At 43.8% G+C, this 57,671-nt stretch carries 44 protein-coding genes, 1 pseudogene and 1 riboswitch (2 of these 46 cut by a window edge); of the genes and pseudogenes, 18 read left to right on the top strand and 27 right to left on the bottom strand.

Annotated features, from left to right (window positions below; translation table 11 throughout):
• The 5 genes from AACT52_RS11610 to AACT52_RS11590 all read left to right on the top strand — a co-directional run.
• Positions 1-325, top strand: partial view of a zinc-dependent metalloprotease gene (locus AACT52_RS11610; protein ID WP_073630997.1) — the 3' end only. The gene continues 2,570 nt to the left of window position 1, outside the view; 325 of the gene's 2,895 nt are visible here — the last part of the coding sequence; its start codon lies off the left edge, out of view; its stop codon occupies positions 323-325.
• Between the two features lie 54 nt (positions 326-379).
• Positions 380-1,186 (top strand): aldo/keto reductase, encoded by an 807-nt coding sequence (locus AACT52_RS11605; protein WP_073630995.1) that lies wholly within the window; start codon positions 380-382, stop codon positions 1,184-1,186.
• A 650-nt stretch (positions 1,187-1,836) separates the two neighbouring features.
• Complete coding sequence (locus AACT52_RS11600) at positions 1,837-2,931, top strand: CHAT domain-containing protein (RefSeq protein ID WP_073630993.1); 1,095 nt, start codon at positions 1,837-1,839, stop codon at positions 2,929-2,931.
• Positions 2,928-6,560 (top strand): NACHT and WD repeat domain-containing protein, encoded by a 3,633-nt coding sequence (locus tag AACT52_RS11595; RefSeq protein ID WP_083630254.1) that lies wholly within the window; start codon positions 2,928-2,930, stop codon positions 6,558-6,560. The genes AACT52_RS11600 and AACT52_RS11595 overlap by 4 nt, the downstream gene beginning before the upstream one ends.
• Positions 6,561-6,591: 31 nt before the next feature.
• On the top strand, positions 6,592-9,441 hold the full coding sequence (locus tag AACT52_RS11590; RefSeq protein ID WP_073630992.1) for a C1 family peptidase: 2,850 nt from the start codon (positions 6,592-6,594) through the stop codon (positions 9,439-9,441).
• 346 nt (positions 9,442-9,787) lie between these two features.
• On the opposite strand, the gene AACT52_RS11585 is transcribed toward AACT52_RS11590, so the two are convergent.
• Positions 9,788-10,522, bottom strand: a complete 735-nt coding sequence (locus AACT52_RS11585; protein WP_073631027.1) for an HAD family hydrolase — start codon at positions 10,520-10,522, stop codon at positions 9,788-9,790.
• Between the two features lie 154 nt (positions 10,523-10,676).
• On the opposite strand from AACT52_RS11585, the gene cbiD reads away from it, so the two are divergent.
• Positions 10,677-11,762, top strand: a complete 1,086-nt coding sequence (gene cbiD / locus AACT52_RS11580) for a cobalt-precorrin-5B (C(1))-methyltransferase CbiD (protein ID WP_073630990.1) — start codon at positions 10,677-10,679, stop codon at positions 11,760-11,762.
• Here cbiD and AACT52_RS11575 read toward each other — a convergent pair.
• Entirely contained in the window at positions 11,743-12,540 is a 798-nt protein-coding gene (locus AACT52_RS11575; protein WP_073630988.1) for a sulfite exporter TauE/SafE family protein, read from the bottom strand. The two genes, cbiD and AACT52_RS11575, sit on opposite strands and share 20 nt — an antisense overlap.
• A 458-nt stretch (positions 12,541-12,998) precedes the next feature.
• On the opposite strand from AACT52_RS11575, the gene AACT52_RS11570 reads away from it, so the two are divergent.
• Positions 12,999-13,739, top strand: coding sequence for a cobalt-precorrin-6A reductase (locus AACT52_RS11570; RefSeq protein ID WP_073630986.1), 741 nt, complete (start codon positions 12,999-13,001; stop codon positions 13,737-13,739).
• 42 nt (positions 13,740-13,781) lie between these two features.
• Entirely contained in the window at positions 13,782-13,985 is a 204-nt protein-coding gene (locus AACT52_RS11565) for a type II toxin-antitoxin system HicB family antitoxin (RefSeq protein ID WP_073630984.1), read from the top strand.
• Positions 13,986-14,032: 47 nt separating this feature from the next.
• Here the strand turns inward: AACT52_RS11565 and AACT52_RS11560 are convergent, their stop codons facing one another.
• The 13 genes and pseudogenes from AACT52_RS11560 to AACT52_RS11500 form a co-directional block, all read right to left on the bottom strand.
• Positions 14,033-14,281, bottom strand: a complete 249-nt coding sequence (locus AACT52_RS11560) for a DUF4926 domain-containing protein (protein ID WP_073630982.1) — start codon at positions 14,279-14,281, stop codon at positions 14,033-14,035.
• Positions 14,271-14,612, bottom strand: coding sequence for a DUF6883 domain-containing protein (locus AACT52_RS11555; protein WP_073630980.1), 342 nt, complete (start codon positions 14,610-14,612; stop codon positions 14,271-14,273). Before AACT52_RS11555 ends, AACT52_RS11560 begins: the two co-directional genes overlap by 11 nt.
• A gap of 221 nt (positions 14,613-14,833) precedes the next feature.
• Positions 14,834-15,166 (bottom strand): hypothetical protein, encoded by a 333-nt coding sequence (locus tag AACT52_RS11550; RefSeq protein WP_073630978.1) that lies wholly within the window; start codon positions 15,164-15,166, stop codon positions 14,834-14,836.
• A gap of 303 nt (positions 15,167-15,469) precedes the next feature.
• Complete coding sequence (locus tag AACT52_RS11545) at positions 15,470-15,664, bottom strand: nucleotidyltransferase domain-containing protein (protein WP_073630977.1); 195 nt, start codon at positions 15,662-15,664, stop codon at positions 15,470-15,472.
• 216 nt (positions 15,665-15,880) lie between these two features.
• The gene (locus AACT52_RS11540; protein ID WP_073630975.1) at positions 15,881-16,429 is read right to left on the bottom strand and encodes an isochorismatase family cysteine hydrolase; all 549 of its coding nucleotides are present in this window, start codon (positions 16,427-16,429) and stop codon (positions 15,881-15,883) included.
• Between the two features lie 221 nt (positions 16,430-16,650).
• Positions 16,651-17,436, bottom strand: a complete 786-nt coding sequence (locus AACT52_RS11535) for an SAM hydrolase/SAM-dependent halogenase family protein (protein ID WP_073630973.1) — start codon at positions 17,434-17,436, stop codon at positions 16,651-16,653.
• Positions 17,437-17,455: 19 nt separating this feature from the next.
• A complete protein-coding gene (locus tag AACT52_RS11530; RefSeq protein WP_073630971.1) occupies positions 17,456-18,571 on the bottom strand; it encodes a carboxylate-amine ligase in 1,116 nt (371 codons plus the stop codon).
• An 84-nt stretch (positions 18,572-18,655) separates the two neighbouring features.
• Complete coding sequence (locus tag AACT52_RS11525; protein WP_073630969.1) at positions 18,656-20,185, bottom strand: glycosyltransferase; 1,530 nt, start codon at positions 20,183-20,185, stop codon at positions 18,656-18,658.
• 272 nt (positions 20,186-20,457) lie between these two features.
• A pseudogene (locus tag AACT52_RS11520) lies at positions 20,458-20,601 on the bottom strand (hypothetical protein); the annotation flags it as partial.
• Between the two features lie 164 nt (positions 20,602-20,765).
• On the bottom strand, positions 20,766-20,915 hold the full coding sequence (locus AACT52_RS11515) for a hypothetical protein (RefSeq protein ID WP_337251577.1): 150 nt from the start codon (positions 20,913-20,915) through the stop codon (positions 20,766-20,768).
• A gap of 244 nt (positions 20,916-21,159) precedes the next feature.
• Positions 21,160-21,948 carry a hypothetical protein gene (locus AACT52_RS11510; protein WP_073630967.1) on the bottom strand — a complete coding sequence of 263 codons (789 nt, stop codon included), beginning with the start codon at positions 21,946-21,948 and terminating at the stop codon, positions 21,160-21,162.
• 2 nt (positions 21,949-21,950) lie between these two features.
• Positions 21,951-22,331 carry a mCpol domain-containing protein gene (locus AACT52_RS11505; protein WP_143172772.1) on the bottom strand — a complete coding sequence of 127 codons (381 nt, stop codon included), beginning with the start codon at positions 22,329-22,331 and terminating at the stop codon, positions 21,951-21,953.
• 93 nt (positions 22,332-22,424) lie between these two features.
• Positions 22,425-22,607 (bottom strand): hypothetical protein, encoded by a 183-nt coding sequence (locus AACT52_RS11500; protein ID WP_073630963.1) that lies wholly within the window; start codon positions 22,605-22,607, stop codon positions 22,425-22,427.
• A gap of 31 nt (positions 22,608-22,638) precedes the next feature.
• Here AACT52_RS11500 and AACT52_RS11495 point away from each other — a divergent pair, with 31 nt between their 5' ends.
• Entirely contained in the window at positions 22,639-22,905 is a 267-nt protein-coding gene (locus tag AACT52_RS11495) for an AbrB/MazE/SpoVT family DNA-binding domain-containing protein (protein ID WP_073630961.1), read from the top strand.
• 64 nt (positions 22,906-22,969) lie between these two features.
• Here the strand turns inward: AACT52_RS11495 and cbiE are convergent, their stop codons facing one another.
• The gene (cbiE, locus tag AACT52_RS11490) at positions 22,970-24,199 is read right to left on the bottom strand and encodes a precorrin-6y C5,15-methyltransferase (decarboxylating) subunit CbiE (protein WP_073630960.1); all 1,230 of its coding nucleotides are present in this window, start codon (positions 24,197-24,199) and stop codon (positions 22,970-22,972) included.
• A 59-nt stretch (positions 24,200-24,258) separates the two neighbouring features.
• Positions 24,259-24,387, top strand: a riboswitch (cobalamin riboswitch).
• Positions 24,388-24,436: 49 nt separating this feature from the next.
• On the opposite strand from cbiE, the gene cobG reads away from it, so the two are divergent.
• The 5 genes from cobG to hetI all read left to right on the top strand — a co-directional run bounded on the left by cobG (position 24,437) and on the right by hetI (position 30,927).
• A complete protein-coding gene (gene cobG / locus AACT52_RS11485; RefSeq protein ID WP_073630958.1) occupies positions 24,437-25,975 on the top strand; it encodes a precorrin-3B synthase in 1,539 nt (512 codons plus the stop codon).
• Positions 25,976-25,988: 13 nt separating this feature from the next.
• Positions 25,989-26,618, top strand: a complete 630-nt coding sequence (locus AACT52_RS11480; protein ID WP_073630956.1) for a precorrin-8X methylmutase — start codon at positions 25,989-25,991, stop codon at positions 26,616-26,618.
• Positions 26,615-27,319, top strand: a complete 705-nt coding sequence (locus tag AACT52_RS11475; protein WP_073630954.1) for a precorrin-2 C(20)-methyltransferase — start codon at positions 26,615-26,617, stop codon at positions 27,317-27,319. The genes AACT52_RS11480 and AACT52_RS11475 overlap by 4 nt, the downstream gene beginning before the upstream one ends.
• A gap of 194 nt (positions 27,320-27,513) precedes the next feature.
• Positions 27,514-29,343, top strand: coding sequence for a precorrin-3B C(17)-methyltransferase (gene cobJ / locus AACT52_RS11470; RefSeq protein ID WP_073630952.1), 1,830 nt, complete (start codon positions 27,514-27,516; stop codon positions 29,341-29,343).
• 864 nt (positions 29,344-30,207) lie between these two features.
• Entirely contained in the window at positions 30,208-30,927 is a 720-nt protein-coding gene (hetI, locus tag AACT52_RS11465; protein WP_073630950.1) for a 4'-phosphopantetheinyl transferase HetI, read from the top strand.
• A gap of 122 nt (positions 30,928-31,049) precedes the next feature.
• Here the strand turns inward: hetI and AACT52_RS11460 are convergent, their stop codons facing one another.
• The 9 genes from AACT52_RS11460 to AACT52_RS11420 all read right to left on the bottom strand — a co-directional run bounded on the left by AACT52_RS11460 (position 31,050) and on the right by AACT52_RS11420 (position 49,940).
• A complete protein-coding gene (locus AACT52_RS11460) occupies positions 31,050-31,820 on the bottom strand; it encodes a glucose 1-dehydrogenase (protein ID WP_073630948.1) in 771 nt (256 codons plus the stop codon).
• Positions 31,821-31,954: 134 nt separating this feature from the next.
• A complete protein-coding gene (locus tag AACT52_RS11455) occupies positions 31,955-32,233 on the bottom strand; it encodes a hypothetical protein (protein WP_073630946.1) in 279 nt (92 codons plus the stop codon).
• Between the two features lie 584 nt (positions 32,234-32,817).
• Positions 32,818-34,338: a thioester reductase domain-containing protein gene (locus AACT52_RS11450; RefSeq protein WP_073630945.1), complete on the bottom strand. Its 1,521-nt coding sequence runs from the start codon at positions 34,336-34,338 to the stop codon at positions 32,818-32,820.
• A gap of 94 nt (positions 34,339-34,432) precedes the next feature.
• Positions 34,433-36,094 carry a PfaD family polyunsaturated fatty acid/polyketide biosynthesis protein gene (locus tag AACT52_RS11445; protein WP_073630943.1) on the bottom strand — a complete coding sequence of 554 codons (1,662 nt, stop codon included), beginning with the start codon at positions 36,092-36,094 and terminating at the stop codon, positions 34,433-34,435.
• Between the two features lie 181 nt (positions 36,095-36,275).
• Positions 36,276-41,084, bottom strand: coding sequence for a PfaB family protein (locus AACT52_RS11440; protein WP_073630941.1), 4,809 nt, complete (start codon positions 41,082-41,084; stop codon positions 36,276-36,278).
• 185 nt (positions 41,085-41,269) lie between these two features.
• Complete coding sequence (locus AACT52_RS11435) at positions 41,270-43,015, bottom strand: SDR family NAD(P)-dependent oxidoreductase (protein ID WP_073630939.1); 1,746 nt, start codon at positions 43,013-43,015, stop codon at positions 41,270-41,272.
• 94 nt (positions 43,016-43,109) lie between these two features.
• Positions 43,110-43,652, bottom strand: a complete 543-nt coding sequence (locus AACT52_RS11430) for a carboxypeptidase-like regulatory domain-containing protein (RefSeq protein ID WP_073630937.1) — start codon at positions 43,650-43,652, stop codon at positions 43,110-43,112.
• Between the two features lie 139 nt (positions 43,653-43,791).
• Complete coding sequence (locus tag AACT52_RS11425; protein WP_073630935.1) at positions 43,792-49,428, bottom strand: type I polyketide synthase; 5,637 nt, start codon at positions 49,426-49,428, stop codon at positions 43,792-43,794.
• Positions 49,429-49,652: 224 nt separating this feature from the next.
• Positions 49,653-49,940, bottom strand: coding sequence for a hypothetical protein (locus AACT52_RS11420; protein ID WP_073630933.1), 288 nt, complete (start codon positions 49,938-49,940; stop codon positions 49,653-49,655).
• 32 nt (positions 49,941-49,972) lie between these two features.
• Here AACT52_RS11420 and AACT52_RS11415 point away from each other — a divergent pair, with 32 nt between their 5' ends.
• A complete protein-coding gene (locus AACT52_RS11415; protein WP_272937091.1) occupies positions 49,973-50,101 on the top strand; it encodes a hypothetical protein in 129 nt (42 codons plus the stop codon).
• A gap of 955 nt (positions 50,102-51,056) precedes the next feature.
• Here AACT52_RS11415 and AACT52_RS11410 read toward each other — a convergent pair.
• A complete protein-coding gene (locus AACT52_RS11410) occupies positions 51,057-52,418 on the bottom strand; it encodes a ParB/RepB/Spo0J family partition protein (protein WP_073630929.1) in 1,362 nt (453 codons plus the stop codon).
• Between the two features lie 362 nt (positions 52,419-52,780).
• Positions 52,781-53,005 carry a hypothetical protein gene (locus tag AACT52_RS11405; RefSeq protein WP_158054607.1) on the bottom strand — a complete coding sequence of 75 codons (225 nt, stop codon included), beginning with the start codon at positions 53,003-53,005 and terminating at the stop codon, positions 52,781-52,783.
• A gap of 530 nt (positions 53,006-53,535) precedes the next feature.
• Here AACT52_RS11405 and AACT52_RS11400 point away from each other — a divergent pair.
• The 3 genes from AACT52_RS11400 to AACT52_RS11390 form a co-directional block, all read left to right on the top strand.
• On the top strand, positions 53,536-54,729 hold the full coding sequence (locus AACT52_RS11400) for an ABC exporter membrane fusion protein (RefSeq protein WP_073630925.1): 1,194 nt from the start codon (positions 53,536-53,538) through the stop codon (positions 54,727-54,729).
• 978 nt (positions 54,730-55,707) lie between these two features.
• Positions 55,708-56,883: an ABC transporter permease DevC gene (devC, locus tag AACT52_RS11395; protein ID WP_073630923.1), complete on the top strand. Its 1,176-nt coding sequence runs from the start codon at positions 55,708-55,710 to the stop codon at positions 56,881-56,883.
• Between the two features lie 101 nt (positions 56,884-56,984).
• Positions 56,985-57,671 carry the 5' portion of an NAD-dependent epimerase/dehydratase family protein gene (locus AACT52_RS11390; protein ID WP_073630921.1) on the top strand. It continues 318 nt past the right edge of the window, so 687 of the gene's 1,005 nt are visible here — the first part of the coding sequence; the start codon lies at positions 56,985-56,987; its stop codon lies off the right edge, out of view.

Raw genomic sequence — 57,671 nt, 5'->3', positions numbered from 1 at the left:
AACAATACCAGAACTGTTTGACACATTGCAAAAAGGCATTTGGACAGAAGTTTTAGGCTCTAGCTCACATATGTCAATTTCTAGCATCCGCCGTTCACTGCAACGGGAACATCTGAATATTTTGCTAGACATGGTGTTGCGTACGACTTATGTCCCTGAAGATGGTCGTACAATAGCTTGGTATGAATTGCGCCAACTGCTCAAAGCGATTGATGCGACTCTCATACAACAAGGTCCAAAGCTGGATATTTACACACTAGCGCACTTGGAAGAAACTTGCGATCGCATCACCAAAGCATTAAACGCCCAATTGCTTTCTAATTAACCAGAGCAAGTAGGACAGGACTCTATAATTGATAGATGAAGTAGGTGATTGACCGTGGAGTTAACAACACGACAAGGACTTTCAGCAAGTATTCTCGGTTTAGCAGGGCGAGACTCAATGGATGCTGCCTATGTTGCAGAGGCGTTTGAGGCAGGGCTGAATTACTTCTTCTTCTATAATCTAGAATCTGAAAACTTTCTGGATGGATTAAAACTGCTACTAACGACAAAGCGTGAGCAAGTCTTAGTAGCAACGGGAACTCAAGAACGAGATGTTAGCAGCGTGCGTCATTACTTCGACTCTGTGCGCGATCGCCTAAATATCGATGAAGTCGATGTGTTTTTTGCTGAATATATCTCTCCTGATGATGACATGACTCAGGTTGAGGCAATGCTTGATGCATTGCAAGAATGGAAGAGCAAAGGACTGATACGTTACGTGGGAGTGACGACTCATAATAGAGCGATCGCCTTAGAAATGATAGAGCGCAAAGCGTGTGATGTCTTGATGCACCGCTACAACATGGCACACCGTAAAGCTGAAGAAAATGTCTTCCCTAACGCTCAAAAAGCAGGCATTCCCCTGGTTGCGTTCACCTGCACACGCTGGGGAACACTACTGAAAGGGCATCCCAACTGGCAGCATAAACCACCACTGGCAGCAGACTGTTACCGCTACGTGCTACATCATCCTGCGGTACATGTGGCACTTACCGCCCCACAAAACAGGCAGCAATTAGAGGAAAACTTATCTGTTTTGCAAGCACCCCAACTCTCCCCTGAAGAAGTAGCTTATTGGCAGGAATATGGGGACTTGATTTATGGGGATGGGCAAGATGCGTTTGAGACTCGGTGGATTTGAGAAAACTGATGGGCTTGTCATATCAAGTTTGCTTAATTGCTTATAAATCCTGAAGAACCCCACCCGCCTAACGGCACCCTCCCCGATGCCTTGGGGAGGGTTGGGGAACTCACCAAACCCCTCTGGGGATTAGGGGCAGGGTATTTTTATTACAAGTGTTTAACCGGACATGATATAATATCAAGTTTGCTTAATTGCTTATAAATCCTGAAGAACCCCACCCCAGTTTTGTCTTGCGCCAAAACTTCCCCTCCCCGCTTGCGGGGAGGGGATTAAGGGGTGGGGTTCCGACTGTATTGCAACGAAGTAAGAAGCGCGATATGTGATCGCGCTTGTGAGTGAAGTTGCTAAAAATTAAGTTTCTTAATCTTTGCTAAACAATGGATAAATATCTTATCAAAAGCTGTATTGTACTCGATGGCTTCTCTAACTGCATAAGTTGATTTGACTGACAACTATTGAAAATTTAGAGAACCAAATTTATCAATTGACTAACTATTTTTGTACAAAAATTCTGCTGGATGAGTTCTCTAAGTGCATAAGTTGATTTGACTGACAACTATTGAAAATTTAGATAAGCAGACAATTAACCAAATTCATCTATTGACTAACTGTTTTTGTAAAAACTGTATTCGAGAACAGATAGCATCATGAAAAAAATCTTAATATTATCCGCAAATCCTAAAAATACAGATAAGCTGCGCCTAGACCAAGAGGTGCGGGAAATTAAGGGGGCGATCAAACTTGCTAACAATCGAGAGCAGTTTGAAATCGTTACCTCCGAGGCGATACGAGTTGAAGATTTGCGCCGCGCACTGTTGGAACACCAACCGGCGATCGTTCACTTTTCTGGACATGGTTCAGGTAGTACTGGCTTAGCCTTGGAGAATAATTTGGGACAAGTGCAACTCGTGAGTATAGAATCACTCGCAAGGTTATTTGGGTTGTTCCAGGGCAAGATTGAGTGTGTTTTGCTCAACGCCTGTTATTCGCAAGCCCAAGCAGCGGCAATTCACCAACATATTGATTATGTCATCGGCATGAATCAGGCGATTGGGGATATGGCTGCTATTGAATTTGCCATTGGATTCTATGATGCACTAGGTGTTGGCAGACGTTATGAGGATTGTTTTGAAGTCGGTTGTGCTTCTATCGACTTACAAGGAATTCCAGAGTCAGAAACACCAGTACTCAAAGCAAGGCGGCGCTCATCGTCTTCTTTTGATGCAGAAACGAGTGGTGAACAAACACAAGGCAAAACCAACTCCAGAGGTGTAGTGTTGGCATCAGAAGAAAACAACTCACAGCCAAGATACTCTGGTGGAATTTCCCAAAGTCTTAGTGGTGGGCAAATGTACGGTGGAATGCAGGGGGTACAAGGCAACCGCAACCAACAAACTATGAAAATTAAAAATACTGCCTCCGCTAATGAAAAACAACTCACCCAGGAAGATGTGATTCAGTTACTAGCAAAGATTGAGCAGTTGATTCAATCAACCTCTCAATTGCCAGAAGCAACAAAAGAAAAATCACTCAGGTATTTAGCAGCAGCCAAGGAAGAAGCGCAATCAGATGAACCGGATAAACAGTTAGCAGCTGGAAATCTCAAACGGATGACAGAAACATTAAAAACTACAACGGAAACTGTCGCTACTTTTACTGTGTGGGAGAATATTAAATTAATACTGATACAACTACCTGTTTGGCTGGGTGTTCCTAAGAATTTCTTTGGTTTTAGTTTATGAACCAACCTATAGACAATCAGGAAAATTCGCTGCCCACCCAACAGCCAATTCTTCAGCAGCACGTGGAAAACGCCACATTGGGTGGTGGAATGACAGCGGCGATCGGCGATGATAATGTTCAGATTCAGGGTGACAGCAACGTTGTTACTTTTAACAAGACAGAGATTCTACAAATCGCTGTTGAAGAGATTAAAACCCGTGAATTTATAGAAACCTCACCCTACAAAGGGTTAAAGAAATTTGAGCCAGAAGACAAAGACCTATTTTTTGGTCGTGACCAATTTCTTACAAGTTTGGTTAACGAACTAGAACAAACTAACTTAATTTTACTTTTAGGAGCTAGTGGTAGTGGCAAGTCATCAGTGGTGCGAGCGGGTTTAATTCCCTGGCTGTCACAGAAATGGCGATCGCGATTTGTACACCTGACGTTTACCCCAGATAGTGACCCTTTTGAATCTTTTTATGCCAGTTTACTCAGTAAATACAAGCAAGCAGAAGCCCAAGTCGCCCGTGAGGCTAAAGCTGGTACGCTCACTCAGGTGGTAAATCGCCTGAAGCAGCCTGATGATTATTGGCTCATCTTTATTGACCAGTTTGAGGAGTTGTTCACCACGAGTCAACCTGGTAAACGTGACCAGTTTATCAACAGCTTGGTGGAATTGAGTAAAACTAAGCAGCGTTCCGTCAAAATTGTGGCAACAATGCGGGCTGATTTTCTTGATCACTTAAGTCCTTATCCTCAGCTTGTCAAGGCTACAGATAAACATCGTCCGTTCATTGCTGAGATGCAAGAGGATGAATTACGGTTAGCAATCGAACAGCCTGCTGCTCAGCATGGGGTCGTGTTTGAAAAGGGATTGGTAAAAGAAATCATCAACAATGTCCAAGGACAGGCAGGATATTTGCCGTTGTTGCAATACACCCTGAATTTAGTGTGGGAAACAGAAGTTAAAAATCACGATATTGGCGATCGCACACTCAATATCAATACCTATCGGCAGTTAGGTGGCGTGTGGGGCGCACTCCACCAACGAGTTGAGAACATTTACAACAACTTGACAAAAGAAGAGCAAACGTGCATACAACGCATCTTTTTGAGGCTCGTTGAGATTGGTGGGGATGAAGAATCGGGAACTGAGTGGAAACCCGTTCGTAGACGGGCGATGCGATTTGAGTTTAGCGAAGAACTCGAACAAAAAGTGTTGACTCAGTTGATTGATCAAAACTTGTTAGTGAGCGATCGTCAACCTCATTCTGAAGTCTCCACCGTAGAGATTGCCCATGAAGCTTTACTGACTTCTTGGACACGGTTGAATGAATGGATTGGAGAAAACCGTAACAGCATCGCCTTGCGCAACCGTTTGAATGAAGATGTGGCACAGTGGCAAAAGACGAAAGGAGATGATGAATTGTGGGGTGGCTCAAGACTAGAGCAAGCTTTGGAACTCAAACAGAATGAGACATTTAATCAGGTGTTGGGTGGGTTTGGTGATATTGCCAATCAGTTTATTGATGCTAGTGTAGGACGACGCGATCGTCAACGCCGCCGAACGGTTACTAGATTATCTGTTTTTTCTGCTGTGGCATTAGCACTAGCTGCTTTCTCGACCATTCAGTATCAGAGAGCCGAAACAGGTCAGATCGCTGCTTTAGGGCAAACCTCAGAAGCCCGTTTTGCCGTTAATAGAAATACGTTGGATGCTTTATTGGTTGGCTTAGATGCTGTCAAACGCTCAAAATCACGGGTTTGGGGCAACGCCAATTCACAAAAGCAGGCTGAAATGCAGGCAACGTTGGGTCAAGCAGTTTACTGGACGCGAGAGCGTAACCGTCTGGAAGGACATGAAGATGTTGTTCAAAGTGTCAGTTTTAGCCCGAATGGTCAGATGCTTGCTACAGCGAGCTATGACAATACAGTAAAGCTGTGGCGTTCTGATGGCAGCCTAATTGCGACTTTACAAGAACACACGCAGCCAGTGATGAGCGTCAGTTTTAGTCCTGATGGACAGACGATTGCTTCTGGTAGCCAAGATGGAACGGTCAGGCTTTGGGATCGCAATGGTAAGCTAATACGGTTTATCAAAGCTCATCATAGCTCGGTTTTTAGTGTCCGTTTCAGTCCTGATGGTAAGACGATTGCCACTGGCAGTGAAGATAAAACAGCGAAACTGTGGCGACTTAACGGTCAGTTTCTCAAGACCCTAGGGGAACATCGGGGAGGGGTGACGCAAGTAAGTTTTAGTCCTGATGGTAATACGATTGTGACAATCAGTGACAGCACGACGATAAAGCTCTGGACACGAGACGGAAAGCTGCTCAAAACCCTCACTGGACATACTGGCGCTATCACGAGTGCAGACTTTAGCCCAGATAGCCAGGTGTTTGCGACCGCTAGCCTAGATCGAACAGTAAAGCTCTGGAATCAGAAGGGTCAAGTCCTACGCACTTTCCCACACCCGGAACAGGTATGGAGCCTCAGTTTCAGTAGCGATGGACAAATAATCGCCTCTGGTAGTTTCGACGGAAAGATAACACTGTGGGCGCGAGATGGGAGACTGCTAGACACATGGGAAGGTCACAAGGGACAAATTCCCAGTGTAAATTTCAGTCAAGACGGACAGATTCTAGCGACCGCTGGTAATGATAACATCACGAAGCTCTGGCAGGTGCATCGAAGCTGGCTAACTGTTTTAATTGGACATAAGAGTTCTGCGACTAGTGCTAAATTCAGCCCGGATGGCAAACGGGTAGCGAGTGCAAGTCGCGATCAAACGGTGAGGTTGTGGAGTTCAGAAGGTGAGTTGCTTTCCACCTTGAAAGGACATCAAGGCAGGGTTCATGGCATTAGCTTTAGTCCAGATCGACAAACAATTGCCAGTGGTGGTGACGATGCAACTGTAAGACTCTGGAGTATGGACGGACAAACAGTGAAAATACTACGAGGTCATCATGAGCCCGTCCGTAAAGTCAACTTCAGTCCAGATGGAAAGATAATCGCTTCTGCCAGTGATGATGGAACTGCTAAACTTTGGAGTTTAGACGGTAGAGAACTTAAAACCCTCAGAGGACACAGTGGCAGAGTGTTGAGTGTTAGCTTCAGTCCGAATGGGAAAATAGTTGCCACTACCAGTGATGATCAGACAGTGAAGTTATGGAATCTAAATGATACAGAAATCAGAACATTGCAGGGACACACAGGTCGAATTTGGAATGTCAGTTTTAGCCCAGATGGACAAACGATTGCTACAGCCAGTGCTGACAAGACTATTAAACTCTGGAAATTAGACGGAAAACTAATAACAACGCTCAATGATCACACTGCTGCCGTGCTTGGCGTAAGTTTCAGCCCAGATGGACAAACAATCGCCACTGCCAGTAGTGACCGGACTATCAAACTTTGGCGACGAGATGGAACTTTAATCACAACTTTGAGCGGACATCAGTCTGATGTGAATTCTGTAAGTTTTAGTCCTGATGGCAAATTGTTAGTTTCTGCTGGTGCAGATGGAGTTGTTTTGTTATGGAATGTGTCAGATCTCAGTTTGAAGGGGATGGTGGCAAAGGGATGCAGCCAGATCCATGATTACTTGAAGACACACCCAAATGTTTCACCTCATTTGTGCAATTAATGTAACTTTTACTTAATTAAGGAGAAAGAAAATGGAAAAGAGAGGAACAGGCTGGATTCCAGATTATCCCGATGTTAACGACTACACCTTAGCAAACGAGGCGATTCAAAATCTATCAAACAAAATTCAAAGTCACGGTGATACTGCCTCTATTGAGAATTTGGCACAAAAGGTTTATGAGGCTTTAGGTCTTTTAGGTCTTCTGGTAGAACAACAAAATAAGAACGAGTCAAACAGCCAAAAACTCCAAAATGAGAACAAGCCAAACAGCCAAACACTCAATAAGATCCGGGATGACTTATACCAAAACATTTTCGGTGACTTTCGGTTTGAAACTGTGGAACTTCATAGTGTTCTTAAGGTGGGAATGGCTGATTCGGGAGTTTTACTGATTAAGAATTACTTGGAACGCATCATTTTGACATGGTCGAGATGGAGCTATTTTCACGAGGATCTTAGAAATTATGAACCTGTCCTAACTAACACCACGTTTGATACCCAAACAGATAAAGCAGTCAAACGGGTCTTAGAGACTCAAAAATGGTTAAAAGATAATGATGGTTCAGTCGATGGTTTAGTCGGCAAGGATGAGATGGATGTCCTAGCTCTCTTAGCCAACGGTCCACATTTTATTCGAGATATAGAGGAATTTCGTTACTTTATTGAACGCAATGCTGAAAAATATAAAGATTGGCTTACAAAGTATATGCCAGATGAAAATAATCTACTTAGTAATCAAGTCTGTCAAGGTATCTTAACAGTCTATTTATTTCCTATTATAAAAAATCTGCATAAATTTAAAGATATTTTAATACAATATCTTCCTAAAGAAAAAAATCCAGAGGTACAAGAACCACCCGAAGAAAAAAAACAGACGGAACCAAACATTACAAATTTAGCAAATATAATCTCTTTAGTAAAGCTAGTACTAGTAGGAAATGACATTTCCCACATCCAAAAGATACTGGTAGAAATAGACCCTGCTATAACAGAAATAAAAGATGCAAAAAACGCTATTAAGAAAGATCAGGAAGATATCATAAAGATAGTAAAACAGTTTAAAAGCAACTTAGAAACCGAATTTTCTAAATTTTCTCGATTTTCTGCGTTTGATTTGAGGGATTTGACGGAAATCATTAATGAGGATGGGTTTAAGAAAAAAATTCTTGATCCTCTTGAAATATTCTTACAATTTTATGAAATTTTTAAAGATAACTATTTAAGATTTTCTCCCGATATAAAGTCAAAGTCTAATATTTTAGAAGATTTAGATGAAGGATTAAATGAAGAATTCTGGTCAATGATCGATAATTTTGAAAGGTACATGATGCTACTTTATCTGGCTTATCCGCTAGAGATTGTACCTGAGTTATTCCAAAAAACAGAAATAGCTGTATCGTCACGAATTCCCAAGCCAATAGTTGAATTATCCGATAACAAATTCCGATCCCTTCTTTCACTAGAATCCTCAAAATCAAATTCCACAATCTGCCAGGAATTTCTACAATTCATAAAACCTATTGTGTCAAATCTTGACCAATTACATGACCCATTACAAAAGCCTTACCTAAGGCTTATTGAAATTCTAGCGGAGATATTGATGCCATTGGGTCAATACAGGAACCTCAGTGAAGCAGTGGAGCGAGGAATAAAAAAAATCGAGCATTTATTTAATGATCCCAAAGACGACGAAAAAGAGACAAAAAATCTTATTCGGGATACGATTGACGAATATAATCTTGGTATAGCCAGAGACCATAGCCTTATAAAGGAGTTACATTCACATTTTGAAAACCAGATAATAACTCTTAAAGAGGAGCAGCATCAGACTAATGGCTCAGTAAGTGGCCAGACGAAAAAGCAGGGTAAAAAGCTCCTATTTGAAATGCGTTTTAAGCCAGAAAAAAACAGTTCAAATCAAACTTCACCTAAACCGACTCAAAACTCGTCTCAACAGATGAAGAATAGCTTGTTGTTTCCTATTAATCGGACTCTTGATGAACGTATTGCTGAAGCTTTAAAAAATCAAAAAGATGATAATAAAGACAATCAGAGTGTATTTTTGTGTTTACCAGAATTTGTTGATTTAAGCTACTGGTGTTCTCCAGTGGAAGATCAGGGAGCATTGAACTCCTGTACAGCCCATGCTGCAATTGCCTTAATCGAATATGCCCAGAAAAAAAGTTCTGACACCTATATTGATGGCTCTCCTCGCTTTCTCTACAAAGTCACACGAAGCTTAATGCAACGAGAGGGAGATTCAGGTGCTTCCGTACGGGATACGATGAAGGCAATGGTTGCGTTTGGAGTTTGCCCAGAACAGTATTGGACCTATGAGGAAGATAAGTTTGATGAGGAACCAACACCTTTTTGCTATTCTTTTGCCGAAAACTACAAAACGCTTAAATATTTTCGCCTAGACTATGCTTCAATCTCTAGATACACGCTGCTCGCGCAAGTGAAGGTGCTGCTTGCATCTGAAATTCCCTGTATATTTGGGTTCACACTCTACAACTCTGTCTACGATGAATTCAATGTACAAAAAGGGCATATTCCTCTACCCCATAAACGAGACAAAGTCATTGGTGGTCATACAGTAGTTGCAGTTGGCTATCATGACCGCAAGAAAATCGAAAATGGAGATGGTACGGAAGCGGAGGGAGCTTTGCTGATTCGCAACTCTTGGGGAACTCGTTGGGGTCAAGGCGGCTACGGCTGGCTTCCATACGATTATATTACTCAGGGACTGACAGCCGATTGGTGGTCGCTCCTGAAGGCAGAATGGTTGGCTACTGGGGGCTTCGGTGCAGGGGCGAGTGCCTGGGACCGAAATAAAGGAGATGGTAATGAACCACCCAAGCAACCACAAACAAAACCCTAGTAATCATAAACACAAACAAATAATAAAGGAAACAACTAAACACAAACAAAAGGCAAATGATTTCTGTTAGAACTTACTTTTTCGCGTTGCACCCTTTTTGACCAATACAGTTCAAATAATCACCAGCCCAGAAACCAGGTTTTTTCCAAGAAACCAGGTTTCTTTAACTATCGCAATACAAGTTTGAGTTCTAGCTAGTTTTTTGTACAACTCATATCAAGTCCAGTAATATAACCTTGATAAGTTCGTAGTGAGGACTTTAGTCCTCTTCGACTGATATAGCAAGGACTGAAGTCCTTACTACAAACCATAACGAGTTGGATAAAGTGTAGTTAATAAATGCAATTCATTCACTGAGAACTTGAATTTCATCGAGTTGATTAATCACCACATCCGCACCTTTAACATTCTCCGCCTTTCCTACCCAAGTGATACCAATGCAACCAGCAGCTTTAGCATTACGCGCCATTTGCATATCACCCACAGAATCTCCTACCATCAGCGTGGCACTTGGTTCCACTCCTAAAGCTTGACAAGCTTGCAAAAATAAAATTGGATCTGGTTTACTTGGACCTTCATCAACTCCCATTTCTAGTTGAATGTAATCACTCAATTGATGATTTTGGACAAACGCACGCACTTCTTCGGTTGTCGCTGCTGAAAGAATTCCTAATTTCAGCCCTGCATCCGATAGAGACTTGAGTACTTCTAAGCTACCGACAAACAAAGGTGAAGCAGCCTTACCAACATATTTTTCCGCGTCTTCCAAAGCTTGACGAGATATCGTTAAAGATTCAAACCATCCCCGCCCAGTTTCCGCAATATAAGCAGCAGCGGCGACTTCTGTTTCGCGACGACTCGCCACCGAAATTAAACCCGCTGGATCGAGGCGATCGCCATTAACCCCAAACGCCATTAACAATGGTTCCCCAATTCCAGGAATTTGCGCGTCTATCATTCGTGCGCCTCTTTGTGCGAGGGTACGCAAATAAGCTTCAGAATCTTCCAGAGTCCCGTTTTTATCAAACAGAATCGCCTGGATATTGGAAAACGTCACATTTCTACACTTAATTGTTGCCAAAATAGACCTCTCGCGATCGCTCAACCAAGAATCATTAAAACCTGTTTTCCGTACTATTTCACTAGCACTCACCCAAGTTGGCTGCGCTCTTTGGAGGCGCTTTCTCCCCTATAGTAGAAGCAAATATGTTTATAAAAACTCATTTGACAGCCCTATGGCTCGTACAGGTTATACCCTACCAGTGTTTGCAGTAGCGGCGGCTAAAGCTGCTTTGATGCATCTGCGTGAAAAAATCGATTCTCAACTGTCGGTTGAGATTGACCTCCTCCCTGAAAAAGCAGAGATTCCCATTTCTCAGGTTGCAGCTTTAGATGCTCAAAGTGCCTTAGCAGTGACACTCAGCGATCCAGGTGATAACTTAGATTTAACAAGGAACACGCCCATTTGGGCTTGGGTGAGGTTGTCCGAAAGGCAATCTCAAGCCCTGGTTTTAGAAGCGGGTGAGGGTTTGGGAAAAACAGCTTCTGGAGAAGCAGCAATTTATAACTATGCCCGTCGCTTGTTTGATGCTAATTTACTACCTCTGATTCCCCCAGAGCAAACGGCAACGGTGACAATTATTCTTCCCGAAGGTCGTCAACTAGCGAAACGTACCTCGAATGAAGCCTTTGGCATTTTAGAGGGATTGTCTTTATTGGGAACCAGCGGAATTTCTCAACCCCTGTCTGCGGCTGATCACCTAGAAGAATTTCGGCTGTCGTTGCAGGATAAAGTCAAAGTTTGTCCTAATCTCGTATTTTGTATTGGTAGCAATGGTATGCAAGTCGCACAACGTTTAGGCATACCAGAATCAGCAATTGTGCAAACAGGCAACTGGATTGGTGCGTTGTTGGTAGAAGCTGGACTATACCAAGCAAGTTCTGTTTTGTTGCTGGGATATCAGGGTAAACTGATTAAGCTGGCGGGTGGAATTTTCAATACGTCTAGTCATTTAGCAGATGCCAAATTAGAAATTATTAGTGCAGCGGTGGTTACAGTTGGCGGTGATATACAAGCAGTGCAAGCAGTTTTAGATGCCAAGACTGCTGATGCAGCACACAAAAAATTAATAGAACTGGGCTTGTCGGAATCAGTATTTGGGATACTGGCGGAAAAGATTAGTCAGAAGGCTCAAGCTTACGTGCAAAAATATGCCAATGTTCCCCTTAAAGTTGGGACTGTTTTGTTTGACCGTAAAGGTGAAATTATCAGCCAAGACTCACAAGCAAAAGAACTGTTAGTTATTCAATCGTCAGATTAGTCGTGCTAGTTGAGTGATTTTGTTGCTGAGATTTACGCAGTGTTATAAATGCAAGAATAGCCACAACTGTCAGGTAAATACGTTGTAACCAGGCATTACTCAAGCTAAGGGTCATACGCCCTCCAATAATTCCACCTATAAACATAGCAAGACCAAGAATCATACCTAGTTGGTAATCTACTATTCCATGCTTTATAAATATTAGGGTGGCAACAAGTGAGGAAAATACATTAATGACTTTGGTCGTAGCTATTGCTTGAATAAATGTCATACGAAATAGCATAATGTAGGCTGCTGTTAGCAAAGTCACGTAACCGCCACTGAAAAAGCCACCGTAAATACCAAGCACGAAAGTGACTATATACCCTGCTATTTCTGCGATCCGTGAAGGTATTCCCACAGATGGAACGACTCCAGCATTTCGGTTGGCAATTGACAGCACAGCAACTGCAATCATTGAAATAGAAATAATAAGTGGCATTGATTTTGACGGCACAATAAGAACAAGTAATGCTCCCAAAATTGAGCCAGCCAGTGTTAGGACTATCAGTAGTGGTAAGCGAAGTGTATCAATCACTTTTTTACCAATAAAAGGCAATGTACCTCCAATACTCATTAAGGTTAACGCCAGCATATTAGTCGCAAGGGCAGTGCGCGGTTCAACTCTAAACTCAAGCATGACTGGCACGGTAATGAGGGAAGTGCTACCAGCAATCACACTGATAATGCTTGCTATTAAGAAAACAGCAGCAAGCATGATTATTTGGATAACAGTCATGAGATGTTACTTTTATAATGAATTTATTTTTGAGGAATATCCCGGTTAGGAACAGTAATTAAAAGCTTTTCATTACTGAAGATACAGTAAGTTTTTGATTATAGCAATGCAGAGAAAATTTAGTGCCAATCCAAGATTCTTTTGCCAACTTAGTTAGTACCAAATTCATGATAATTGGTAACAACTAAGTAGGTATAAGTTAGAGAAAAAGATGCTGAAATTTGGTTTCAGCATCTCTAATTAAGGAAAATAAAAATAATAAAGTAAGCGCTTCTGAAATTATTTGGTAAATTAGATTTTGTAGGGTGGGCAATGATGTTTGCTGCCCAGTAGTACCAGATTTAGTGAGGATTGCCCACTCTACTAAAAATTTCTTATTAAATTATCAAAGGAAATCAGTAGAAATTCAAGTTGCACGGCATTGCATTAATATCCTTCTTCGTTTTATTCTGCTATGTATGAAACGTCTTCTTATTCTTGGCGGAACAAGTGATGCAGCAGAATTGGCAGCTAAAGCCTCGGCTATCCCAGAGGTAGAAGTTATCACATCTCTAGCAGGTCGCACCAGTCAACCACAAGCCCCAGCAGGAATGCTGCGTATCGGCGGTTTCGGCGGTGAAGCAGGGCTGGTTGAATACCTGCGTGACGCCAAAATAGATGTGCTCATTGATGCGACTCATCCCTTTGCCGCGCAAATGTCTTTTCATGCAGCAGCAGCCGCTACAAGCTGTAAAATACCGCACCTAATGCTCATCCGTCCTGCATGGGAGCGTCTTCCTAGTGACCAGTGGGTTGAAGTTGATAGTGTCGAAGCAGCCGCCGCCGTATTACCTGAATTTGCCAATCGGGTATTCCTAACTATCGGTAGGCAGCAACTTGCCCCCTTTGCCAGTCTGAAAGATATTTGGTTTTTGATGCGGCTGATTGACCCCCCCGCCCCTGATGCATTAGTGCCACCAGGGATGATATTGTGCGATCGCGGTCCCTTTGCCCTAGATAATGAGCGCAAACTCTTGATAGAACATCAGATTGATACTATAGTCAGTAAGAATAGCGGCGGTGATGCTACCTATGCCAAGATGATTGCAGCGCGAGAACTTGGGATAAGGGTCGTGATGGTGAAGCGTCCAGTGACTCCACTAGGAGAAAAGGTGAGTGATGTAGAGAGTGCTGTAGCGTGGTTAGTAAATCAGCTATAGAGTGTTAGCATTTGGATGAAGTAACCGAGTAGGTGTTGACCAATGACAGAGGCAAGACCTCAAGCCGAATCAAAGCGTAAGGTACTGCTGTATCCTGGCGAAGATGGTTATTTTGTCGTCGAGGTACCGAGTTTGCCGGGTTGCATCAGCCAGGGGAAAACTCGTGAGGAAGCTCTAGCAAATATTGAAGAGGCGATCGCTCTTTACATTGAAGTTCTGCAAGACCGAGGCGAGCCTGTTTCATAATACACAGCGGTGTTAGGCTTCATACCGAATTGAATATGTGAAGTATATCAACTGGCTTGTGCTAGAGAACGTACAGTGAGAATTTCATCGGCACGCAACGCTTCAACAGCAGATACTGGAACAGCAATCACTGCAATTGACTCACCCACTGCGTTGAATACCTCCAGTACACAGCCATCTTCTCCACCAGTAGGATGAGGAACCAAATCAACTAACGTTGCAATATCACCCGCTCTCAGCTGATGCTGTGGTAAGTCGAGAGTTAAAGCAACCTCCTTATACAACTCAAGCGTCATGACGAGACTCCTTACGAGGTTTGAGGGTAACAAACTGAAATTTGCCGTCACTTTGTCGTTGTAGCCAAATTGTAACAACTGGCAAGTTCACTCCATTGATGCCGAGCAAATCTCCTTCAACACGATAGAAGATGCCATATTCATTAGTTCCATCTTCCACAGCTTCGACCGACTCAGCAAGTGACTCAATAGCTGCCCGTAATGCTTCCGGATTTTCTTGAGTGAATCCAGCCTGCCCTAGAAACTTGGATTTATCATTTCTTGCTTTGTACACCAGCAGATAGCGGGTTAGTTTATCGTCTGGAATAATTGCATCTGCTGGAATTTTCACACTGAAACCTCAATGCCCCTCAATGCATAAATCATGTAAACTTATATGATAGGACTTCCTCTGTGGAAGAAGCGATCGCCCCACCGATAACCTTCATGCAACCGCGTTCGCGGAGCGTGCGCTTAGCGCGATCGCTTCAGGATGAAATAAATACTTTATCTGCTTGAACCTGTCGTTCGGTGTAAAGTGTTGCTATTTACTAGCGCAATTACTAGTCCAATCTAAAGGGAAACCTCACACAACTTTATCAGAATATCAATCCAGTACATATCTGTTTCCCGATCTCGTTGTAACGATAGCATTTCGTGAGCTTTGATAACTTGATCTTGGTAAACGTTCAGCAATACACCTAAAGCATGAAGAATAGATTGCTTATCCAGTAACGTATAAGAGTGTTTCAGAGCGTCAATCAATGCTTGACTACCGCGCTGCTCGAAGTGAGAAGCTGGAGCCATAGAAGATGAGGGATTTTTGAGAAAAAAATCGTCGAGCTGCATCATGCTTCCTCGAAAGTTGTCAAGAAGAGATTGAGCATAGAAAAGTTCTCCACGCATGACTCGACGATATACTTCCTCTGCTTGTGCTAGCCCTTTACTGATTAGGCGATTGACTTCATCAACATCTAAAGTGAACTCTAAGCCTTGAGACGCTTCAATAACCTGATTTATCAGAGTTTTGGGGTCGTAAATAACTTGAATGGGTTTTAAGTACCAAGGCGATGGCTGAAGATGTTCTGGCTTGAAGTAAAGGACATCAATTTTGTTGAACGGTTTGAAGTGAGAGACGCAAACCCACTGAATTCCTGTCCATTCATTGTATAGCCATTCTCCCCAGTGCTTGGGAGCAGAAAAACGTTCTCAAAGGAAGTGTTCATAAAACTCTGGCTGAACTACAACCCGAAAGTCAATATCTGAAAACTCATCTGTTGAACCTGATGCCACGGAACCTTGAACAAATAAAACTTCAATACCTTGCTTCGCCAAAAAATACTCGACAACTCTATCAAGTAAAAGCTGACGTGCTGCATTTAGCTCTTGTGCACTGAATTCCATTGTTCTTCAGGATAAATAAGGGCTTTCACTCATTCACAACCAGATAGCGGGTTATACCAATTCATAAGGTACGGCATTCAAAATTCACGCATTAAGAAAGCCTAAGATAACGAGGGATTGGGACTGTGTATCTGTCGCATTCTTTTTTCAAATTGGTATTAGGTATTATCTGCATCTTTTTGAAATCCTTCTACTACAACTTGGTTCGTTGAACGTCTATTCCCTGCTTTTTTGTACTGGCGCGGCTAGCGAACCCTCAGAAAGACCAGCTTCACGCAGGCGAAAAGCACCGATATTCCGACTGAGTACTGCCAGCCCTGCCAAGTGCGCCTGTAAGCCAGCGGTACTCGCGCAGCAATCAGTTAGTACGATGGGTTCAATGCCAATGTCGAAAAAATCCATCGCGATTTTCAACACACACATATCAGTGTCAATGCCGACTATGAAAACCCGTTCAAAACACTGCTTTATAAGGTAGTCTCTCAGTTCATCCGGTATGCCGCACAGCCCCAGCTTAGAAAAAACTCTTTCCGGTTGAACCCAGGGTTGTAGTTCTGGGACAATATCAATTTCTGGCTCATTAGCACAGCTGTGCCAATCAAGGAATTTTTGGTACGGTCCATCAGGTGCGTTGACGAAGCGAGTGAATAAAACTGGTGCATACTCATTTCGCTCGATTAAACGAGCAACTCGTTGCCCGATGTGATGAGTGAATTCGTTGATAAAACCGCATTGCACATCAACGATGATTAATGGCTCAGACATTGTTTAAGCGATAAAAAACAGTGGTAAATATAGTGCTTCTCGTTTGGATGAACTAATTATTTATCTGTGTCCATCTGTGTCCATCTGTGGTTCTTATTTCTTGATGTATTAGACATCTCCAGAAATTAATTTTGCGTTGTCTACAATCCTTGTACAGACGCGCCATGGCGCGTCTCTACATTGTTTTTCGGAGATGTCTATTGCACTCAACTCGCGAACCCTTAAGTGATCTGTATATGCGTGCCGATCGCTGGATAATTAAATGATTCCCAGGCATTACCACCGCGCAGGAAAACTTCCATCCAGCGCGTATGTTCGCCTTGTCCATTTGTCCAGCCACTGCTACCAGGTGCAAAAGCTAACTGTCCGGATTCGACGGCAAAGCTGCCATCACTCTTGGTCGCTTCCAGTTCCCTCTCGCCAATCTGCAAACGCACAGGCTGACCTTCGTGCGGCTTACTAGCCTCATGTTTAATTGTGGTTTTCAAGTTGCCGTAGCCGTCAATATAGGCAATACAATTGGGCGGTACGTCGGGTATATCAGAAGGGGGGATCTCCTCATCTAGAGCATCAGGTTGACCCAGCGCGATCGCCCCTGCCGCCTCCGGAAACAAGTCGCGAGAACGAAACTGTGAACCTTCAGCCGCTACAGCAGCCCAGCGCAACTCAACTGCCAAATCCCGCACGAATGAGAAGGCATAACCAGCATTAACGCCGATAACGCGCACACCCGTTGGCAGGCGTGCAAAAGCAAGACGCTCACCCGCATTACCAGCACGCGCCTGTTCATCATCTTCTCGCGGCGCAACGTTGTGGTAAATAATTGTCCCGGCGGGGGCTTTATTCAAGCCCAACTGCGCGATACAGAATCCTGCCGCTAGGGTGGCAAAAGGAGGCACGGGTGTAAGTATCGGCTCAGCATCCGGTAGATAAAGTTTGAGGCGCTGCACGACTTCTGCGAAGGCGAGGTCGCCAAAGCCGTAATCGGCGATGATGTGAACTAGCATAAAATTTTGTCCTGTATACTCACGCTACCCCTTTTGCCGTTTCTCGAACGATTAAATCAACGACATCTTCCAAACGCCCCGTTCGCTTGAAAACTTCGCGCTGCCGTGTTGCGCCGTTCCCTTGCTGCATGGTTTCATGGACAAGAGATGAGACTTCATCCCATTCTCCATACTCTTCAAGCGATGGACGCACGAAGGCGAGAAAGCTCTCAACCAGCTCACGCGCCCTTACAGCTTTCATAGTGCCAACGTCGATTAAATCCTCATCTAATCCATAGCGTGCGGCACGCCAAATAGCAGCGCGTATGAGTTCGTGGCGCACGGCAGGAAACGGTTCATCCCGGATCGCTTGTTCGTAACAAGTCCGCGCCAAAGCGCGCACAAGTCCCGCCACCATCACCGCTTCATCCACCGTTTGGCAGATATCCGTGACTCGAAACTCTATTGTCGGGAAGCGTTCTGACAAACGCACATCCCAGTAAATCTTCGTCGCCTCCTCTATAGTTTTCGTCTCCACCAGAGCCTGTACAAGCGCTTCGTACTCGGCTAATGACTCGAATATCAGCGGCGGACCGGATAGGGGCCATCGGCTCCAAATCTCGGTACGATAACTTGCATAGCCTGTATCCGTACCTAACCAGAAGGGGGAGGACGCCGACAGTGCCAAGAGCGGGGAAAGCCACACACGGGCACGGTTCATCACCTGGATGGCAACAGAGCGATCGCTTATCCCCACATGCACGTGACAGCCAAAGATAACTAGCTCACGGGTGAGTTGTTGATAATCTCGCATCAGCCCTAGATAACGTTCTTTGGGCGTGAGCTGCTGTTCATCCCAGTGCGAGAACGGGTGCGTCCCGGCGGCGGCAATTTGGTTACCGTCTTTGGCAGCAGCGGCAATCACTTCACGTCGCAAACGAACAAGCTCAGAACGCACATCCGCAAGTGTTCGACAGATGGGCGTACCAATTTCTATCTGCGATCGCTGGGCTTCTGGCTGCACCTCAGAGCCAAGTGCTTTCTCAGCTTTCGGGAGAACGTGTTCCACACGCGAACTCAATTCCCGTGTCACGGGGTTGATAATTTGATATTCCTCTTCAACACCAATAGTGAATTCTTCAGTTTGGGATGGCATAGCTTGTGTCCTTCGCTTGTTCACGAACTTTGTTAGCGGGAGCGAGAACTTTAAAATTAATGGGTTCAGGATTGGGAAACCCTTTTAAACGCTTGGTGTACTTAGGGCTCTTGGGTTAGACCCAAAGTAGATATTCCTCAATTCTTCCAAGGAGACATCTGTCTGCGGTTGTGGATTAAGAAAGTAGGGATGGATTGGGAGGAGTTGATCCCGACTGCGTCCCTGTGGTGAGGAAACCATCTGCTCGATCAGGGTCAGGTAGTTCTCGGCGGTACTTTCCCAGGTGTACGTCTTCAGCACCCGCTGCTGACCAGCCTGAGCAAAATACTCCCACTGTTTTTCATCGCATAGCAACCGCTCCAAGCCTCGCGCAATATCAGCTGGGTCTTCTGGGTCAACGAGTACGCCATATTCGGTATCTCCTTTTCGCAGGCTCTCGCTGGGACCACCGTTCTGGGTTGCTACCACTGGTAAACCCGCTGCTGCCGCTTCTAAGGGAGCCAAGCCAAAGGGTTCATAGAGTGCAGTCAGCGCAAATACCGAGCGCCGTTTAGCCATAAACCGATAAGTTGCAGCCAGTGCCTCTTGTCCTTCTGACAAACCAAAAGCACTGATCTTGCCCCACAAATTGTTTTCTTCGACCACCTCCCGGATGGGGGCTAATACCTCTTCGGTCACGTCGTCGCTCGCCTTCTCTCGCAGCGGATCGTCCAGCCCCCCTGTAAGCAGCAACAAGTTCGCTCGTTCCTGAAGCGTTTGACTCATTGCGAAGGCTTGCACTAGCCCTAATACGTTTTTTTTAGGCTCTAATCGACTCGATGCCACGATGGCGGGCAAATCCCGACGTGACTCTGTAATGTCGCGTGCCAATCGCTGCTGAATGATCTCTTCGGTAGCTTCCTCGTTTTCGGAACGCGCCTCAGCACCGAAGATGGAGAAATCTGCTCCTGGTGGAATCACCGCAAAGCGGTTGTCGTTGTCTACGTCCACTGCATCACGATAGACAGGGTGAGAGTACTGTTCAAAGCGTTCTTGTCGTGTACTGGTGATATTAATAGCCGAGCGATTCATACTTAGGCGTTCGGCTAGGATGCGGTATCTGAAATGGAATTGCTCGTCTATTTGGGCGAGATTTTCTGGAGTGACCTCCAGTTTGTCTATCTTTTGCGCACCGAGAGAATGAGCAGTAAAGGTAAAAGGTATGCCTGTCTCCTCCTCAATCAAAACGCCGCACAGTCCCCCATCGGCGTAGTGAGCAGTCATAGCATCGGGTAAACCACCCTCCTCTTGATAAAATTTCAGGATGTTGGGTACCCAATCACTCACCAGATGAGGCCACAAAAACTCTTTAGCCAGAAATTCTTTTGGTCCTGCTGGTAGCCGGATAATGCGTACATTATCGACGCCTGGATAAGTGTCCAACCCTTCAGCAAACTCTGGCCACTGGGGGTCAATGATTTGGCGGGTGAGAATATCAACTTTGTGACCTTTTTGAGCTATTGCTATGGCGACTTGCTTGACGTAAATCAGCTGACCCCCAAAATCCGGATGTTCGGTCATATGACTATTGCCTGAATCAAAGTTGCCCTGAGGGTTGAGAAATCCAATGTGCATCGCCCACTTCCTAATACAGGTTAATTTCCGAGTTTAGACTTCTGCGTGAAGACGGCAGCACAACAGCATGGCGAGCCTATTCAGACTTCCGAAGACTGAACGCAGGCAATCAGGCTGTACATGAGTGCCATCAAAAAGTAAGTCAAAGGTCTTTCATGGGTTCCCTTTGGCGTACACCAGGACATTCGCGCATTTTCCTAATTTAAGTTAATCGTTACTGGAGTTCGCTCACATATATCGGATGACATAAAGTGCTTGTCCTCTTCTATCCCTTAGTCTCGCTTGACTTCACCACCATCGACTGATGGTTGAACTACAACCCGAAAGTCAACATCTGAAAACTCATCTGTTGAATCTGATGCCACGGAACCTTGAACAAATAAAACTTCAATACCTTGCTTCGCCAAAAAATACTCGACAGCTCTATCAAGTCAAAGCTGACGTGCTGCATTTAGCTCTTATGCAGTGAATTCCATAAATGACTGGCTGCACATCAGACCGAATTTGACAATACTTTTTGGAGAGGGTGCGTAGTTTGCGCTTAAATTCATCAGTAAATTTTATTTCAACTGAGGGAAGTTCACTCGACATCTATTCCATCCCACAATTCAGAAATTGGTCTGGTTTTACCAGCTTTTGCTTCCCGAAGCGACTTGCGAAGACTTTCTAATACAGCTTCTTTAGATTCATCATCTTCATCTATCTCTTCTTCAACGAACAACACAATCACCCGGACACGACTTTGCTTTTCTACTGCTAGGGGTTCGTCTAAAGACAGTTAACCATTTTCATCAACGGTTCCCATCAGTTCCTGTGCTTTCATTTTTTGCTCCTAGTAGTGCAAAACGGCACGACGACATTCTCCACACAATTAATATACTTCTGCCTTACAACTTCACCATCACCCACTACGTTACCGTATGATAGTGCTTCCTCTGTGGAAGAAGCGATCGCCCTACCGATAACGATATTCTCTATTTACCGCGTACAGGAAAATATATGAGGAAAAAAGAAATAATTCCTAATGCTGTTCCAACAGTACTCATAGCTTGGGCAAATGCACCACTGGAACCAAAAATCAAAGTTGTGGCAAGAGTTAAAGCAACAAATAAAACAGTACCAATCACTGAAACTAACAAGGGCGTTGTCCTAATCAAAATGGCTTTAGTACTCTCTTTAAAAATAGGTGTTTCAACCAAATTAGTGTATTTGTAGTGTTTCCCTTCCTCTAACTCATGAATAAGAGTGTTCCAGGGTTTATCAAAATCTGGCTTGATTAATAATTCAAAAGTACATAATTTGCTAATATTCTCAAGTAGGGAACAAGCAAAGATATCTCCTATATAAACTTTGGATACAGATGTAACATCAATTATCGCATTTTTGTTATTTCTAGAAAGAGAGGATATGTACTGTCTTAATTCAAGGTATTGAATTCTTTCAACTTCCCATTTAATATTGTCTGTTAGGCAAAAACTATATTTAGCTTTGAGTCTAGAAAGCTCATCAGGACTATATTCGGCATCTAGTGCAACTACTGTCTCTTTACGAAGACCAGTGTAGTATTTGTAAAAGCCTTTAGAAAGGTTTTGAAGCAAGTTATAAACATTTGTACGAAGTAGGTTAAGTTGAACTTGCTCAGTCTTGCTATCTTCGACCTGGAGCAATACTATACTGTTAGTCCCTCGTTCAATACAATGAACAATTGAATTAAGGTACTGATCAGGTCTATCAGTAGTTACAAAAATATATAAATTATTCAATTTTAATTATCTCCAAAAGTAACCACGCGACCTTTGCCTGAAACTTTTGCTTTTCTTAGAGAAATTAGTGCTTCAACAGATGTTTTTCCTACACCAAATGACATAGTTTTTCCAGTAGTTACAAGAAAAAATTCTGAATAGGAAACTAGACTATTCATAATATTCAAATTCGCTGGAACCATGAAACATATATCATCACCAGCTACGTAAACTACAGAAGCATTAATTTCATTCTCGGCTAGCTCTGCTATATGTTCAATAGCTGCTTTTACCTGAAATGAAAACTTGCTAGCTTCTTCAAGATTTTGTGAAAGTAAATAAAAATCAATTACATCACCTATATTGTCACCATCGCCTATACACATTAGTAAGTTGTCAGACACGTTATCTCCGAATTCTTCTTGTCACCATAAATTCTATTATGGAATACCCTACGGATACTCACTGCTAAGAGGGGTATAGATGTTTGCTTCCAACTACTTCACCACCACCCACTGCGTCACCGGTACCATCGGCTTCCACCCCAAAAACCCGCTAATAGGAGCAGCCCTTTGCATAGCAACACGAATTAACTCCCCGCCTACTTCATTGTGCCATTTGCCGTGACTGGAGACTGAGTATAACTGATTATTGCCACAAACTTCATTTTTATGGCACATATAAATTCAAGGTGGCATAAAAAGTGGATCTATGGTCGAACCATCTAAATATGTTGAAGTCCATCTCGATCGCCAAGGGCGTTTGGTGATTCCTGCAGCTCTACGGCGGCTGTTAGGTTTTGAGGAGGGAGATACACTAGTTGCTCGTCCTGAAGAAGGACGGCTGATTTTGGAAAAGCAGGAGGCGATTAAACAGCGCCTGAAGGCTCGGTTTTCGCAACTGCCGAAAGGAATAAGTTTAACGGATGAGTTGATGGCGGAACGACGCGAGGAAGCCAAGTGGGAAATGGGCGCATGACGGTGGTTTTGGATGCCTCTGCTTTGCTTGCTTATTTGCAACTCGAAAGAATTTTCCCTTCCAACTACTTCACTACCACCCACTGCGTCACCGGCACCATCGGCTTCCACCCCAAAAACCCACCAATAGGAGCAGCCCGTTGCACAGCAACACGAATCAACTCCCCGCCCACTTGATTGTGCCATTGCAACAGCTTCTGTTCACTTTCAACTGTGACTGCATTGGCAACAAAACGCCCACCCGGAGGCAATGCTTCCCAACACACCTCAAACAAACCTTCTGCTGTTGCACCACCGCCGATAAATATGGCGTCTGGTTGAGGCAATTCTTTCAGTGCAGCGGGAGCTTTGCCTGCAACAATTTGTAAATAAGGTGTACCAAGGGCGGCGGCGTTGTCAGCAATATATTGGAGTCGGGTGGAGTTTTGTTCAATGGCGATCGCCCGACACCTAGGATGACTCCGCATCCACTCAATACCAATGGAACCACATCCAGCACCCACATCCCACAATAACTGTCCCGGTGTGGGAGCTAAAGCCGAGAGTGTTATTGCCCGCACTTCACGTTTGGTGAGCTGTCCATCATGATGATAAGCATCATCGGGCAGTCCTGCTAGCCGAGGTAAAGGAATAACTCCAGCATCAGCAATACACTCTACAGCTATGGTGTTTAAATCTGCCAGTTCAGTTCTCGTCCATAACGCGGCTGTGCCTTCGATAATTCGTTCCTGAGAACCGCCCATGTGTTCAAGAACTGTTATTTTACTACCACTAAAACCGCGATTTGTCAAAATATCAGCGACAATTGCTGGGGTTTCCTTCCCTTCACTTAAGATTAATAGACGCGCTTTCGGGTAGATGGCAGCTTGGATGAGCGCAGGGGGACGACCGTTTAAGCTTAATGTCTCGACTTCGGTGAGTGACCATCCCAGTCTGGCACAGGCGAGACTGAACGATGACGGTGCGGGGATGATAGTCATCTCAGAAATCGGAATCTTGCGGGTGAGGGTGACACCGATACCAAAGCACATGGGGTCACCACTTGCCAATACGCAGACAGACTGACCCCGACGACGGACAATTTCTTCTATCGAATCACTTATGGGGGAAGTCCAGATGAGTTTCTCGCGTGGGTCGTCTGGTGGTAGCATGGCGAGATGGCGTTTTCCCCCGACGATCACTTCTGCACGCTCAACAAGAGAACGGGCGATGGGCAAAGCCCCGCCAGAGGCGATCGCACTCAATCCCGATAGCCCATCCTCACCAATACCGACCACTGATAACCATTTGTGCATTTAGCGACCGATGGAATTAAGAAGATTTGCCAAAAAGAGGTAAGGCTATTATCTCATGCTAAACTACACACACTTGGAGTGGGGAAAGTCCGGTGAAATTCCGGGACTGTGCCGCAGCTGTAATCAAGTAAAAAGTTATAACTTTAGACTTTGTAAGTCAGAATGCCAACTCTAAGGGTGTCTTCCGGACACAGTTCTTATCTGCTCCCTGCGTCGCACAGGGAAGGAGTTGCAGGCGTGTCATTACCGTATCATTCTGTTAGTTGTCCTGGTCTTTTTTATGGAACGTCCGCGCGGGACGGCATATTATCTCGCATCCGCATACCTGGAGGAATACTCGCTAGCCAGCAGTGTCGTGTGATAGCTGACTTAGCTGACGAGTTTGGAACTGGCTATGTTCATATTACCAATCGCGCCAACCTCCAAGTCCGTGAAATCCGCAAGGAAATGACCGCTGATGTTTTGAGAGTCTTGCAGGAAATTGGCATAGCGTCAAGTCTTCCAGAGGTTGACCATCTGCGAAACATTATGGGTAGTCCGACAGCAGGCATTGACCCATACGAATTAATTGATACCCGACCGTTTATCCGCGAATGGGATAATTATATTGCGGCTCACGCGGAGCTAGGACCACTTTCACCAAAATTCAGCGTCGCTTTTGATGGCGGTGGTTCTGTATCGATAGGCGATCGCCTCAATGATATCGCCTTGACCGCTGTCATGGTTGGTACAAACGTTTACTTTCGCCTCAAGTTGAATTTAGGTGTATCGCAGGTTGAACCATTCATTGATACAGGCATTCTCCTGAAACCAGAGGAATGTCTAGAAGTCGTGGCTGGATTCGCGAAAGTTTATTTACAGCATTTAGCAGTAGGCAGTGAGAAGATAATTCCCCATCGCAAATCCCGCCAGCCACGTCTCTGGCAGGTTTTGAACGACTTAGGCATTGAAAGATTTTTCCAAGAAGTTGAGCATCATCTTCCCTATCGATTGCGGCGAGTGTATCCGATATGGGGTGATGACCAGATAAGGCAACACCGATGTAAAGACGTTGCATACAACATCTCTACCATAAACAGATACCAGCACATAGGTGTCCATTCCCAACGACAGAAAGGACTATCTTACATCGGTGTTGTGCTACCCGTTGGTAAGTTGGAAACTTGGCAAACGCGTGGTCTAGCGGATATTGCGGAAACATATGGCACTGGTACTCTTCGGCTGACGCCTTGGCAAAACCTTCTCATATCAGATATTCCCCATCAGTCGGTTCCTCAAGCACAAAGTCAAATCGAAAACTTAGGATTGCATTGGTCTGCAACCAACATTCGCAGCGCCTTAGTCGCCTGTGCTGGCAATACGGGATGTGCGTCTTCAGCAACAGATACCAAAGGTCACGCCTTGGCATTAGCTAACTATCTGGATAGTTGCCTCACTCTCGACCAACCAGTTAACATTCACTTCACAGGTTGCGAAAAATCCTGTGCCCAACACAGCAGAAGCGATATCGCCCTCCTTGGTGTCACTATTGAGCAGGAGGGGAAAACGGTGGAAGGTTATAAAGTCTACGTGGGTGATGGTAACAGCAACGAGAAATTTGGACGAGAAGTTTACAGTTTAGTATCGTTTCCAGAATTATCCCTATTGTTAGAACGGATGCTGCAAATCTATATGGCAAAACGTGCTACTCCCAATGAATCATTTGGGGAATTTGCGAACCGATATGCTATTGAAGATTTACAACGGTTGTTTGAGCAAGGGGATGTGAGGCACTAGGGACAAATGACAAATGACTATTGAATACATTCGAGATGGTAACGAAATATATCGCAAATCCTTTGCCACTATTCGCGCAGAGGCAAATCTGTCTGTACTTGCCCCGGATGTCGCGAAGGTTGCCGTGCGTCTGATTCATGCTTGCGGCATGACAGATATTGTTGATGATATAGCAGCTGCACCAACAGCTGTGGTATCGGGGCGTACAGCTTTAGCAGCAGCGGCACCAATTCTGTGTGATTGCCGGATGGTGGCAGAAGGAATTACGCGGCGGCGACTGCCAGCAGACAATGGGGTGATTTGCACCCTCAATGATCCACAAGTGCCAGAACTTGCCCAAAAACTAGGAACCACCCGTTCTGCAGCTGCTTTGGAATTGTGGCTACCAAAGTTAGAAGGGGCTGTGGTGGCAATTGGCAATGCACCTACTGCCTTGTTCCGGTTACTGGAAATGCTGGATGCTGGGGCACCAAAACCAGCGCTGATTCTAGGTTTTCCTGTGGGATTTGTGGGGGCAGCAGAATCGAAAGCGGCACTGGCAGCAGATAGTCGTGGTGTCCCATTTATAACATTGCATGGTCGGCGGGGTGGAAGTGCCATTACCGCCGCAGCAGTTAACGCCTTAGCAACGGAGGAAGAATGATGGCGAAAGGTCGTCTTTATGGAGTTGGAGTCGGTCCAGGAGATCCGGAACTTTTAACACTGAAAGCACTGCGGTTACTACGTTCTTGCCCAGTGGTTGCTTATCAATCCGCAGAAGATAAAGAGAGTATTGCTCGAGGTATCGTAGCCCAATATCTCCCTGGCAATCAAATCGAGGTAAAATATCATCTCCCGCGTGCGCTTGACCCGTATGCAGCACAACCGGTTTATGACCAGGTTGTCACGCCTATTGCCGAACATCTTGCCGCCGGACGGGATGTGGTAGTCCTGTGCGAAGGCGATCCATTATTTTACGGCTCGTTCATGTACGTATTCACGCGGCTGTCTGACCAGTTTGAAACAGAAGTCGTGCCAGGGGTTTCTTCACCGATGGGATGTGCTTCAGCATTAGGAGTCCCCCTGAGTTACCGAAACGATATTTTCAGCGTACTGCCAGCCACGTTGCCAGCCGAAGTTTTGGAAGCACAATTGTTAAATGCTGATGCTGCCGCCATTATCAAGCTGCAGCGGCATTTCACGAAAGTTTCTGATGCGTTGTATAAACTAGGGCTTGCCTCACGGGCGCGTTACATTGAGCGAGGAACGATGGCAAACCAGCGAACCATACCCTTGGATGAAGTCAATCCTGCCCAAGTGCCTTACTTTTCGATGGTTCTGGTTCCAAGTAAGAGTCATTTATGATACCAAAAATGACCTTTTCTGAATTCCGCTGAAAGGGATATAGGGTGTTATGGCGGTTCTTAATTGAGTGCAATACATCAAGAAATAAGAACCACAGATGGACACAGATGAACACAGATAAATTTGTACTTCATCCAAACGAGAAGCGCTATAGTTTTGAATTTTGAATTTTGAATTTTGAATTTTGAATTGTTATGACACCTGCTGTTATCGTGCTGTTGGGTGCTAACAGCATCCCTGTAGCTAAAAAAATTATCAGTGTTCTTCCAGGAGCGCAGTTATACGGACTGGCGGGTCGCACTTCTGATGTGGATGTCGCTTTTACTGAGTTTGGAGCGACACTGCGGGAGTTGTTCGCCAATGGAACACCCATCATTGGCATTTGTGCAACAGGTATTCTGATCAGAACCCTCGCGCCACTACTTGCCAACAAACGACAGGAACCTCCAGTGATTGCGGTTGCCGAAGATGGTAGTGCAGTGGTGCCACTCTTGGGCGGACTCAATGGGGTAAATAATCTGGCACGCCAAATCGCCAGCGTACTGGATGTCAAACCTGCCATCACAACTACAGGTGACATCCGTTTTGGCATCGCACTGGAAGACCCTCCAGTAGGGTATCGTTTAGCTAACCCCGATGACGCCAAATCTTTCATGTCCGACTTGCTGGCGGGACATTCCGTGAAATTAGAGGGTAATGCACCTTGGTTGAGGAATAGTTCGTTACCTATCGACCAAAATGCAGAAAGAGTCATACAAATTACAGAAAAGCCAGTCGTTTCCACCTCAACCCGCCTCGTCTATCACCCAGCAACCGTGGCAATTGGAGTCAGTTGCACCTCACCCCGCCCTATCGGGCACCCCTCCTCGCTTGCGGGGAGGGGCAGGGGGTGGGGTTCCGAGGAAATCGCCCTCGTGCAGCAAATGTTGGCTGATGCTGAGTTAGCCCCGGCATCAGTTGCAGGAGTCTTCGCCAGCACCCTTGATGCTGCCAATCCAGCTTTACAAGCAATTGCCGACGCCCTCAACGTGCCTATTCGCTTCTTTACGACTGATGAGATTGCTGCTGTGATGTCGCAAAACAATACCGCAGATGGGGCAGTAGCGATCGCATTAGCAGCTTCCTCTGGGCGGTTGGTGATGCAACGGCAATCATCTGACTTTAGCTGTGCTATGGCGATTGCCCAAGGGGCAGTGGCAAAGCCAATCGCACTTGCACCCCTACCCATCGATATCAACAGCACAGGTAAACCACGCGGTCGGTTGGCAATAATTGGCACTGGACCAGGAGGAGGCGATTGGATGTCGCCGGAAGTCAAGGAAATTTTACGTAATGCCACTGATTTAGTTGGTTATTCTACTTACTTGGGGTTAGTGGGTTCTCTTGGCAACGGCAAGCGGTGGCATGAGTCCGACAACCGGGAAGAACTTGCACGGGGACAGATGGCGCTGGATTTAGCCGCAGAGGGGCGTTTTGTGGCGGTGGTATCATCTGGTGATCCCGGTATTTATGCAATGGCAGCAGCAGTCTTTGAAGTGCTTGATCAAGAAGCAAAACCAGAATGGCAAGGTATCGAAATTCAAGTCGCACCTGGTATTTCCGCGATGCAAGCAGCGGCGGCAAAAATTGGTGCGCCGCTTGGTCATGACTTCTGCGCCATCTCCCTGTCTGACATCTTGAAGCCGTGGTCAATTATTGAACAGCGAATTACTGCTGCTGCCCAAGCTGATTTCGTGATTGCTTTTTATAACCCAGTGTCAAAGCAGCGCCTTTGGCAACTAGCAGAGACACGAAATATATTACTGCGTTACAGACATCCTGATACGACCGTGGTACTTGCCCGCAACCTTGGCAGGGATGGAGAATCTGTTGAGGTTTACACTTTGGAAGATTTAGCACCAGAACTTGCTGATATGCGGACAGTCATTCTTGTCGGGTCAAGCAAAACCCGGATGATTCAGCGGTGCGATGGTAGCGTTTGGGTCTACACTCCCCGTCGATATGATGAAGATAAGACTTCATAAAATCGCTTCTGATACCAAGTTGCGCTCATACATTCTACCCTGCTATACAAAACTTGACTAAACTTTTTCAAACCTAGTCATTCAACTAAAGAAAACTTTAGAGGGTCTGCTTCCTGCTTCTACCAAGGGAGTCGGCTCCTTCTTGTCTACAGGCGTAAATTCGGGTGTAGCCCACCCTATTTTTTTGACTCCGAGGAATTTTTCTTGAAGCTTTTAGCTATTGTTCATCCATTATTTTCAGCAAATTTAACGAATCGTGGTCTCCCGTTCGACCTTTTTACAGGCTTGCTAGTTTTGAATCAGCTGTGGTTTACAAACCAGATGATTTTGGGCTTTGGTTTTCAGCACTGTCACTAAAGTATCAGAAAGCTACAACTGTGTCAAACTTTTCTTTATGACTAATTATGAAAAAGTTTAGTAAAGTATTTGGCTATTTAGTCAAGCTCTCTCGCTTGTCCCCCTTGTCCCCCTTGTCCCTTCAACAAGAAAAGTCTGAAAATAGTTAAGAATCGCTTACAAGAAGACTATCGGAATCAGGTCATAAAGTTATATAATAACGGGAAAGTCAAAAAGCAAAACCGATTTTGACAACGCACTTTTTCTTCTATCTCTTGGAAAAAGCGACAACACCGTTAGACCATTGATTTGTTGAGTGTGAGATTGGGGCTTTCCGATGAAAGCCCAAACGAGAGGAATGACGGATAAATCCACACATCTCCTACATCTTGTCGTGAGAGTGGTAAATTACCGCACAATGAGTAGGGGGCGATCGTTCACAGTGGAAGAACACCGCTGTTAACACCAATCCTCTCAAAATTTAGGTATCTAAATTCAGGCATTAGCTAACTATTACTGCGTGACTCAATGACTGTTGAAAATCATTTGTGGCTGCCTGCATCGGCAGATTTAACTTTGTTGCAGGATGAAGTTCATGTCTGGCGAATTGACCTTGACAGACCAGAAGGACAGCTGCAACATTTGGCAGCAACCCTCTCCAGCGACGAAGTTTGTCGAGCAAAGCGTTTCTATAAAGAACAGCATCGGCAGCGTTTTATTGCTGGTCGGGGTATACTGCGAACTATATTGGGTCGCTACTTGGGTGTCGAGGCGCAACAATTGGAGTTCTGTTATGAATCCTCTGGCAAACCAGTGTTAGCTGATACGTTTGCTGATAGTAAACTATCGTTTAACTTGACTCACTCAGTTGGGTTAGCTTTGTGTGCAGTGACTTGCGATCGCCTCGTGGGAGTAGACTTAGAATACATCCGCCCGATTTCTGACGTTCTTGCCCTTGCTAAACGATACTTTTCACCTGCGGAATATGCAGTGATGTGTGGGCTTACTCCCAACAAAATGCAAGAGGTATTTTTCCGCTACTGGACTTGCAAAGAAGCATATTTAAAAGCAACTGGAGTAGGAATTGCTCAGCTCGAGCAAATAGAGGTTTCGCTCACTCCAGGACAACCAGCAAAGCTAAAGACAGAGCAAAAATGGAGCTTGCTTGAGTTGGTACCAGCTAACAATTCTGTTGCGGCTGTTGCTGTAGAGGGTAGTGGCTTGCAGTTAAGATGCTGGCAGTATTAATCTTGAGAACCTCACCCAATCATTGAAGCACTCTCAAGACCCTAAAAGACCATATCTGGAAAAACAGGATCTGTACATCTGCCAAGCTTTCTGTTGTCCTGCATGAATGATTAAATTTCTGGCTATGCGACTAAACCACCATCCACAACCATCGCATGTCCGTTGACATACGATGCAGTATCTGAACACAGAAAAAGTGCAATCTCAGCGATTTCTTCCGGGGTTCCCCAACGTCCCATAGGGACTTTATTAGCCATCAAATCCTTCAAATCAGAGTTTTGATGGTTTTGATGAATCTCGCTTTCAACCATTGGTGTGTAGATGTAGCCTGGGCACAATGCGTTGATGCGGATACCCGCTTTTGCATATTCAAGGGCGGCGGTTTTCGTCAGTCCTATGACAGCATTCTTGCTGGCAGTGTAGGCAGGAAAACGTTCCAGGCAGTTACTCAAACCAGCAGCTGCGGACATATTGACGATCGCTCCGCCGCCTTGTTCCCGCATATAAGGAATTTGGTATTTCATGCACAACCACACACCCTTAAGATTAATGTTGAGCACTCGATCCCAGTTCTCCTCGGTGCAGGCAGCCGTTGAACTACTCACTCCCTTGATACCAGCATTGTTAAATGCACAATCGATCGCTCCATAGGTATCGACAGTTTTTTTGATAAGTTTCTTGACCTCAGCTGCCTTGGAAACGTCTGTCTTAACGAAGATAGCCTCACCGTAGGTTGCCTCGATTTTGCTGACTGTATCAACACCCGCTTCAACAGCTACATCAGCAACAACGACCTTTGCTCCTTCCCTGGCAAAAGCTAGTGCAGAAGCCCTACCAATCCCCGAACCGCCTCCAGTCACCAGAACGACTTTTCCTGTGAACGTTGCTACCACTTCAATACCTCCATAAATTTGCTTTTAGTGGTTAATTATGAGTTGTGAGTTGTTAATTATTAGTTATTTTCAAAGACTAACTACTAACTGATAACAAATAACAACATAAACGAAGTGATTAACCGACTTTAATATCAGCTCTTTTGGGTGATTTCTCGCTGTGAACCATAACCAACCTTAAATTCCGCAGGGGTTGGGCTAAAACGTGTAAAAATCCGGCAACCTCCGGAAAAACCGCCCAATCCATTAGCTTGTTTTGAGGTGAAAAATCCCAGCTTGGGGCGGTTTTTCCGCCAAGTTCGTGGACTTCTTATCCCGTAAACTTGTGATGAGGTTGCCGGATTTTTCCGGTTCTGATGAAACGGAGCGCACCCGTTGCGGTAGGGTAGAATTTCCGAAATGCTTTGCTTCACGGAGCTTATTTTCAAGCAAAGCACGGGCTTAACCATATTATAACATTTTTATTTTTTCTTAGCTTAAGTTATAAATTAAACTGATATGTATGATGAAAAGCTTAGCAAGTAAGTATTTGCTCATTCCCCATTGGCTGATTCATATCATCCATAAAGAAACGGCAGTCTAGAGCGACGGCTTCTAACGCTCAGACTGCCTCAAAAAGTTTAATGCACAACGCTGAGAGCGCTTATTTATCGAAACAATTGCAGTAAAAGTCTAAACTTCAGACCAATTACCAATAATACAAACTATAGGAATCCGGTTTGATTTTTGAAAAGATACGTAGGGTGCGTTAGCAAAGAGAGTACGGCACTATTTCCAGGGATTCGGTGCGTTACGGATTTCATCCTAACGCACCCTACAATACTTAACTTTGTTCAAAAATCAAATAGTAATCCTATAGTAGTTTATGTCATTAATTTTGACATATCGTAGGGATCAGATCCCCGACTTCTTAAAGAAGTCGGGGATCTTGTAACCCATTAGAATTAATGAAACACGCTCACTACATTACCTTTCAAACAAAGCTAGTGGCGCACCTCTAGGCAACATTCAAAAAACCGGTCTCAATCAAGTAAGAGGAGTATGTGATAAACAATTTAGAGTCTATCGGTGGACAAACAATCGAGCTTCCTGCAAGTGCATCGAGTGTTTCCTGACAGCTGATAAAGGGTCTTCTAGCTTGCAAATACAAATCTGGAATCGTCAGTCCTTCTTGAGACCACCGTTCAAACAAGAAAGGTCGCAGTGTGTACAAAGGATTTTCCACAGAAGTCGCATTTTTCATTAACTGTGCTTGCCACTCGTCGTAAGGAAGCATTTGAATTGGAAAACCGAAAGAGCGCATCCATTCAACTAACATCTTTAACGATACAGGTTCAGGATGTTGTAAGTGGAAAGCTTTGCCTATAGATTCTTTTTGCCTTGATAGATAGACGATCGCTTTGCTGACATAGTCTACAGGAGACATATCCAGCATATAATCCACATCTGGAAAACATCCGATATCAAGACAGCCCTTGATCATCAGGTTGGTAAAATCATGGGTGTTAGACACACCTGTTCGACTGTCCCCTGCTATCAATGGTGGTCTGTGGATGGTAACGGGAAGTCCTCGCTCACCGGCAATCTTAACTAACTTTTCAGCAACCCACTTAGTTTGAGAGTAACCGAGATAAATACCCTCCCAATGTTCAAAGTTATCCTGTTCTTTGACGACCTTGCCAGCATAAGCAGGTGATTCAAAAACAGCAACACTGGAAATGTAATGCAGAGGTTTGGTTTTGATTTCACTTGCCAAGCGTATCACTTCCTGGGTTCCCAGAACATTGGCAGTCTTCAGTGCTGAGTAGGGATATACATAATTCAGCGTGGCAGCACTGTGATACACAGCGTCAAGATTAGCAGCCAGCATTTCAAACCCTTCAGTACTGAGACCTAAAAGTGGCTGAGATAAATCTCCAGGAATAGCAATAATTCTGGGGCTAAACTCTTCTTCCCAAACCGCATATTGTTGCAAGTTTTTCTTCAGCTTGCGCTTGCCTTCCTCAGAATTAGCAGCACGGACTAAGCAATAGATATCTGCATTAGTCGTCTGTAGCAGTTCATGGATGAGAAAAGCTCCTAAAAAGCCTGTTCCTCCAGTTAAAAAGACATTATCCAGTTCACTTGTAAATTTAAAAGTCGATGCCGGACGGATGTTCGGGTCTAAAACAGCTTCAGCACTCAAATCGAGCGTTACCGTCTTGACAACGGAAAGATTTGTTCGAGGGGCAACTCCCGTGTCTTCAACCTGTGACTCCAAATCTTGCGATTCTTCAGCTAAACGCTGTGAAAGTGCTTCTACATTTGGGTAATGCCACAGCAGCATAGGAGAGACTTCAAATCCCAGCATCTTCTCTGCTTGAGTGACTAGAAGCATGGCTTGGGCTGAGTCTAAACCGTAGCTTTCTAAAGACTCTTGGATATTAATTTCATCGGGTTCGATTTTTAGTGCCTCAGCAAGAATAGACACCAGCCATCCTTGAATTTCTTCTGCCGTATGAAACTGTTTTGAAGTCATTATTTATCCACCTCTAACATAATAGTCTGCGATTTTTTAGAAACCCGGTAACTTTCTCGAAACCGGGTTTCTTAAACCCTTCAATTTGTAGCTTTTACAAGCTAGTAGAACAAACTGGATGATACTGACAGTAGTCATCCGAGATTTGTAATCCTTGAATTTTTAAACTTTGAATGCGGTATAAAAATGCTGAACCAGTCATGATGTGATCAGCAACATCAACGACTCGGCGATTTTTTGGTTCAGCCAAATAAGAACCACGAACCCAGTCATTAAAACTACCCATCACCGGACCACACCAAATTTGATAATCGACTTCTCGACCCTTTTCTCCAGAACTAGACCAGCGAGAGGATAATCCTAAATACCAGCGAAAAATTGCCGCCATTTTCATTTTGGGATTGTTGATTGCTTTCCCTAGTTTTTCAGGATTTCTTTTGGACAAATAAGTTGCAGCTTCTTCCCATATCTGAGCAAGGCTCTTACGAAAAATTTGTTTTTCTAATTTTTCTCGTTCTGCGATTGGGATATCTTCAATCGAGTCATAATTCCTGTATATCTCATACAGTTTCTGAGCTCGTAGAGGGAACATAGTTCCTCTTTTCAAAACTTGAAGTTTGACTCCCATTTCAAACATATCTGCCGCTGGAGCCATCATCATGTCAGCCATTTCTGCTTGTGCTAACAATTGCTTGGTATATTCACAAGTTCCAGCTTCAACACAGGACTGATTAATCGAACCAGTCACCACATAAGCAGCACCCATCATAAAGCCGGCTAAAGCTGATTGTGGTGTCCCAATTCCCCCGGCTACTCCAACTCTGATAGGTGTTGAGTAACGATATTTTTCCTGAATTTCATTTTTTAATGCCAACATAGAAGGCAGGAGACAAACTAGGGGGCGATTGTCTGTATGTCCGCCAGAATCAGCTTCTACAGTAATATCATCGGCGATGGGAAGCTGGGCTGCAAGATTTGCCTGTAACTCACTAATGAGTCCTTGTGCAACCAGTTCTTTTAAAATTTTTAGTGGTGCTGGTTGGAGAAATTTGCTAGCGACTTCTCGACGGGAGATTTTGGCAATGACTTTGTTTTTGATTTCAATTTGATTGGCTGCATTCACGCCCAGTCCAGCCGCACGGTAATAGACAATATTAGGAGTCAAGTCCAAAAATGCCGAAGCTTCTACAGTTTTCACCCCATATTTAAGGTATATATCCACAGCACGGCGTTCAATGGCAGGTTCATTTGGACTGTGAATGAGATTAGATGCGTAGGGACCTTGAGGTAAGGCTGCTTGAATACGGTTAATAGCTGCTTCAAGACGGTCTGGACTTAAACCACCAGCACCAAAGGAACCCAAAATTTTCTCTTTTCCAAGTGCAATCACCATCTCTTCAGATGCAATACCACCAGCCATTGCACCAGTAGCATAGGCGTATTTCACACCATGAGAGGAAAGAAAACTGGGGTCTCCTAAATTATGTGTTGAGATGGGTGGAACTGTTATCAACAATTCTACTTGTCCTGTCCCATTATCAGTAGGACAAGAATAACCTTCGTTGGTGACACCAATTTTTCCTGCTACTCTTACGATGTAACAAGGTTTATGTAAATTCTGCAATTTATCTTTGATATCTGATGGTTCAAACGCCACACAATCTAAGTCACCTTTCCAAACTTGATTGTGATTGAAGTGACCAAAAAAGCTAAGACCGTTATTGTATTTACCTAGTACCGCATTTTCAGTTTTCACGGTAGTGATTCCCTTGAATTGTGAGTGAGAGAGAGTCGTTAGTGGTTAGTTGTAGAGACGCGCCATGGCGAGCCAGCGCTGCAGGAGGGTCTCCCTCGTGCCGGCTCTGGCGTCGCGTCTGTACATTTGTTAGTCCTCAATAGTAAAGGAATAATAAGTAACCACACCTACTAACAAATGACTAAGCCAGTAAGTTTTCAGCGCAAGCCAGTTGTAATTGAATAATTTCGCTCATTTGTTTGCTAAATTCTTGTCTAGATTTTAAGAAGTTAGCGTGAGCTTTATGAACGCTCTTATTGTTAGCACTTAACTTTTCGTACTGAGACTGAGTTAAGTCAAGGATAGGCGCTGAGTGGGCAAAATTTTGAGTGGTGGTGATTGGATGCAGAATGGATTGAGAAATAATTTCTTGAGTTACAGTTGACTCACAAGATTGTAACTCTTCCCTAGGACTAAAACTGTTATTAGTGGTATTTTTCACGTTTTCTTCGTCTTGCTTAGTCGTTGATGGTTTTATGTTGCCGAGATGACTTCTGCCATTGTGGATACTGCTTGAGTCCTTGAAAGAATTTGTGAGTTCATACTCTATCGAAACAGGAATATTTTGATGCTGGTTGCTAACAAGATGAAGTGGTTTTTTGCTAGCTACATTCTCAAAAAGCGTACGGTTTTCGTCACTCAAGATTTTGGCAACAATTCTGTTTCCACCCAAGTTGACAGTTTTCACAGTCGGTTTAAGTTGACTGGATGTTTCTGTTGTCTGACTATACAGAGGTGATAAGTCCAGAGAAACTTGATGACTGAGGAGTTTTGCTAATGCTCTGATAATAGAAGTATGGTCGTCTATACCTCTTCTATTAAGAGATACAGTCATATGTTCTTTGTTTTCCAGGATTTTCTCAATCCATCGAGAGCAGACATTACCAGATCCTGCTTCGATGAATATTTTTGCCCCATCCTCATAAACTCGGTTCACTAATCGAGGAAAATCAACCTGTTGACACAAGGTTTTCGTAAGGCTACGAGCAATGACATTACTATCAAGTGTGATGGGTCTATACTCAGCTGCAGAGTAAAATACAATGCCAGGTATGTTGTGAGACGGTAAGGTGTTGACTCGAACTATTTCTTCATACTCTGATTGCATTGGTTCGCAATGGATTGCATGGTTGAAGGGAGCGCGGAAAGCGTTGCAACCCAAAGTTTTAATGACTCTCTGACAACCAGCTGTATCACCAGCAATTAAAACTTCTTCTGGTGTATTTATCTGAGTCAAGTAGACGCGATTTTCATTCTTGAGGCATTCTTTAACCTGCGATGGAGTCGCCATCACAAGATAGGTACTCCAGAAATCATCATCTGGTGATTGTTGTGCTGATGGTAATCCCCAATATTCGCGTACGGCGTTTTTCGGTCCAGATATCCTGTCTCCAAACAAAGGAGATGCGTGAAAGGCGTTAATCCCTTGGCTAAAGTTGCTCCATACCCCCATCGCCGACATCATACTAGTCTCGCCCAAGCTATACCCAAAAACATATTTTGGCTTGACTTGGAAATCATCTCGGATAATAGTCGTCAGGAGTCTGGCAATGCCCATGTCAGTTTCAAAGATTGCCAAGGAATCATTGAAGAATCGCTGTTCAAGAGCTTCTATTTGCCTGGTTGATAATTTATTCAAGCTTCTGGGAAAGACGAGCTTGGCAATGTCGGCGACAACGCTGAAAAGACTTTTGATTGCCAAGTCATCGTGAACTCTGGGGAATAAGCGGAAGAGATTGCGACTAATGCCAAGATAGGAATTGACCGCAGCAGGATAAACGTATGCTACACCTCCCTTTTTACCGAGTGGTTTAGCTGTGAAATAACTGCCAGTCGGTGTTTGCCAATCTTCCCCATTTTCAAAGGCATTATTCACACCTTTGAGGGCTGCTTCAATTTCTTTGGCTAATTCCTTTTTGTTACGTCCAAGAATGGCGATCGCGTAAAGCGCATAATTTGCCTCAACACGCTGCTTATAAGCAGCAAAACTTCGGCTTGCTGCAACGTTTAAAGAAGTACAATTTTCGATGGTCTTCTGGAGAGCGTTAATTTGGTCTAGTAAATCGGAGCGATTGTTAGCAGCAATGGGAAATAGATAATAAGGTGTTTGCTCCAAATACTTGCTGTGACGCTGTATCTGGTCTGCTTCTTCTGATAAGATGACATGGGCATAAGTCCCATCCATCCCTATGCCATTAATCGCAGCGACTCGCTTTTTAAGTTCTTTGCCCAAAAACCAAGGTCTTGATTCTGGGGCGACATAAAAGGGACTACCCTGCCAAACCTCTTGGTTTTTGACACCAGACCATTTGGGGGTTGCGGGAATGTATCTGTGATAGAGACAAAGAGCAGTTTTAATCAGGCTGGCAATTCCCGATGCTACATATGTGTGACCGATGTTTGCTTTGACACTGCCAATTGCACAATTAAGACCATTTTTATCCGCTGGATAAGCCTGGACTAAACCTTTGATTTCTGCTTCATCTTCTTGGGAAATACCACTCCCACAAACTTCTAGATATTCAATGTCTGTAGGTTTGACCCCTGCTATCTCAAACGCTTGTTGACAGACAGAGCTGACGGCTGCTGCATCAGGTGTTGTGAGACGATTTTGCAAGTCATCAGATGTAGAATGCTGTTGTGCAAAACTAATGGCATCGACAACTGCATAAATGCGATTGGCTTTGCCACTGCCCTTTGGGCAATCGCCCTCTTTTTTCGCTGTATCTAGGCGCTTCAAGACAACTGCGCCAGCACCTTCGCCAACCGTCCAACCATTCGCCTTTTGGTCGTAACTTAGGGTATTGACTCCTGTATTGATTTGTCCTAATTGATTTCGCAGCAAGATATTTTCTACCCCACCAGCTAAATCAACAGCACCCACAAGCACAGCATCCACTTCCCCAGCACTCAGTAGCATTTGTGCGACTTCCAACACCTTGAATGTGGAATTTTCGCCCGCTGTCATGGTGAATGTTGGACCTGTAAAATCCCATAGAGAGGAAATACGACTCGCCATAATGTTGGCGATATAACTCAGATATTCGCTGATTTCTACTGGCTGGTGAATACCGTCTTTAGCAATGGTTTCCAGTTGAGCAATCTTTTCTTCTGGTAAAGAAATTTCTCCAGCAATCAAGCCTTCTTTTATTTGCCAAGAGAGATTCCATCTCTGCTGTAACTGGTGGACAGACAATTCCGTCTCTGAAGCGATGATGACTGCAACGTTTGCACCTTCTTTGATTCCCGCATCTTTCAAGGCGCGATCGGCAACTTTTAGAAGTAAGAGTTGTTGCGGGTTCAGCTTGGATAGTTCATTCGGGGGGATTTTGTAAGATAGGGTATCTATTTCCAAATCTTGGATGTATGCCCCTACTGGTGCTTGACCGTTTGGCAAGCCGTACTTCTTGAGTAAGTCTTGTTGCTCTTCTAATCCGTGCCATCTGTCAGACGGAAGAGGTATAAAATGCTGCGTTCCGTCATAAATGCTGCGGTCAAAAGCATCTAATCCATTGCAGGAACCGAAAAAGGCATCCATGCCCACAATAGCCATCTTGGCAAGTTGCACAGGTGCAGTTGCGTCAACAGTTTCTGTTGTGCCTTGTTCCAAAATCATATGGGCGTTGGTTCCGCCAAAACCAAATGCACTGATAGCTGCTCGTTTGACTGGTGCTTTTTGGGACCACTTGGCGGTACTTGTGACAATTCTTTGAGGTGAAATGACGTTGTTTTCTTCTCCTATGGGGTCAACTACTTTCAGTGTCGGTGGGATGACACCTTTGGACATACTTAAAAGTACTTTAATCAAGCTCACTGAGCCAGCAGCGACAAGTAAGTGACCAACGTTAGCCTTAACGGAACCTACTAAAGGCGTTGCTTGATGCTGACCAAAAAACGTTTCTACAGAGTTGAATTCGGTGGTATCTCCCAACAATGTGCCAGTCGCGTGGCACTCCATGTAATCAATATCTTTTGGACTGATTTGTGCCTCTTTGTAAGCGCGTTCAAAGGCGAGAATTTGCCCTTTAGAATTGGGGCTAAGCAAGTGTTTCCCTCGACCATCGTTGGAGAGTCCATTACCGGCGATGGTGGCATAAATGCGATCGCCATCTCTGAGGGCATCACTATATCGTTTCAGCACCACCATCCCGACTCCATCGGCAGTCATGAGTCCTCTAGAGGATTTGTCCAAGGGACGGCTCAGGTCGTTGTCTTCTGGATATCCTTGGATACCGGAAAACAACATCCGCAAAAACAGAGGGTCAGAACAGCTAATTCCTCCAGCCAACATCAAATCTGCTTTGTGCGTCCACAGATAATGAGATGCAAGCTTCGCTGCATACAATGGTGACGAACAGGCTGCATCAATACACAAATGAATATTGGATAAAGCCAGGGCTTGGGCGATGACCGCAGCTGGTAAACCAGAAATCATTGCGTTGTAGATTGAGGCTTGGGCAGATGCTTTAGCGGAAGCCAAATTGAATTCCTCACACTGCAAAAGCTCTCTCAATACAGGTGTTAACACCTGCTGATATATGGGAGCAAATAATTGATTGGATAATTTTGTAGGCAACGAGAGAGAGCCTAATATCACTCCACATTTTGAGAGAATAGACTGATTGCCTAAATAACCACTATGTTGCAAAGCTTGTTTAGCAGCATCAAGTGACCATTTAAAGGTATTATCTAAGCTTTGCAAAAAGTCCGCTGGTAGCTTGTAACCAGTTGGATCAAACTGAAAGTCGCGGATGAATGCTCCCTTCAAAGAATAGATTTTGTCTGGTTTGCCTTTGACTGGGTCATAAAAAACTTGCGGATCGACTCCAATTTCATGAGCAGTAATTGATGATGTTGAGTCTTTCTGCTCGATAAGATTCTGCCAAAATTCTTCAGGATTTTTGGCATCAGGAAACAGGCATGAAAATCCGACGATTGCTATTTTATCCACGGCTTATGTCCTTATTTTGAATGAATGCAAAAGATATATTGTATTGTGAGATTGCTTGTTCCCAGCTAGATACTGGGAATGTATTCTGTGAGGTGTCTCTAGTAGTCTGTCAAGATTGATTTGATGGGTTTGTAGTGAGCGCTTTCGCTAAAGCGCTTACTACGAACTTACACTTCTTATCCTCATTAATTGCTTCTCAACGATTGAGTAGGTATAATAACTCCCTTAGCGCCCAACAAACGCGAGTAGACTTGCCCTTGGGCATCATGTATGGTGTAATCGGCAACAATACTAGTTGCTGTTTTCGCTTTCACTTCGCAAGAAACGTAAAAAGGAGTATTGATAGGAGTCTCCGCGTATTGTTCATATTTTGGAGTACCTGCGGGCAAGCAAATTTCCTGATGAAAATGCTGCATCCAAATCCATAGAGGCTGGGTACTGAGGTCAATTGAGTAAGGATTAAGCCACCTAATTGGAAACTGTCCCTGTTGTTTATCCGTGATTCCATGCCAGATGCATTCCGAAGTGATTTTTTCTGGGCTAATGTTTAAAACCCTTGTGATTTTTTGAAAAGAAGCTCCGTGAAATAATGGAAAGAATGATGCTGTTGTTTTTTGATAAAAATCTGTGCCAGTAATAGTAATGATGTTATCTTCTGCCAGATTCAAGAATTCGTAGTTTGGACGGGTAGGAATTTCTCGCACCAGATGAATCTGGTCTATGCTGAAATGATAAGCAATTTTACCTGTTGGAGTTTTGCTCCAGATTTTTGCTTGAAAGATGATTTCTTGAGAATCTGTTTTAGAAGTTTCTTGCAAGTCTAAAATGTATTCATGTGCTAAGGTTTCGTGAAAATTAATTCCCTTTAAAACCTTGAAATCTGTGTAATTGGATAATTTATATCCAGGATAAAGTTCTTCGCAAGCATTGGCAATCCATGAAACTGCACAAGTCGCAGGCAAAACGGGTTTACCAGCAATCACATGATCCAGCAAAAAGGGATTGGCTTCAAGTGATAGTTTACGACGGATGCGGTAGGTTCGCAATTCGGAATCTAGGGGTGCAGCAGGCGGAACCATAGGGCTACCGATAACAACTTGTGCTGTTCCCTGATTGGTAGGATGCAGTTCGTTGACGAGCATTTGTGTCCCGACTTCGACAGGAAGAATATCGATACCCCGTCGGGCAAACTCTTTTTTCAATTGCGGTGTTACCATACCACTCTCCCAGCCACCCCAATTGATAGCCACGACATGACATTCGGGGTAGCGTTGCTTGACGAGATGAGCTGATTTGTTGAGAATTTCGTTGGCGATCGCGTAGTCAGTCTGACCGATATTACCGTAAAAACCTGTTACAGAAGAAAACAAAACCAAATATTCAAGTTGACTGGGTTTGATACAAGATAGAAGATTTTCCAGCCCCTTGACTTTAGCAGTATAAACCTTCTCAAAATCCTGTTCTGTTTTCTTTTCAATCAATTTATCAGCTAAATTGCCAGCGCCATGTATGATGCCAGTAATCGAGCCAGTACGTTCAACCACAGCAGCAAGTTTCTCCTTTAAGTCATCTGCGTTGGTGACATCAACGCTCAAATATTCAGCATGACCTCCTGCTTGTTGAATCGCTTGTAAAGTCTGTTTGATTTCTCGGTTAGAGATAATTTTGTTATAGAGCTTTTGTACGTTTACAGGTAGGGGCTTCTCTCCCAGTGATATCAGGTATTCCATGATGCTTTTTTTTAACACTGGTTCATCCAAACAATCTTTAGCCCAATCTGGTTCTTTATCTAGGAGTTCTGAACGACCTATGAGGATAAATTTGCAAGGAGAATGCTGTGCTAATTTGATAGTGCATTTCGCTGTAATACCTTTTGCACCACCACTCACGAGAAAAACTGATGTGGGGCGAATCTTGGTTGTTAGTGTCATAAATTCTCTGTTTACCTTGTTTTATTGTTAGGACAAATTGATGTTTCAACCTCTTTCATTTTTTCAATCAAGAGGCTCTTTCATATTCATTGTTTTAAGAAAAGATTGATAACGTTAAACCTTCATAAACTGAATTCACAGAAAGAGGCAATGGTTGTTGAAGGTTGATAAGATTGTCTGGTGTTTCTGGAGGCGGCGTTTCTTGAGGAGGAGGTAAAGTTAGTGCCGCTACAATTAAAGCTAATACTACCATAATAGCTGCTATAATTGGTAGTAAATTATCCTGATTTTCTACCTCTTGAGCATGAGGATGGACATTATGAGGAGAGACATTATGAGGAGAGACATTATGAGGAGAGACATTATGAGGAGAGACGAGTGGAATATCACCAATATCTCTATCATCAGGTAATAGTCTAATGAAAGAAGAATACGTTTTGTAGCCCTTAGCTTCTATTGTTATTTCTCCTTCAAGTACATTGCTGTCATCAAATGGAACTTGAAATTTATAAATTCCTTCCAAGTCACTGTAGACAACAACTGAAGAACCCGGCAAATTAATTGAGACTTTAGCTCCACTTATAGGAGCTTGTTTCTCTTTATCAAGAACGCGACCAATATAATTGATTGCTGCCATACTTTTAGGTGAGGAGGATGATGGGGATGAGGGAGTGAGGGAGTGAGGGAGTGAGGGAGAAACTCCTAATGCCTGAATTTCTCCTGAATGTGAATTTTGAATTGTTTTCTCCCCCTACTCCCTTATCTTCCCTATGTGGTTAAATATTGGGAGTACTAATCAGGGTGACTCGTCCGTGGGAACCGTAAGCGACTTCCGTAATGTAACGATTGGGGTCGTGTAGCTCAGCAAAAATGTGACCTGCTGACTCTTGGGCATTAATATCAGGACTCAAGTCAATTGCTCGGCAAAATACCTGTTGCCATTCCCAGTTGAGAGTCTTAGTTAATCCAAATAGACCAGCGCTGATCGGACCAAAGTGGACATTTTGTCCTAACCCAAAGGCTCCATCGAGACGAGCAACGGTGCAGAAACAACTGCGTCCATAATGTGTGGCTTCATTGAGAGATTTTTTCAGGTGTTTAGCCATGAGAAAGACGTGCTTGACAATCGCCTTTTCCTGTTCAAGATAAGGAATTTTGCCGTTGCGGATGACCTCAAATACTGGATTTAGATGGATGAAAGCACCTATCGAACCATATTTAGTGGAGATAGTGGCTAATTGTTGTTGCAGATGTTCCTCACTTAAATCTGTGAGATTTACGCGATTCACCCCTGCGGGTAAAGGTGAATGTTGTGGAACAAGCGATAGGGGGAAACTTAAAACAACGATTTTCCAGCCTTGCTCTGTGAGAATTTGAGCTAATTGGGAAGTGGTGAGGGAGCCATCATCGGTGAGTAAACCGATGTGCCCCTCTGGTAAGGTGAAATCTAAAAAATCCGGTTGAGGCAGGACTTTTAGTTTGACTTGACGACGCAAAGGATTGTTATTTAAGTTAGCCGATGGGTTGGAGGAGCTGTTCAGAGACTTTTTTTTTTCCGTACCAGCTAACTTTTGCAAATACTCGACAATTTGACCGATGGTACGTAGTTCTCCGAGTTCTTCCACATTCGGTTTGGGCAAATTGGGGTACATTTCCTGCATTGTCCCCAAAATTTCCACTCGCTTAATCGAGTCAATCCCCAAGTCCGCTTCCATATCCATGTTCAAATCCAGCATCTCTACTGGGTAGCCTGTCTTTTCACTCGTGATTGCCAACAAAGTTTGACCCAAGTCTGTCAAATCTGTGTCTGCTGGTTCTGTTTCAGTGTTGACTGTGGCACTTTCGGTGAATGAAGTTAACTCTGAAATGGGGAGGTGAGGTGTTGGTTCAGCTTCTACAAAGGAGTTTGGAACGAAAGAATTCTCTGTCTCTACTTGCTGGTGTATTCTTGCGTCTTCTTGTATGGAAATAGTAGTTTCTACAGTAGATTGAACAGTAGATTGAACAGCAATGGATGGAGAAGCATTGGATTGCAGACATTGAACAATTTGACCGATGGTGCGTAGTTCTCCCAGTTCTTCTACATTTGGTTTGGGCAAGTCTGGGTACATTTCCTGCATTGCCCCCAAAATTTCTACACGCTTAATGGAGTCAATCCCTAAGTCTGCCTCCATATCCATGCTCATATCCAACATTTCTACTGGGTAGCCTGTTTTGTCACTGATGATTGCCAACAGCTTTGTACCCAAATCAGCCACATTTACACTGACATCAGAGGTGGTTGTAGAAGAATCTGTAGGAGCAGTTTCTGTCCTGACTGCTACAGTTTCGGTAACTAGGGGTGAGGAGATAGGGAGGGGGGCAACGGATGGAGTAACAGATGTAACGGATAAGTTATTTGTGGGACTGACAGAGAAACCATCCGTATCCGCTACAAAATCTATTGCTTTGTGTATTTGCGTTTGAGTGCCAACTTCTACAAATGAATGCAACTGAGCATCCATTTTGAGTACGGGCTGTGCCTCAGTTGCTGGTATCTGGTGAGTGGCAGGAACTGGGCTATCTTGTTTGGTAGCCGTTGTTTCTAAAGCAATGAGATGCTCGGGTTCTTTATCTGGGGCTGTTGTGACTTCAGAGGATACTACAGGTTGAGTTATCGCCAGCTTACCATCGATGATCTGTGAGTACTCTTGCTGTATGAGTTGGAAAAAGTTTTTGGTGTATTCTACCTGAGAGTTGAGATATTGCTCGTGGATGTGTAAAGTTTCACTTTGTTGAGCGTGAAACTGCATCATACTACGCTCTAAGCTTTCCATGAGAACTGGCTTGAGCTTTGCAGCTTCTTCTGAAGATGTGCTGTTGGCAAACAAAGAATTTTGCTGCTGCATCAGTTGGAAAAAGGTTTTAGCATATTCCTTCTGATGGTTGAGATAGTGCCCGTGAACTTGTAAATTCTCGCTTTGATTCTGCTGAAATTGTGCTAGGACGTATTCTAAGCTTGCTAAAACCTGTTGGTAATTCACGGGTTTATCTGGACTTGTTTGCATTTTCGACTGTGGAATGGGTTGAGGGGAAGTGAGGGGGAGGGGGGATGAGGGAGATGAGGGAGATGAGGGGGATGAGGGAGATGAGGGAGATGAGGGGGATGAGGAGGTGGGGAGTTGCACAGCTGGAGTGATGGGGAGAACTTCGCCGCGTCCCCGCGTCCCCGCGTCTCCGTGTCCTTTTCCATTTGTTCCCTTGTCCTCAATCTTCTGGTTAGTAGAGAGTAGGGATTTATTTGTATGCCCGTTGCTCTCTGTAACCATCGCTGTGGGAGTGGCGGTGATGGTGGTGAGTGGCGCTGAGGGTAGCTTTGAGTCGGTGGGAGTGTTATTCTCAGATGTGCTTGCAGGCAATTTCACTTTGTGCCCATCCTGCAAAGCTTGCTCAAATGCCATTTTTGTTTTTTCTGACACGTAGTTAATGCCATTTAAAGGCACCCTCAACCCTTTGGTTTTCTCGGTTGCTGGAATAGTTTGTGGCAGTTGGTAGGGGTCGAGGTTTTTCAAGGACAAACCAGCTACGCGTAACTGCACGACGGCTTCCCTTAAGGAGCGATCGCTGTCTTTTGAGGTGCTGGGGTTCAAAGCGACAGTTAAGTGGGGGCGATCGCCCAAAATATCTTTCACCAAACCTGTGAGAATTTTCTTCGGACCAAATTCAACAAAGCAAGAACCGCCTGCGGCATAAATATTTTCAATTTCCTGCTTAAACAGCACCGCATTAGACAGGTGAGTTTCCAGAATTCTTTGAATATCTGCTGGTTCCTTGGAATACTGCTTTCCTGTCACATTTGTGTAAACAGGTATTTTCGGATTTTGGAAACTGACACTCTTGATCGCTTGGGCAAAGGCTTTCTGAGCAAAAGCAATCAGCGGTGTATGGAAAGCTGCTGACACAGGTAACAAAACGGCTGCATATCCTTGTTCTTGTAAACTCTGCCGCACTTTCGCTATTTCCGCCGCAGGTCCAGCCAACACTACCTGGCGGGGAGAATTGAGATTAGCAATTGTCACCCGAGGGAAATGCTTGAGCACGACTTCCACCTTGCCGACTTCTTCTTTCACGGCAAGCATAGCCCCTGCATCGTAATCAGGATCTTGGGGAGCCGCCATTGCTTGACCCCTGGCTTTCACCAAGAAGCAGTAATCTTCATCACTCACAACACCCGCAGCCCATAAAGCTGTGAGTTCTCCAAAGCTGTGCCCTGCGGTGAAATCTGCCTGAAACCCAGCTTGTTGTAGTATTTTATATTGCCCGGCGCTCAACATCCCAATTGCTGGTTGAGCATATTCTGTGCGCTGCAATGCAGCAATTTGAGTATTTTTTTCCATCTCCTCAAACACGGGATGAGGAAACACAATCTCTGAAAGCGGCTGCAAATTATCCTTAAGCAAAAGGCTATCCATGTAGCCAAAAAGACGGCGCAAGGTGGGGAAATTCATCACCAGTTCCCGACCCATATTCAAGTATTGAGAACCTTGCCCAGAGAACAAAGCAACAACTTTTCCACCTAACTCAAGACCAGAAGAACGGTAGTAAATTCCTTGGGGATGCTCCCAGGATGAGTCTGAGGCTCTAGTTTTCAGTAACTCAATACTCATTTGCAGCAATTTGCAAGCCTCAGCACAAGAAGCTGCAACAAAGCCGACTCTTGCAACGTTAAGAGGAATGTCTTGTGATTTGCACGCCTCTACAAGTTCTACATAATTTCTATTTCCGTCCTCAGATTGCAATTTACCTAAAATTTCTTGACAGTTTGCTAATAACTGTGCAGGAGTTTGAGCAAACAGCAACACCTCACTGGCAGTATTGTGTATACGGTAAGCACGCTCTTGTTCGGCTTCGTATTCTTCCAAAACGACGTGATAGTTTGTACCGCCAAACCCAAAAGAACTGACACCCGCACGTCTTGGCGCTTCCCCTTCGGCACGAATCCAAGGTCTGGTTTCGGTATTTAAGTAAAACGGCGAGTTTTGAATGTTGAGTTTGGGGTTAGGTTGAGTAACGTTAATTGTGGGTGGTAGTATCTTGTGATGTAGGGCTAAAGCAGTTTTGATTAAGCTTGCGGCACCCGCAGCAGCTTTCGTATGTCCAATTTGGGATTTCACACTGCCAAGGGCAATGTACTGCCTTTTTGAGTTTTGTTCCCCAAAAAATTCTTTTATAGAGGCAAATTCGGTGGGGTCGCCAGCCATCGTACCTGTGCCATGAGCTTCAATCAAACCGACACTCTTAGGTGCAAAGCCTGCATCTTCATAAGCACGCTCCAAGGCTTTGACTTGTCCTTCTTGTCGGGGTGCATAGATGCTTTTATACCGCCCATCGCTGGAGGTGCCAATTCCTTTAATAACAGCGTAAATTTTGTCGTTGTCTCGTACAGCGTCTTCTAGGCGCTTGAGTACAACCATACCGATACCTTCACCTAGCATCATTCCATCAGACTTGGCGTCGAAGGGTTTGACGTTGTCACTAGGAGAGACAGCAGGCGTTTTGCTGAAACACATAAAAGCCATGATGGTGTTGTCAGTATCAACTCCACCAGTCAGCATCATGTCGCAGCGGTGTTCTACGAGTTCGCTAATTGCCATTTTTAGAGCAGCTAATGAACTGGCACAAGCAGCATCAACAACGCAGTTTATCCCGCCTAAATTTAAACGGTTAGCAATTCTGCCAGCAACGACGTTACCTAACATCCCAGGGAAAGCGTTCTCATCCCAGTTCACGTAAGCGCTTTTGATTTTCTTGATGATTTTTTGCGTATCCTCATCAGATAAACCACTACTTTTCAGCACCTTTTCCCAAACGGGAGACTCCAACCTGGCAGCAAGTGGTAATCCGAGTTGGCTTCCTGCCACGCCTAAAATAACCCCAATTGTCTCACGGTTAAACTCGCGCGATGTATCATAGCCTGCATCTTCCATTGCCTCTTTTGCAACTACCAAACTTAATAGTTGCGCAACATCTGTCACTTCCAAGATGCTGGGGGGAATGCCAAATTCCATCGGGTTAAAATCAACATATGGGATAAACCCGCCTCGTTTGCAGTAGGTTTTTTCTTCTGGTGTTCTCGGGTTAGGGTCATAGTAATCTTCTATGTTCCAGTGTGTCGAGGGAACATCAGTAATCCCGTCAATTTTGTTAATGATGTTTTGCCAGTATTCTCGCAAGTTTCGAGATTTTGCAAAAAGAGAAGCCATACCAACGATGGCTATAGGGTTATCTTGTAATTTTCTGTTAATTTTGTTAACCGACAAGGATTTATCAGACGTCATTTTTTTCTCCTCAATAAACTTATACACAGCCTTCTCAAAGTTATTTATCTGGGCTGACAATTCCGCCAAGGCAGTATCAATTGAATGAGCAGACATAGGACATAGACTAATCGTGAGTAGCGGGGTTTGTTTAGCTGCGGTGACTTTTGTGGCGAGTTCAAGACAGGACTATTTCCTATTTAAAGCAGCTATCCTATCTGCAAAGAGTAAAAGATTCTGTTCAAATCCACACCACATAAGAGATACCACCCTGGTGAGTTCATGCTCAACCGCGTTTCTAAAAGGTTTTGGCAATATCACAGCAATTTTTGCCAAAAATGCTATACAATGCTCGACTCCTGATGTTGTGGTAGTAGGTCGATGACATTGTTGAAACTCGTAAAATAATCTTGCAGGGCGATCGCTGCTTGACCACTAAATTCAATCCATTCGGAATGACATAAATTCTGAGGATTTTGAGCAATTGTTTCCCCCTGGAACGCTGGAAACTTGGGAGTAGCTATGAGGACAGAAACGCTTTTTTCTCCAGAGCTTGTTTGATGATTTAGCTTAACTGCGGCAACATAGCTGGTGTTAATAACAACGTTCTGTATCTTGATAAATGCCATGGGAAGTTTCAACGTCCAAGATAATATATTCTATGGAATTTGACAAACAAAGTTTGACAAATCAGTTACAAAAAAAACACCCCTCTCTACCCGAATACATGGAAAAAAACGAACAAATAATTGAAGAATTACTTGGGGAAACGCAAGCAGGTTTTTTTTAGTTTTTCGCTCTCAATTAACTAAAGAATATGCCTGACTGCCTTGAAACATGATAATTAATAAAAAGACTAGCATAAATGATGGAAACTGAATAGTTCGTTTTTAGCAATTTTGAAAAAAAATATATTTTTTGCAGATATGAACTTTTCCCAAAAATAAAAAAGTATATGTCTTTACTATTATTTAGCATCCTCTCAAATTCTTTATTAGGGTTGTAAGATACAGCAATTTTCAATTAGGTAGAATACAGGAAATTGCTGTGCCTCTACCATATGGTTTATAGTTTATACTTTTGAAAGCCCTGTAAAATTGGTTCTCATCAAGAAATCAGTGTATTTTTTGTAAATTCGCCGACTATTTAAGAAATACATACACTAACAGAATAGGTATCAGTGTGTTTTTTATAAAAACATGATTTTGTGATTTTTAGCCTTAATTATAGATACAATATTACAGCTATTTTCAAAGGATTAGACCACAAATTGTAGGGGAGCCAGTGCGTTGGACGGGTTTCCCGGCTTGAAGCATCTGGCGTTGGACATCTCCCATGAAAAGCCCGTAATATCGACACTTAAGGTATTGTGCGGTATAGTCCTACTTACAGAAAAGCGCTGTAAAATATAGCGCAATTCAATTGAATGAAGTAATTATTTATCTGTGTCCATCTGTGTCCATCTGTGGTTTATTATTTCTTTGTGTACCTTACAAGTTGCAAACCGCTATAATTTTCACCAATCAAATAGGATTGCTATATATAGGTTGGTTGGCGTTGCTGATTCAAAGTATGAATTTAGGTTCGCGCAAAGACGAGCCAGCGCTGCAGTCCTTGTTTCCCGACAGCAGGCGACTGGCGTCGCAAAGGCGCAAAGATAAGGGTTTTGAAAATAAAAGAATGAAAATTTCATACCTCAATTCAGCAACGCCGGTTGGTTTGAGGTAATCCAAACCAACTCAACTTTATACGTCAAATGACCCTGTTTTCTGTGCTTGCTTACCAGTCCACTCTTGCCACCGCATAATTCCGCGACTCACCAACTCCGGATTTTCACCCCCAATAAAACAGGTACGTCCCATCCTTTCGCAAGCAATTAGAATTTCACCGTGTCCCATAAACGGGGCAATGACAAAATTATTTTGATTCGTATACATATTTAATAAGTAAGCGACTATTCCCTCGACTCCTTCTATATGAATAGGTATCTGTGGCTTGGATATTGATTGGCGCGAAAAAATACCTACATACAAATTACCAAGGACTAATTCATATTGAAATGGCATCCGAGTGCGGCTGCAAAAGTCATAAATGTTGCCCTCAGAGCGTAGCACAGCGACAAGGCGAGCTTCATTTACTAAGTAATCATGATTCCAGGTTGGGGAAAGGGTAGCGATCGCTAGAGATGCATCACCAGGAAGCAGGTTCGTGAATTGTTTACCCGCCGTATCCCCACAATAAACTAGGTGCTGTTGGTTGAGCATCCATTCGTCACCAACATTGACCGAAGGTTTGTGAGCAGCAACTGTTGGTTTACCAGCTTGAGGTTGCTCAAGCAGAGGTTGGGCTTTCTTAACAGCTGACTTAGCTTCTCGTTTTGCCATAGCAATTTTGAAAGCTTGCAACTGTAACTCTTGTTGCCTCAGCCGCCATTGCGCTGCTATTTTAGCTTGCTGTTGAGCTTCTTGTTCGTCTCTTTTCGCCTGAGCTAACTCTAGAGCTTGTTCCGCCTGTTCTGCTAAGGCGCGTTCTTTACTCCCTGTCCTAGCTATCCTGATCAGCTCCGTTTTGATGCCAGCGATGGGCGTACCCTTGATTTTCTGTTTGACTTCCTGATGAATATCTTTAGCAATTTGCTTATCGTGCTGCAAGCTACGCTCGCTGTATCCGATTTCTTTCGCAAATTCTAAATTGGTCTTGGGAGGTGGTGAAATGATTTCACCACCTTTCTTGGTATGCTGGTTATCCCCAGCTTTAGCCATCAGTCCCATTCTGTCCAGAATTTTCTGGCGCTCCAATAGCAGTTCTGCTCGCTCTAGGGGTTTTAACTCATTGCGGATAAAATTCTCGTCAATCTCCGCCAAACGAGCTTGATCAGCATCTTCGTAATCAACAATATTACACTGGATTTTTTCTAAACCAAGTAGCTGGCAAGCTGTCAGGCGGTGTAGCCCAGCAATCAAGTTCAGCTTTCGGTCTATTGTGATTGGGTTCAACAGACCATTAGCTTGAATTGATTCCTTCAACTCTTCAACCTTGTCGCCGCTTATGGGACGGCGGTTACTACCAATTTTAATTTGGTCTATGGGCACTGATTTTATAGGCATAATTGCTGCTTTTTAGTGTTGTCAGCGAAAATACCAACAATAAGATATAGCTAGTTTATTTCATCAGTACTATCAAAAACAGAAATTTCATGATAATTCTGATAAAAATGGTTTATGAGTCACGATTGTGCTAAAAGCCATTGAAAATATGAAGTATAAAGTATCAAGTACGAAGTCAGCAGTTCTTTGTTGCGGATTCCTCCAAAGCATGAAATAAAGCTGTTGAACCAGTATTTTAGCTCCACGTTTTATTTTTGGGGCTTGAATCTGTATATTTCTTCTCACTTCACCCTTAAACCTTCTTCATTCTTTTACAGCTATGCTTGCACGTATTGACTTAGAACCTTGGAAGTCAATCGCCATCAGAAAGTTCCCCGTTTCGACATTTGGGTTTTAAAACAGTGACCAGTGAACAGTGACCAGTGAACAGTGAACAGTGACCAGTGAACAGTAAACAGTGACCAAAAACTGATAACTGATAACTGATTCCTGATAACTGATAACTGGTAACTGGTAACTGGTAACTGGTAACTGGTAACTGTAAAAGATGAGTTGTTGTCATGCTCAATCACAATAGTTCTGCTCACAGAAAACCCTTTTTTAAACAAACCAAGTTTATTTAAGGTTTCTCTGTAATTGTTTGTAGTTTCTGCAACATTTTTTCTACATTTCGTTCTTTCAAAATTGGAACTAGGCAACAATAAATTAGGAGAAAACTTCTGTAGAGTCACTGCTTGACAAAATCAAAGTTTTTTGGCAGTATGGAAGACAAGTTTTCGCAAATTATCTACAACGCTTCGTTTTGCTTGAGACTGAGGTTTTTTTGACAGCATTTCTATGCTTTTAAAGTAACTTATCCAATGTTTACATTAGGATAAAAATTAGTAGATTTTTGTGTCACATCACAATCCGTTTTACCACCAACATAGTTATCCGTGGTGGCTTTGTTCTAAGCAATTGCGTACAAAAGTTTCTAAAACTTATAAGACTTTTCCGGTCATGAATATCAGAGCCACACAGGAAAAGTTCTTGCAATGAATTTCTAAATGCGTTCACAGTAATCAACTGGTAGAGCCATCTAGGCTACCCTTCGGCATAACACAATAGAGATGAAAATATGGCAGCAGAAAAGGAAAGCCACTTATACACGAAACCTCCGTCTCGGTGGCAAATTATCTTAGCAGCTCTTATTGCTTCAGCTACCGGGCTACTATTTTTTCAAAATGTTTCACGAAGGTCTAACGTTCAAACTCAGCCAGCAAAAGCCCCAAAGGCTGCCCCAACTAAAGTTGCTGTTACTGGCTTGGGACGTTTGCAGCCTCAAGGTGAAGTGACCAAGTTGTTCGCTCCCAGTTCACAGACAGGTGTCCGAGTTGAAAAACAGCTGGTCAAAGAAGGAGATGAAGTTCGGGCTGGGCAAGTCGTGGCTTTGCTGGAAGGTTATGCTCGCAGTCGGGCGGCTTTACAACAAGCTTTAGACAAAGTTCAAATTGCTCAAGCTCAACTCGCGCAGGTCAAAGCTGGAGCTAAACCAGGAGACATAAACGCTCAAAAAGCGGCGATCGCTCGCTTAGAATCGCAGTTAACAGGAGAAGTAGCGACTAAGCAAGCGACAATTGCCCGTTTGGAGGCTGAGTTAGAAAATGCTCAAACTGAAAACAATCGATATCAGCAACTTTATAGAGAAGGTGCCATTTCTGCTTCCACAGCAGATAGTAAGCGTTTGCAACAGCAGACAGTGCAACAGCAACTGACAGAAGCCAAAGCTAACCTCAACAGTACTGTTAACACCATAAGCGACCAGCTTAATGAGGCAAAAGCCAAACTGGGGAGTATTAAAGAGGTGCGTGTTGTAGATGTGAAGTTGGCAGAAGCCGAAGTTCAAAGTGCTATCACTGCTGTCCAACAAGCAAAAGCAGACTATAATTTAACCTACCTCAAATCTCCCATAGATGGCAGAATTTTGAAAGTTCACGCCAAAACTGGAGAAGTGAGCAGTAATCAAGGGATTGTTGAGATAGGCAAAACATCTCAGATGTATGTGCTGGCAGAAGTTTATCAAACTGACATTGGCAAAATCCGTATCGGTCAAAAAGCCACCATTACCAGCACTGCGTTTCCTAAAAAAATAAAAGGAACCGTAAAAGAGATTGGTTTGCAAGTTGACAGACAAAATATCCTCAGTGTCAATCCAGCAGCAGACACAGACCGCAGAATCATTGAAGTGAAAATCCGCATTGATGATCCAGCAGATAGTCAAAGGGTCGCAGGTTTAACCAACTTACAAGTGGATGTCGCCATTCACATTTAACCCACGATTGCCCAAAGGGCACTGGTACCTTTGCAATCACTCAAACATACAGCAGTTTTTTGTAGGGTGGGCATTGCTCACCCGGAGGGTGAGCAGTTCCTTCAACGGGGGGAACCCCCAAGGGCGGACTGCTCACTAAGATCTCAAATGTCCATCACATAGGATTTTATAGGCAATGCCCCGTTCGCGGAGCGTGCGCTTTGCGCTCAGTTCCCGCTTGTTGGGAAACCCCGGAGAGCCAGTCGCCTGCTGCAGGAGACCCTCCTGCAGCGCTGGTCTCACCGCCTGCAGGACTTCTCTCCACCTTACGATTTGTCGTCAAATCATAGAATCAGCGCTCTTTTGCCCTACAAGCACCCGTAGCATACGCGTGTCTTCTGTCGAAGAGCAATGCTTGCGGCTAAGCCGTGCTGTAGGCTCATAGCTGAGTGTGCGCGTATTTCCTGCACAGACGCGGGAGCAACGCGCAGCGGCTCAGCAGGTAGCGCTTACAAAATTCAGAGTCAGCAAACTAGGGGTGTAAGGGGTAAGGGTATAAGGGTGTAGGGGAACCCCATCAATAAATTGAGGGGCCTTACACTATGGACGCCGTATTTCTCGTACGAAGTATCAAGGGAAAACATTTTTAACTCTATTCCATGTTTAAAAAACAGGGGCTTGTACCCTTGTCTTCGGGGCGCTCTTTCCCTTACACCCCTACACCCTTATACCCCTATACCCGCCCCGAAGGGGCTTGGTCAAAAAAATAATTTTGAATTTTAAATTTTGATAGCGTAGCGTGGCACGAAGTGCCATATTTTGAATTCCCCAAAGGGGGTGACCCCTACTCATACCAATTTGAAAAAAGAATGCGACAGATACACACTCCCAAACCCTCGTTATCTTAGGCTTTCTTAATGCCGTACCTTATGAATTTTGAATTTTGAATTGGTATCACCTCTTACATTCGCATTGCACATCATTCAACAAGCTGGAATTATGGTTGTTAAAACTCCTTTGGCATGGCTGCAACTTGTCCGAAACAAAGTTCGTTCTCTTGTAGCTGTGGCTGGTATTGCTTTTATTGTCATTCTGATGTTTATGCAACTTGGTTTCCAAGATGCTCTTTATTCCAGCGCGACCCAAGTGCATCGACATCTCCAAGGTGATTTATTTTTAGTCAGTTCTCAATATAAAGCATTAACAGCAAATCAAAGCTTTTCCCGGACTCGCTTGTATCAAGCTTTGGGGTTTGATGGTGTCGAGTCTGTGAGTTCTATGTATATAGGATTTGCCAAATTTAAAAATCCCGTTAACGGTCAAAAATACTCAATATATGTTATTGGGTTTGAACCGGGAAAACCTGTGATGAATATGCCAGAAATTCAGGCAAATTTAGATAAAATTAAAATTCCTGATGTCGTGCTTTTTGACCGTAATTCTCGACGCGAATTTGGGAATATTGCTCAAAAGTTTGAAAAAGAAAAGACCGAGCAATTCATTGAAGTTTTTCCTTTTAACTCATTAGCTGGTTATAGAGTGAGAGTTGGTGGTTTATTCAGCTTAGGTTCCTCGTTTGGAGTAGATGGTAATTTAATTGTCAGTGACTCAACTTTCATCAGAATATTAAACAACCGTCCAGCAGAAATGATAGATGTAGGTGCAATAACCCTTAAGCCTGGTGCCAATTCGCTTCATATTCAGCGAGAGTTAGAAGCCAACTTACCTAATGATGTCGTAGTTTTTACCCGTCAAGGATTTATCAATTTTGAAAAAGAATATTGGGCTACTAGAACACCAATTGGTTTTATACTCAATCTCATGTTATCAATGGCTTCTGTAGTTGGTATAGTCATTGTTTATCAAATTCTTTACAGTAATATTTCCAATCAATTAGTTGCTTATGCAACTTTAAAAGCCATAGGTTATGGAAACAATTATCTATTTAATGTTGTCTTTCAACAAGCTTTTATTTTAGCAGTTTTAAGTTACATACCAGCATATGCTCTTTGTTTAGGTTTATATGATTTTGCCATGCAAGCCACTAAATTACCAATCATGATGTCTTCACACAACGCGATAATTGTCTTAATCTCAACAATATTAATGTGTATGACTTCTGGAGCCCTGGCTATTAACCAACTCCGGTCTACAGATCCAGCAGATATTTTCTAGCATGAGTCATTAGTCCTTTGTAAATACAAAGAACTCATAACTCATGAAAAAGGAAAATTTCTCACAAACAACTTAGCTTCAATTATTCATTACAATCTTCTATGAACCTCAACAACAAAACTCTCCTCATCACTGGAATTGGCGGATTTATCGGCTCGCGTACAGCAGAGTTAGCCATAGCAAAGGGAATGAAAGTTTCTGGGCTGCAAGATGCTTCAGATAAGAACAAAAAAGCGCAAAACTTGGGCGCTAAAGTGATTTATGGCAACGTCACTGATCCAGCAAGCGCCCAAATGGCTTGCCAAGGAGTAGATATAGTTTTGCACACAGCAGAAATTGCCAAAGAAGGTGGTTCGCTCGACCAATTTCGTGAGATAAATGTTAGCGGAACCATCAACATGGCTCAAGCTGCCAAGAATGCTGGTGTCAAAACCTTCGTCCATATTTCCAGTGTTTTGGTATATGGCTTCAACTATCCTGATCGCGTCGCAGAAGACGGACCATTGTGTGGTGAGAAGAATGCCTACTGTCAGACAAAAATAGAAGCCGAAAAAGCACTTTTAGAACTGAACGACCCAGCAAATTTTGGCATCATTATTCTCAGACCAGGAGATGTTTACGGACCTGGAAGCATCCCCTGGATAGTTCGACCTCTGCTAATGATGCGGCAAAGATTATTTGCTTATGCAAATGAGGGGCGGGGAGTCATCAACCACACATATATCGATAACTTAATCGATGCTATCTTTCTCGCCATAGAAAAAGAAACATACGGAGAAATCTTCAAT

Origin of the sequence: Scytonema sp. HK-05 (assembly GCF_963872035.1) — a bacterium.
GTDB lineage: Bacteria > Cyanobacteriota > Cyanobacteriia > Cyanobacteriales > Nostocaceae > Kalymmatonema.
Note: the sequence above shows the minus strand (reverse complement) of the source record. Positions and strands in the feature narration are given on the sequence as shown.

Bases quoted from the DNA above. Each gene is read 5' to 3' on its own strand.
- AACT52_RS11600 (WP_073630993.1), top strand. From the start codon at position 1,837: ATGAAAAAAATCTTAATATTATCCGCAAATCCTAAAAATACAGATAAG.
- AACT52_RS11595 (WP_083630254.1), top strand. From the start codon at position 2,928: ATGAACCAACCTATAGACAATCAGGAAAATTCGCTGCCCACCCAACAG.
- AACT52_RS11590 (WP_073630992.1), top strand. From the start codon at position 6,592: ATGGAAAAGAGAGGAACAGGCTGGATTCCAGATTATCCCGATGTTAAC.
- cbiD (WP_073630990.1), top strand. From the start codon at position 10,677: ATGGCTCGTACAGGTTATACCCTACCAGTGTTTGCAGTAGCGGCGGCT.
- AACT52_RS11575 (WP_073630988.1), bottom strand. From the start codon at position 12,540: ATGACTGTTATCCAAATAATCATGCTTGCTGCTGTTTTCTTAATAGCA.
- AACT52_RS11570 (WP_073630986.1), top strand. From the start codon at position 12,999: ATGAAACGTCTTCTTATTCTTGGCGGAACAAGTGATGCAGCAGAATTG.
- AACT52_RS11565 (WP_073630984.1), top strand. From the start codon at position 13,782: ATGACAGAGGCAAGACCTCAAGCCGAATCAAAGCGTAAGGTACTGCTG.
- AACT52_RS11560 (WP_073630982.1), bottom strand. From the start codon at position 14,281: ATGACGCTTGAGTTGTATAAGGAGGTTGCTTTAACTCTCGACTTACCA.
- AACT52_RS11550 (WP_073630978.1), bottom strand. From the start codon at position 15,166: ATGCGTGGAGAACTTTTCTATGCTCAATCTCTTCTTGACAACTTTCGA.
- AACT52_RS11545 (WP_073630977.1), bottom strand. From the start codon at position 15,664: ATGGAATTCAGTGCACAAGAGCTAAATGCAGCACGTCAGCTTTTACTT.
- AACT52_RS11540 (WP_073630975.1), bottom strand. From the start codon at position 16,429: ATGTCTGAGCCATTAATCATCGTTGATGTGCAATGCGGTTTTATCAAC.
- AACT52_RS11535 (WP_073630973.1), bottom strand. From the start codon at position 17,436: ATGCTAGTTCACATCATCGCCGATTACGGCTTTGGCGACCTCGCCTTC.
- AACT52_RS11530 (WP_073630971.1), bottom strand. From the start codon at position 18,571: ATGCCATCCCAAACTGAAGAATTCACTATTGGTGTTGAAGAGGAATAT.
- AACT52_RS11525 (WP_073630969.1), bottom strand. From the start codon at position 20,185: ATGCACATTGGATTTCTCAACCCTCAGGGCAACTTTGATTCAGGCAAT.
- AACT52_RS11500 (WP_073630963.1), bottom strand. From the start codon at position 22,607: ATGTGCCATAAAAATGAAGTTTGTGGCAATAATCAGTTATACTCAGTC.
- AACT52_RS11495 (WP_073630961.1), top strand. From the start codon at position 22,639: ATGGTCGAACCATCTAAATATGTTGAAGTCCATCTCGATCGCCAAGGG.
- cbiE (WP_073630960.1), bottom strand. From the start codon at position 24,199: ATGCACAAATGGTTATCAGTGGTCGGTATTGGTGAGGATGGGCTATCG.
- AACT52_RS11480 (WP_073630956.1), top strand. From the start codon at position 25,989: ATGACTATTGAATACATTCGAGATGGTAACGAAATATATCGCAAATCC.
- AACT52_RS11475 (WP_073630954.1), top strand. From the start codon at position 26,615: ATGATGGCGAAAGGTCGTCTTTATGGAGTTGGAGTCGGTCCAGGAGAT.
- cobJ (WP_073630952.1), top strand. From the start codon at position 27,514: ATGACACCTGCTGTTATCGTGCTGTTGGGTGCTAACAGCATCCCTGTA.
- hetI (WP_073630950.1), top strand. From the start codon at position 30,208: ATGACTGTTGAAAATCATTTGTGGCTGCCTGCATCGGCAGATTTAACT.
- AACT52_RS11450 (WP_073630945.1), bottom strand. From the start codon at position 34,338: ATGACTTCAAAACAGTTTCATACGGCAGAAGAAATTCAAGGATGGCTG.
- AACT52_RS11435 (WP_073630939.1), bottom strand. From the start codon at position 43,015: ATGACACTAACAACCAAGATTCGCCCCACATCAGTTTTTCTCGTGAGT.
- AACT52_RS11430 (WP_073630937.1), bottom strand. From the start codon at position 43,652: ATGGCAGCAATCAATTATATTGGTCGCGTTCTTGATAAAGAGAAACAA.
- AACT52_RS11425 (WP_073630935.1), bottom strand. From the start codon at position 49,428: ATGTCTGCTCATTCAATTGATACTGCCTTGGCGGAATTGTCAGCCCAG.
- AACT52_RS11420 (WP_073630933.1), bottom strand. From the start codon at position 49,940: ATGGCATTTATCAAGATACAGAACGTTGTTATTAACACCAGCTATGTT.
- AACT52_RS11415 (WP_272937091.1), top strand. From the start codon at position 49,973: ATGGAATTTGACAAACAAAGTTTGACAAATCAGTTACAAAAAAAACAC.
- AACT52_RS11410 (WP_073630929.1), bottom strand. From the start codon at position 52,418: ATGCCTATAAAATCAGTGCCCATAGACCAAATTAAAATTGGTAGTAAC.
- AACT52_RS11400 (WP_073630925.1), top strand. From the start codon at position 53,536: ATGGCAGCAGAAAAGGAAAGCCACTTATACACGAAACCTCCGTCTCGG.
- devC (WP_073630923.1), top strand. From the start codon at position 55,708: ATGGTTGTTAAAACTCCTTTGGCATGGCTGCAACTTGTCCGAAACAAA.